Annotated in this window: 54 protein-coding genes (1 of these 54 running past the window's edge); 28 read left to right on the forward strand and 26 right to left on the reverse strand. The window is 44.0% G+C overall.

The window, feature by feature from the left end; genetic code table 11:
- Positions 1–158 precede the first annotated feature (158 nt).
- The gene (locus PN462_RS22475) at positions 159–1022 is read right to left on the reverse strand and encodes an alpha/beta hydrolase (protein WP_272131092.1); all 864 of its coding nucleotides are present in this window, start codon (positions 1020–1022) and stop codon (positions 159–161) included.
- 272 nt (positions 1023–1294) lie between these two features.
- Between PN462_RS22475 and PN462_RS22480 the strand changes: the two genes are divergently transcribed.
- Positions 1295–2209, forward strand: a complete 915-nt coding sequence (locus PN462_RS22480; RefSeq protein WP_272131093.1) for an FkbM family methyltransferase — start codon at positions 1295–1297, stop codon at positions 2207–2209.
- Between the two features lie 150 nt (positions 2210–2359).
- Here the strand turns inward: PN462_RS22480 and PN462_RS22485 are convergent, their stop codons facing one another.
- Both PN462_RS22485 and psb27 read right to left on the reverse strand, forming a co-directional pair.
- The gene (locus PN462_RS22485) at positions 2360–3802 is read right to left on the reverse strand and encodes a hypothetical protein (RefSeq protein ID WP_272131094.1); all 1443 of its coding nucleotides are present in this window, start codon (positions 3800–3802) and stop codon (positions 2360–2362) included.
- 192 nt (positions 3803–3994) lie between these two features.
- A complete protein-coding gene (gene psb27, locus PN462_RS22490; RefSeq protein WP_272131095.1) occupies positions 3995–4402 on the reverse strand; it encodes a photosystem II protein Psb27 in 408 nt (135 codons plus the stop codon).
- A gap of 237 nt (positions 4403–4639) precedes the next feature.
- Between psb27 and PN462_RS22495 the strand changes: the two genes are divergently transcribed.
- The 3 genes from PN462_RS22495 (at position 4640) to rnc (PN462_RS22505) (ending at position 8900) form a co-directional block, all read left to right on the forward strand.
- Positions 4640–6313, forward strand: a complete 1674-nt coding sequence (locus PN462_RS22495) for an adenylate/guanylate cyclase domain-containing protein (protein ID WP_272131096.1) — start codon at positions 4640–4642, stop codon at positions 6311–6313.
- A gap of 189 nt (positions 6314–6502) precedes the next feature.
- Positions 6503–7987, forward strand: a complete 1485-nt coding sequence (gene gatB, locus PN462_RS22500; RefSeq protein WP_272131097.1) for an Asp-tRNA(Asn)/Glu-tRNA(Gln) amidotransferase subunit GatB — start codon at positions 6503–6505, stop codon at positions 7985–7987.
- A 217-nt stretch (positions 7988–8204) separates the two neighbouring features.
- On the forward strand, positions 8205–8900 hold the full coding sequence (gene rnc, locus PN462_RS22505) for a ribonuclease III (RefSeq protein ID WP_272131098.1): 696 nt from the start codon (positions 8205–8207) through the stop codon (positions 8898–8900).
- Positions 8901–8941: 41 nt separating this feature from the next.
- On the opposite strand, the gene dusA is transcribed toward rnc (PN462_RS22505), so the two are convergent.
- Positions 8942–9943, reverse strand: a complete 1002-nt coding sequence (gene dusA / locus PN462_RS22510; protein WP_272131099.1) for a tRNA dihydrouridine(20/20a) synthase DusA — start codon at positions 9941–9943, stop codon at positions 8942–8944.
- A 182-nt stretch (positions 9944–10125) separates the two neighbouring features.
- Here dusA and PN462_RS22515 point away from each other — a divergent pair, with 182 nt between their 5' ends.
- Positions 10126–10650 (forward strand): glycosyltransferase, encoded by a 525-nt coding sequence (locus PN462_RS22515; RefSeq protein ID WP_272131100.1) that lies wholly within the window; start codon positions 10126–10128, stop codon positions 10648–10650.
- Between the two features lie 57 nt (positions 10651–10707).
- Here PN462_RS22515 and PN462_RS22520 read toward each other — a convergent pair whose 3' ends face one another.
- Positions 10708–11628, reverse strand: a complete 921-nt coding sequence (locus tag PN462_RS22520; protein WP_272131101.1) for a hypothetical protein — start codon at positions 11626–11628, stop codon at positions 10708–10710.
- 455 nt (positions 11629–12083) lie between these two features.
- Between PN462_RS22520 and PN462_RS22525 the strand changes: the two genes are divergently transcribed.
- From PN462_RS22525 to PN462_RS22535, 3 genes are read left to right on the forward strand one after another with little or no spacing between them, the layout of a single operon-like run.
- Positions 12084–12959, forward strand: coding sequence for an FkbM family methyltransferase (locus PN462_RS22525; protein ID WP_272131102.1), 876 nt, complete (start codon positions 12084–12086; stop codon positions 12957–12959).
- Positions 12960–12986: 27 nt separating this feature from the next.
- Positions 12987–13616 (forward strand): hypothetical protein, encoded by a 630-nt coding sequence (locus tag PN462_RS22530; RefSeq protein WP_272131103.1) that lies wholly within the window; start codon positions 12987–12989, stop codon positions 13614–13616.
- Positions 13617–13661: 45 nt separating this feature from the next.
- Positions 13662–14429, forward strand: coding sequence for a glycosyltransferase family 4 protein (locus tag PN462_RS22535; RefSeq protein ID WP_272131104.1), 768 nt, complete (start codon positions 13662–13664; stop codon positions 14427–14429).
- Here PN462_RS22535 and PN462_RS22540 read toward each other — a convergent pair.
- The 3 genes from PN462_RS22540 to PN462_RS22550 are packed head-to-tail and all read right to left on the reverse strand — an operon-like array spanning position 14397 to position 18444.
- Positions 14397–15641 (reverse strand): glycosyltransferase family 4 protein, encoded by a 1245-nt coding sequence (locus PN462_RS22540; RefSeq protein ID WP_272131105.1) that lies wholly within the window; start codon positions 15639–15641, stop codon positions 14397–14399. The two genes, PN462_RS22535 and PN462_RS22540, sit on opposite strands and share 33 nt — an antisense overlap.
- A gap of 35 nt (positions 15642–15676) precedes the next feature.
- Entirely contained in the window at positions 15677–16624 is a 948-nt protein-coding gene (locus PN462_RS22545; protein ID WP_272131106.1) for a polysaccharide pyruvyl transferase family protein, read from the reverse strand.
- A gap of 38 nt (positions 16625–16662) precedes the next feature.
- A complete protein-coding gene (locus tag PN462_RS22550; protein ID WP_272131107.1) occupies positions 16663–18444 on the reverse strand; it encodes an ABC transporter ATP-binding protein in 1782 nt (593 codons plus the stop codon).
- 208 nt (positions 18445–18652) lie between these two features.
- Here PN462_RS22550 and PN462_RS22555 point away from each other — a divergent pair, with 208 nt between their 5' ends.
- The 13 genes from PN462_RS22555 to PN462_RS22615 all read left to right on the forward strand — a co-directional run bounded on the left by PN462_RS22555 (position 18653) and on the right by PN462_RS22615 (position 32882).
- A complete protein-coding gene (locus tag PN462_RS22555) occupies positions 18653–19792 on the forward strand; it encodes a glycosyltransferase family 4 protein (RefSeq protein WP_272131108.1) in 1140 nt (379 codons plus the stop codon).
- A 31-nt stretch (positions 19793–19823) separates the two neighbouring features.
- Entirely contained in the window at positions 19824–21092 is a 1269-nt protein-coding gene (locus PN462_RS22560) for a glycosyltransferase family 4 protein (protein ID WP_272131109.1), read from the forward strand.
- Between the two features lie 202 nt (positions 21093–21294).
- Positions 21295–21891: a methyltransferase domain-containing protein gene (locus PN462_RS22565; protein ID WP_272131110.1), complete on the forward strand. Its 597-nt coding sequence runs from the start codon at positions 21295–21297 to the stop codon at positions 21889–21891.
- A gap of 111 nt (positions 21892–22002) precedes the next feature.
- Entirely contained in the window at positions 22003–22860 is an 858-nt protein-coding gene (locus PN462_RS22570) for a class I SAM-dependent methyltransferase (RefSeq protein WP_272131111.1), read from the forward strand.
- A 12-nt stretch (positions 22861–22872) separates the two neighbouring features.
- Positions 22873–24015, forward strand: a complete 1143-nt coding sequence (locus PN462_RS22575; RefSeq protein WP_272131112.1) for a glycosyltransferase — start codon at positions 22873–22875, stop codon at positions 24013–24015.
- Between the two features lie 4 nt (positions 24016–24019).
- Complete coding sequence (locus PN462_RS22580) at positions 24020–24541, forward strand: acyltransferase family protein (RefSeq protein ID WP_272131113.1); 522 nt, start codon at positions 24020–24022, stop codon at positions 24539–24541.
- A 7-nt stretch (positions 24542–24548) separates the two neighbouring features.
- Positions 24549–25979, forward strand: coding sequence for a hypothetical protein (locus PN462_RS22585; RefSeq protein ID WP_272131114.1), 1431 nt, complete (start codon positions 24549–24551; stop codon positions 25977–25979).
- Between the two features lie 108 nt (positions 25980–26087).
- The gene (locus PN462_RS22590; protein WP_272131115.1) at positions 26088–27254 is read left to right on the forward strand and encodes a glycosyltransferase family 4 protein; all 1167 of its coding nucleotides are present in this window, start codon (positions 26088–26090) and stop codon (positions 27252–27254) included.
- A 101-nt stretch (positions 27255–27355) separates the two neighbouring features.
- Positions 27356–28291 (forward strand): lysylphosphatidylglycerol synthase domain-containing protein, encoded by a 936-nt coding sequence (locus PN462_RS22595; protein WP_272131116.1) that lies wholly within the window; start codon positions 27356–27358, stop codon positions 28289–28291.
- 96 nt (positions 28292–28387) lie between these two features.
- Positions 28388–29392 carry a glycosyltransferase family 2 protein gene (locus tag PN462_RS22600; protein ID WP_272131117.1) on the forward strand — a complete coding sequence of 335 codons (1005 nt, stop codon included), beginning with the start codon at positions 28388–28390 and terminating at the stop codon, positions 29390–29392.
- 134 nt (positions 29393–29526) lie between these two features.
- Positions 29527–30975 (forward strand): aminotransferase class I/II-fold pyridoxal phosphate-dependent enzyme, encoded by a 1449-nt coding sequence (locus PN462_RS22605; RefSeq protein ID WP_272131118.1) that lies wholly within the window; start codon positions 29527–29529, stop codon positions 30973–30975.
- A gap of 77 nt (positions 30976–31052) precedes the next feature.
- Positions 31053–31643, forward strand: a complete 591-nt coding sequence (gene cbiT / locus PN462_RS22610) for a precorrin-6Y C5,15-methyltransferase subunit CbiT (protein WP_272131119.1) — start codon at positions 31053–31055, stop codon at positions 31641–31643.
- Positions 31644–31946: 303 nt separating this feature from the next.
- Positions 31947–32882 (forward strand): phosphatidate cytidylyltransferase, encoded by a 936-nt coding sequence (locus PN462_RS22615; protein ID WP_272131120.1) that lies wholly within the window; start codon positions 31947–31949, stop codon positions 32880–32882.
- A 99-nt stretch (positions 32883–32981) separates the two neighbouring features.
- On the opposite strand, the gene hpsJ-A is transcribed toward PN462_RS22615, so the two are convergent.
- The gene (hpsJ-A, locus tag PN462_RS22620) at positions 32982–33773 is read right to left on the reverse strand and encodes an HpsJ-like protein, cyanoexosortase A-associated (protein ID WP_272131121.1); all 792 of its coding nucleotides are present in this window, start codon (positions 33771–33773) and stop codon (positions 32982–32984) included.
- Positions 33774–33808: 35 nt separating this feature from the next.
- Positions 33809–34321 (reverse strand): hypothetical protein, encoded by a 513-nt coding sequence (locus tag PN462_RS22625; RefSeq protein ID WP_272131122.1) that lies wholly within the window; start codon positions 34319–34321, stop codon positions 33809–33811.
- Positions 34322–34363: 42 nt separating this feature from the next.
- On the opposite strand from PN462_RS22625, the gene crtA reads away from it, so the two are divergent.
- Positions 34364–35251 carry a cyanoexosortase A gene (crtA, locus tag PN462_RS22630; protein WP_272131123.1) on the forward strand — a complete coding sequence of 296 codons (888 nt, stop codon included), beginning with the start codon at positions 34364–34366 and terminating at the stop codon, positions 35249–35251.
- A gap of 44 nt (positions 35252–35295) precedes the next feature.
- Here crtA and PN462_RS22635 read toward each other — a convergent pair whose 3' ends face one another.
- The 6 genes from PN462_RS22635 to PN462_RS22660 form a co-directional block, all read right to left on the reverse strand.
- Complete coding sequence (locus tag PN462_RS22635; protein WP_272131124.1) at positions 35296–35817, reverse strand: DUF29 family protein; 522 nt, start codon at positions 35815–35817, stop codon at positions 35296–35298.
- 180 nt (positions 35818–35997) lie between these two features.
- Positions 35998–36381, reverse strand: a complete 384-nt coding sequence (gene queD, locus PN462_RS22640; protein ID WP_272131125.1) for a 6-carboxytetrahydropterin synthase QueD — start codon at positions 36379–36381, stop codon at positions 35998–36000.
- Entirely contained in the window at positions 36344–37075 is a 732-nt protein-coding gene (queC, locus tag PN462_RS22645) for a 7-cyano-7-deazaguanine synthase QueC (protein WP_272131126.1), read from the reverse strand. Before queC ends, queD begins: the two co-directional genes overlap by 38 nt.
- Positions 37076–37708: a 7-carboxy-7-deazaguanine synthase QueE gene (locus PN462_RS22650; RefSeq protein WP_272131127.1), complete on the reverse strand. Its 633-nt coding sequence runs from the start codon at positions 37706–37708 to the stop codon at positions 37076–37078.
- Between the two features lie 65 nt (positions 37709–37773).
- Positions 37774–38535, reverse strand: a complete 762-nt coding sequence (locus PN462_RS22655; RefSeq protein ID WP_443029263.1) for a tetratricopeptide repeat protein — start codon at positions 38533–38535, stop codon at positions 37774–37776.
- A gap of 104 nt (positions 38536–38639) precedes the next feature.
- A complete protein-coding gene (locus tag PN462_RS22660) occupies positions 38640–38966 on the reverse strand; it encodes an STAS domain-containing protein (protein WP_272131129.1) in 327 nt (108 codons plus the stop codon).
- Positions 38967–38984: 18 nt separating this feature from the next.
- Between PN462_RS22660 and PN462_RS22665 the strand changes: the two genes are divergently transcribed.
- Entirely contained in the window at positions 38985–40238 is a 1254-nt protein-coding gene (locus tag PN462_RS22665; RefSeq protein WP_272131130.1) for a family 10 glycosylhydrolase, read from the forward strand.
- 416 nt (positions 40239–40654) lie between these two features.
- Here PN462_RS22665 and PN462_RS22670 read toward each other — a convergent pair whose 3' ends face one another.
- The 8 genes from PN462_RS22670 to PN462_RS22705 all read right to left on the reverse strand — a co-directional run bounded on the left by PN462_RS22670 (position 40655) and on the right by PN462_RS22705 (position 51833).
- Positions 40655–45148, reverse strand: coding sequence for a CHAT domain-containing protein (locus PN462_RS22670; protein WP_272131131.1), 4494 nt, complete (start codon positions 45146–45148; stop codon positions 40655–40657).
- Between the two features lie 437 nt (positions 45149–45585).
- Positions 45586–46434: a methyltransferase domain-containing protein gene (locus PN462_RS22675; protein ID WP_272131132.1), complete on the reverse strand. Its 849-nt coding sequence runs from the start codon at positions 46432–46434 to the stop codon at positions 45586–45588.
- Between the two features lie 133 nt (positions 46435–46567).
- Entirely contained in the window at positions 46568–47083 is a 516-nt protein-coding gene (locus PN462_RS22680; protein WP_272131133.1) for a hypothetical protein, read from the reverse strand.
- A 555-nt stretch (positions 47084–47638) separates the two neighbouring features.
- Entirely contained in the window at positions 47639–48181 is a 543-nt protein-coding gene (locus PN462_RS22685; protein ID WP_272131134.1) for a hypothetical protein, read from the reverse strand.
- Between the two features lie 3 nt (positions 48182–48184).
- The gene (locus PN462_RS22690) at positions 48185–50044 is read right to left on the reverse strand and encodes a DUF1963 domain-containing protein (RefSeq protein ID WP_272131136.1); all 1860 of its coding nucleotides are present in this window, start codon (positions 50042–50044) and stop codon (positions 48185–48187) included.
- A gap of 47 nt (positions 50045–50091) precedes the next feature.
- Entirely contained in the window at positions 50092–50523 is a 432-nt protein-coding gene (locus PN462_RS22695) for a DUF4332 domain-containing protein (protein ID WP_272131138.1), read from the reverse strand.
- 76 nt (positions 50524–50599) lie between these two features.
- A complete protein-coding gene (locus PN462_RS22700) occupies positions 50600–51196 on the reverse strand; it encodes a hypothetical protein (protein ID WP_272131139.1) in 597 nt (198 codons plus the stop codon).
- Between the two features lie 85 nt (positions 51197–51281).
- The gene (locus tag PN462_RS22705; protein WP_272131140.1) at positions 51282–51833 is read right to left on the reverse strand and encodes an Npun_F5560 family protein; all 552 of its coding nucleotides are present in this window, start codon (positions 51831–51833) and stop codon (positions 51282–51284) included.
- Positions 51834–52330: 497 nt separating this feature from the next.
- Between PN462_RS22705 and PN462_RS22710 the strand changes: the two genes are divergently transcribed.
- A complete protein-coding gene (locus tag PN462_RS22710) occupies positions 52331–52621 on the forward strand; it encodes a lipopolysaccharide assembly protein LapA domain-containing protein (RefSeq protein ID WP_272131141.1) in 291 nt (96 codons plus the stop codon).
- Between the two features lie 210 nt (positions 52622–52831).
- On the opposite strand, the gene rnc (PN462_RS22715) is transcribed toward PN462_RS22710, so the two are convergent.
- Positions 52832–54028 (reverse strand): ribonuclease III, encoded by a 1197-nt coding sequence (rnc, locus tag PN462_RS22715; RefSeq protein ID WP_272131142.1) that lies wholly within the window; start codon positions 54026–54028, stop codon positions 52832–52834.
- A 116-nt stretch (positions 54029–54144) separates the two neighbouring features.
- Positions 54145–54546 (reverse strand): DUF6896 domain-containing protein, encoded by a 402-nt coding sequence (locus PN462_RS22720; RefSeq protein WP_272131143.1) that lies wholly within the window; start codon positions 54544–54546, stop codon positions 54145–54147.
- Between the two features lie 74 nt (positions 54547–54620).
- Here PN462_RS22720 and PN462_RS22725 point away from each other — a divergent pair, with 74 nt between their 5' ends.
- The 4 genes from PN462_RS22725 to PN462_RS22740 form a co-directional block, all read left to right on the forward strand.
- On the forward strand, positions 54621–54746 hold the full coding sequence (locus PN462_RS22725) for a hypothetical protein (RefSeq protein WP_272131144.1): 126 nt from the start codon (positions 54621–54623) through the stop codon (positions 54744–54746).
- Positions 54747–54921: 175 nt separating this feature from the next.
- Positions 54922–56355 (forward strand): 3'-5' exonuclease, encoded by a 1434-nt coding sequence (locus PN462_RS22730; protein ID WP_272131145.1) that lies wholly within the window; start codon positions 54922–54924, stop codon positions 56353–56355.
- Between the two features lie 2 nt (positions 56356–56357).
- Positions 56358–57059, forward strand: a complete 702-nt coding sequence (locus tag PN462_RS22735; protein ID WP_272131146.1) for a DarT ssDNA thymidine ADP-ribosyltransferase family protein — start codon at positions 56358–56360, stop codon at positions 57057–57059.
- Between the two features lie 3 nt (positions 57060–57062).
- On the forward strand, positions 57063–57671 hold the 5' portion of the coding sequence (locus PN462_RS22740; protein WP_272131147.1) for an ADP-ribosylglycohydrolase family protein. 1161 nt of this gene lie beyond the right edge of the window; 609 of the gene's 1770 nt are visible here — the first part of the coding sequence; its start codon is at positions 57063–57065; its stop codon lies beyond the right edge, outside the window.

A 57671-nucleotide genomic window follows, 5' to 3' on the forward strand; every position in this document is an offset into this window, starting at 1 on the left:
GGTAATGGGTAATAGGGGAGATGGAGGAGATAGGGGAGATAGGGGAGATGGAGGAGATAGGGGAGATGGAGGAGATAGGGGAGATGGAGAAAACTAACAATATTTTATTCCCTGTTCCCTGTTCCGGAGTTCCCTGTTCCCTTTTTCACAAAGAACTATCAACTATCAACTATCAACCGTCCTAACGACGTATGACTTATAAACGCTTTGACTCGTTGTATATAAGTCTCACCCCCACATTCAGGGACATGATCATGATCTGCCCCTGGCACAAAGTATAAATCCTTAATGGGAGTAATGGCTGCCTCATAGAGTTGCTGACTCATGTAGGAGGGAACACGCTGATCTGCTTCCCCATGAATGAAAAACATCGGCAGATTGAGGGTTTTAACGCGACTGAGAGAGTCAAACTCATAGCGCAATAACCAGTCAATGGGAAACAGTTTGTAAATTTTGTCATGGTCCGCCATATCGCGCATCCGGGTAAACGAACTTTGGATGAGTAACGCGGCCAAGTCAGGGTTGTGGGTTGCCAGGTGTAGGGCGATCGCGCCGCCCAAAGAATGACCATACACTAAAATATCCTGGGGACTGATCTGGCGATCCTGGGTTAAATACTCTAACGCCCGTTGGGCATCCATGTAAACTTGTTGTTCCGTAGGAAACTGTTTCCCCTGACTTTTCCCATATCCCCGATAGTCCACCATCAACACCGATAAACCCAAGCGATAAAACACCACCGCTTGCACTAAATTGAGAGAGGCACTCATATTCAGGCCATTACCGTGTAAAAATAGCACCGTCCCCTTCCCTAGCGTCTGGGGTATCCACCAAGCGTGTAACTTTTCTTGGTCATTGAGTGTTAACCAGACCTCCTCATAGGGCATCCCCATTGCTTGCGGGGTGGAATAAGTCTCCTGAGTGGGGAGAAACACTACCCGGTTTTGCCATTTCCACAACGCAAAGCAAATAAAACCATAAAGAGGGATAACAACTGCTAAACCAAGCCAAAGAAGCTGCATGAGTATTTGTGAAACAGTAAGACACTCTGAATCATCTTAGTGGATTTTGCCACAGAGGGGAGGGGACTAGGGGGAATCTTAACCTCAAACTACCAATTCAGACTCAGTGAGCGCAACGCCTCAGTTTTCTAAGGGTGCGTTATCTCTCTCGCTCTCTCTTAATCCAACTGTGCTGTGAACCTCTATAGCAATATGCTCTTATTGGTGAAAAACAATATGTTCAGACTCAATCTTTACAGAATGGGGATTCAGCAGACTCATGTTTACAAATTATGTCCTATGCCATATACTTAATAAAAAATACTCAAATCCATTACGATACTATGCTTCTCTCCACTCTCAATTATTTTTTGCGTCTGGCTCGTGAAGTGGGTTATTTTAATTTTGTGTACCGTTATTCTTTAAGAAGATTGTATAAACTCCTCAAAATTGATCAAAAAATTCGCTTAATGAATAATATTGAAATGATTCTTCCTTGGTCTAGCCAGTTTGGAACAGAAGTTTTTTTAAAGAAAAATAAAGTGGATTGGGGGAGCGAAGCGATTTTACTTAATTTTTTAGAGCAGGATAAGTCTTTTTTAGATGTGGGAGCAAACATTGGCTATTATAGCTTGCTTGCTGCTCCATCATCTAAGGAAGTATATATTTTTGAACCCGATCCAAGAGTGGTAGAAAATTTAAAAAAAAATCTTACCCAGTTTTCCAATACTTTCATCATTCAAGAAGCCTTGTATTCCCAATCAGGAGTGATGAAACTCAATCTAAGTATTACACCGGAAGTGAATTCTTTGGTTCGGACTAACTCTCACGATAATTCTATAGAAGTTAAGGTAAATACTCTAGATAATTTAATGTCAGAGTATCCAAACTTGACAGTATCCTGTATAAAAACGGATGCTGAAGGAGCAGACTTTGAGATTCTTAGAGGGGGAAAAAATTTAATACTCCGCGATCAACCTTTAATTCTTTCAGAAGCCTATCCAGAAAAACAACTGCTGAAATTTATTGAATCTGTGAACTTTTCTTGCTTTGCATTTGTAAAGTCTAAGGATATCAGTCGTTCTCATCTACCGCCCCAGTTTGTCAAAATTGAGTCACAACCCGTTAATCATAAAGTTAAGATGATTTTTTTAGTCCCCAATCGACTGTTAGCAGATTTTGAAAGCCTCGTTAAATCAGAAGGATAACATTATTAATATTAACATTATTAACATTAACATTAACATTATTAGATGTGTTTACCCCTAAATTCTCCCCCTTTGCGAGGGAAAAAGGAGGAGAATCAAAGGAAATTAATGCTAGGGGTGGGACAAAACACCAACAACTGGCAACCCACCCTATAACTCACAAAACCGCCTCGCGTGGTCGATTTCGGGTTCTTGCCAAGAATAGGCAAAATGACTCACCGAATTGATCTCGGAGGCTTGACGGCGGATGGCTTGCATTTGGGTTTCTAAGGGGGGGCGGTCTTCATCCCACCGTCCCCAATATCCGGCTAATGCGGGGACAATGCGCGTGTTGCCATTGGCCCGGTTAATGACCCGTTCTACCTCCTCTACAATGCAATTGGGACTGCCACAGAGGGCATAGGACATGGGATGCCATTCTAAATTGGGGGAGAAACTATCCCAGGGTTGAAGGCGAGAGTCAAACCCTTGGCGGCCTACAGGTTTATTGCCACCTGGGAAAAAGACAGCCCCTGCTGGAATGCCAGCCCGCATCACCACCGAGGAGGCTTGGTCAAGAAAATTAATCACCCCTTGGGCTGCATGGGCTAAGGTGAGAGACCAGAGTTCCTGTTGTAAACTGCCGCCTCCTTTTCCCTGCCATTGGGGACTCCCATCGTTGGGGTATTGACGACGGACGGCTTGGACATCTGCCCCACTAATAGACCCTTGGTTGAGGAAACGGTTAATTAATTCTCGGCCTTGGTTATTGCGGGCCCGGTCCAGGAGGGCGGCGCGAGAGGCTGATCCATAAATCCACAGGTCTTGGACATTGGCGGCCACCGAGTCGGTCCCTTCGCCTCTGGGGTAGCGAATATAGTCAAAGAGGACTCCATCGGGACGGCGTTCAATCACTTCTCGTAGGATGCTGTAATAGTCTAGTTGGGCTTGGCGGTTGTAGGGGTCGATAAAGGCTTGGGACCCGTCGGGGACGTATTCGATGCTGGTTTGGCCTTTGCCGTTGCGGGCGAGGACATTTTGGCGGTCAGGCCGGGCAGAGTAGGCGTAACCAAAGTTCATGCTGAATAGCCAGGCATAGGGGCGGAGACCTCGGGCCCGGGCTTTTTGGAGGGCATCGGCAAAGAGATCGACATTTTCGGCCCCAGGAGACCGGACAACGGAGGGCCAGGGGGTGGGGTTATCGGCTTCGGGGAGTAGGACTTGGGAGTCGTAGAAGACTTCAATATAGACTTCGTTATAGCCTTTGTTGACAATATCATCGAGAACTTTGTCTAACGCCCCTGGTTTTGCGTCACAGGGGTAGAGACGTAGCCAAATGGCTTGTTGTCGAGGCCAATTACGTGATCTGCATTGTTGTAAGGCTTGGGCGTGTTGTTGTAGGAGGGTTTGATATTGGGTTTTGGCTTGGGCATTGCCTTGGAAGGCTTGTTGGCGGAGTTGTTCTTTGCGCGCGATCGCATCCTGAGAGAGACGACAATAGGCCCCTTGGGTTTGGGCTAAGGTCGGTAATATCCCCGTGAAGGGCCAAGCAAGGATACTGCTGAGGGCTAATCCTGATGTGATCTTGGTCCAGAAATGTTGTCCCCTTGTCATGTTGGTTTTTCGGTAGGAATGAGTAGCGAACGATTTATTTTTCAGGGGTGATGAGCAAAACCCCTAAATCTCTGTTTTTTTCTAGTGTTGCTCGAAGCTAACCGCCATCCTAGCAGACACACAATAGAAAAAATTCCCTCCCAGTTGATTGCTGTGGAGGGAAATGGGAACTCATATTAAACGAGAATGGGGTTAAAATCCGCGTTTGAGGGAGATTTCCACATCCCGGAATTCTTGTTTTAAGCGTTTTTTCAATTTGTCGGACAAGGGCCGTTCACCGTAGGTGCTATAAAAGCCCGCTAAACTATTGAGGGCGGTTTGCATGGTGGTGAAGGACCGCAGGCCAGAGACTTGGTTATCTCGACGATATTGGGCGGTATATTCGTTAATTTGCTGACGGGCTGTGTCGCGGATATCTTCGAGTTTGGGGGAGTCTTCCGGGGTTTCGATTAAGGTGTTTAAATTTTCAATGACGGTAAGGGTATCTTGGCGATAGTTTCCGGTGAGTCCGGTTTCACTGTTCGTTCCGCATCCGGTTAAGGCGATCGCCGCCACTAAAGCCAAGGCAACAACACGAGAGAGTAATGATCGTATAGACATAAAATCTTCTCAAATCAATATTACTTCAGGATATGTTTTATCCTATCAGTGATTGAGCTTAGGGAGCAGGGGGAGCGTCGGGAGATGGGGAGATGGGGGAGTCGGGAGTCGGGAGATAGGGGAGATGGGGAGTAACAACTGTTCCCTGTTTACCAATTCCCCATGACCGATTACTGATTCTCCCCTAATGTGACAGAATCGTAGATAAGATAAGTAGCGTCCCGGAATAACCTAATCATGACTGATGCTCCAGCGACCGAGGAGAAAGGCATTATTTTGGTCGTTGATGATCTGCCCAATAACTTGCGTTTATTGTCCTTTGTTCTCAAAAAAGCCGGATATGAGGTGCGTTTAGCTCCCAATGGCACAATGGCCTTGGCGAGTTTAGAACGATTTACCCCCGATCTTATTCTGCTAGACATTATGATGCCTGATCTCGATGGGTATGAAGTCTGTCAACAACTGAAAGAGAATTCCAACACCCATGATATTCCTGTGATCTTTTTAAGTGCGTTGACGGAGGGAGAGGATAAGGCGAAAGCCTTTCGTGCTGGGGGGGTGGACTATGTGAGTAAACCGTTTCAAACCGAGGAGGTGTTGGCGAGGGTGGAAAATCAGTTAATGTTACGATCGCTGCAAAAACAACTCCAGCAACAAAATGAAACCCTCAAGGGCCAAAATGAACAACTCCAACAAGCTCAACGGGAAACTCGTCTCCTGTTGGATGTGACTCAGGCGTTGAGTCGGGAGGAGTCGCTGAAAATTGCGATCGCGTCTATTCTAGAGTTAGTCTGTCAGTATATTCTCTGGGACTACGGCGAAGCCTGGCTCTCTAACCCCGATTCAACGACATTAACTTGTATTACCAGCAATCACAGCCATGATTCGTCCTTTGAAACCTTCTGGCAATATAGCCAAACCCTCACCTTTAGGATAGGCTCAGGACTGCCAGGCCGGGTGTGGCAATCTCGCACCCCTGAATGGTTGGAAGATTGTTCCCGTGAACCGGAATCTGTGTTTCACCGTTGCCAAGTGGCGGCAGAAACGGGGTTAAAGGCGGCCTTTGGTGTGCCAATTTTAGCCGATGAGGAGGTAGTGGCGGTGTTGATTTTTTATCAAACCCAGGCCAGTCCCTATCAACCGCGAACGGTGGAATTAGTTGATGCGATCGCTACCCAACTGGGAGAATTAATCCAACGGAAACAAATCGAAGAAGAACTCCAAGAACAAAAAGCCCAAACCGAACAACTCCTCCTCAATATCCTACCCCAAACCATCGCCAAACGCCTCCAACAGGGCGAAAGTCCCATTGCTGACCAATTAACGGAAGTCACGGTCTTATTTGCCGATTTAGTCGGGTTTACGGAGTTTTCCAGCCAAAAAACCCCTGCCGAATTGGTGGAAATTCTCAATGTAATTTTTTCCGAGTTTGATCAACTCAGTGATCAATACGGGCTAGAAAAAATCAAAACCATCGGAGACGCTTATATGGTGGTGGGGGGAGTCCCCACCAGTGTTGCCACGGAGAAGAATACAGAGGAGAATGAAGATATCGTCGTGTGTACAGCCTGCATGGCCTTGAAAATGCAGCAGGTACTCGCCCAATATAATCAGGAAACCGGGGAAAATATTGAAGTGCGCATTGGCATTCATGCCGGGGCCGTAGTCGCTGGAGTGCTAGGGTTGAGTAAATTTAGTTACGATCTCTGGGGGGATACGGTGAATATTGCCTCCCGCATGGAGTCGAGTAGTTTACCTGGAAAAATTCAGGTGACAGAGACAGTGTATGAACGCCTCAAAGACCAGTTTAGCTTTGAACCGCGAGGACTGGTGGACGTGAAAGGGAAAGGGGAGATGCAAACCTACTGGTTACAGAGGCAGTTACAGGGGCAGGAAACCCTAAAGGGCTGAGACTCCCAAAGGGGGCGATGGCCTTTAAAATGGGAAAATAGCCAAAATCGATCCTATGCCATCGAAAACTGAGTATTGTATAACATTACCGGGATACGTTCGAGCAGAGCCAACTCTGGAAAACCTCATGATTAAGGGCTGATCTCACTGATTACTGATTACTGATTACTGATTACTGATTACTGTAATATGACTACAGCCGCACCCGTTAAAACCAAATATGAAGCCGTCATTGGGTTAGAAACCCATTGTCAATTGAACACCAAGACTAAAATTTTTAGTCCCATTTCGACGGAATTTGGCGCACCCCCCAACACCAACGTCTCTCCCATCTGTTTGGGATATCCTGGGGTTCTCCCGGTATTAAACGAAAAAGTCCTCGAATATGCCGTTAAAGCCGGACTCGCCTTAAATTGCCAAATCGCCCCTTATAGTAAATTTGACCGCAAACAGTATTTTTATCCCGATTTACCGAAAAATTATCAAATCTCTCAATACGACTTACCCATCGCAGAACACGGATGGTTAGAAATTGAGTTAGTGCAAGACGATGAACCCATCCGCAAAAAAATCGGCATCACTCGCCTGCACATGGAAGAAGATGCAGGGAAATTAGTCCATGCAGGCAGCGATCGCTTGTCCGGGTCCACCCACTCCCTTGTCGATTTTAACCGCGCAGGAGTCCCCCTCCTGGAAATCGTCTCTGAACCCGATATCCGCACCGGAGAGGAGGCCGCCGAATATGGCCAAGAATTACGTCGCATTGTCCGGTATTTAGGCATTAGTGACGGCAATATGCAAGAAGGGTCCCTCCGTTGTGATGTGAATATTTCTGTGCGGCCAGTGGGACAAACAGAATTTGGGACTAAAGTCGAGATTAAGAACATGAACTCCTTTAGTGCCATTCAAAAAGCCATTGACTACGAAATCGAACGGCAAATTAAATGTCTTGAGGACAATAAACCCATCTTCCAAGAAACCCGCCTCTGGGAAGAAGGGAGTCAAAAAACTATCTCCATGCGGAGTAAAGAGGGATCAAGTGATTATCGCTATTTCCCCGAACCTGATCTCCCTCCCATCGAAGTCTCCCCCGAACAACTAGAACAATGGAAATCAGAACTCCCTGAACTCCCCGCCGAAAAACGCCATCGGTATGAAGAACAATTCGGGTTATCGGCCTATGATGCGCGAGTCCTCACCGATGACCGAACCACGACCGAATATTTTGAAGCGGCCATTGCCCTAGATGCTGACCCCAAACAAGTGGCGAATTGGGTCATGGGAGACATTGCGGCCTACCTCAACAGTGAAAAACTCACCATCACCGAAATTGCCTTAAAACCCGCCATTCTAGCCGAATTGGTGCAACTCATTGAGAAAGGCACAATTAGCGGTAAAATTGCCAAAGAAATCCTCCCTGAACTCCTGACCACAGAAATTGAGTCCCTCGAAAAATTTGTCGAAAGTAAGGGAATGACCCAAATTTCTGACACAGGAGAACTAGAGAAAATGATCGATGAACTCCTCGCGGAAAATCCCGACAAAGTGGAGAAATTCCGCAACGGTAAAACCAAGTTACAAGGCTTTTTTGTTGGTCAAATCATGAAAAAAACCAGTGGCCGTGCCGACCCCAAATTAACCAACCAACTCCTCGGCAAAAAACTCAAAGGATAATCGGTTTTCTCCCAAGGAGATTATCGTCTAAAATCCTTGTAAATTAAGCCTTGGGTTTAAACCCAGGGCTTACTACACACCGATCAATAATAGCTGAACAGTTACATCCCAACTAGAACAATTACTTAATAATCAGTCAATATATTATAACTCAAGCAAACAATACCCCATGGTCTTGGGAATTGGGAAACTAAAGATAGCAAAAGGAATAATAAAAATGCCCAATTTACCAAAATTCAAAAACAAACAACTATTAGAAACCGCCTTAACTCATCGTTCTTACGTCAACGAACACCCCAACCTTGAAGATAATGAAAGACTAGAAATCTTAGGGGATAGTGTTCTTAACTTTATTGTCACCTCTTACTTATATAAAACCTATCCTGACTTACCCGAAGGAGAAATCACTCGACAACGATCAAAATTAGTCGATGAAGCCCAATTATTTTGCTTTGCCCAAGATTTAAACTTAGGGGATAAAATACAATTAGGGAAAGGTGCAGAACGGGATGGAAGCCGACAAAAACCGTCTGTATTAAGTGATACTTTAGAAGCTATTTTAGGCGCGTATTATTTAGACCAAGGGATAGAGGCCGTTAGACAATATTTAGAACCTCTCATCGCTTCTGCTATTAAAACCGACGCAACCCCTAAACAGTATGAAGACTCCCCCCATATCGACCCCAAAAGCCGCCTTCAGCAATGGATGTTAAAATATATCAGTAAAGATAATCCCATCTACGAAATTATCAGCGAAACCGGCCCAGACCACGACAAAGAATTTACAGCGAAAGTAATGGTTGAGGGACAGGTGTATGGGAAAGGGAAAGGAAAAAGCAAAAAAGAAGCAGAAAAACAAGCCGCCACGAATGCCTTACGTCGGTTAGGACTAGATCGGACTGTTTTAAGTTAATTGGGTTATTTGTTCTTGGTTCTTTTTTCAATTATCAACTATCAACTATCAACTAATTCCAAAGCTGCTTTTACCGTGTCCACATTCGCACCAGGTAAATGAGCATTTTCACTCAGATAGCGTTTCCAGGCTTTTGTCCCCGGTTGTCCCGCAAACAGTTGTAAATAATGACGCATCAAACTATTTAACTTCATCCCCTGACCTAACCAATATTCCAGATAGGGAAACATAGCCTCCATCACCTCATGACGAGTCCGAGGGGGAGTTGTGTCTCCGTAAATCTCCTGATCTACTGTTGCGAGGAGATAGGGGTTATCATAGGCCGCACGACCGATCATCACTGCATCCACTTGCTGAAGATGCTGTTGAATTTGCGCTTTGGTGGTGATTCCTCCGTTAATTTCAATGAATAGGTGGGGGAAGTCCTGTTTGAGTCGATAAACGTCCTCATAACGTAATGGGGGGACATTGCGGTTTTCTTTGGGACTTAATCCCTGTAACCAGGCTTTTCGGGCATGGACGGTGAAACGCTGACACCCGGCTTCTGCTACAGTATGTACGAAGTTGGCTAGGTTTTGGTAGCGATCGCAGTCGTCCACCCCAATACGATGCTTGACTGTCACTGGGATAGAAACACGCTGCTGCATCGCGGCCACTGCTTCGGCCACGACTTCCGGTTGCTGCATCAAACAGGCCCCAAAATTGCCACTCTGGACTCGACTACTGGGACACCCGACATTGAGGTTCACTTCATCATAGCCGTATTCTTCGGCAATTTCGGCACAAATTCCCAGTTGTGTGGGATCATCCCCTCCAATTTGTAGGACAAGGGGTTTTTCTGCGGGGGAGAAGTCTAAGAGTTTTTTGCGATCGCCATGAATAATCGCCTGAGATGTTACCATCTCCGTATAAAGCAGAGTGTGACGGGTAATCTGTCGCAGAAAATACCGAAAATGGCGATCGGTCCGATCCATCATGGGAGCGATACTCAAGGGGTTTCCCAGTTGGGTGACGGGAGGAGAAGCAACAGGAGCAATAATCATATTCGCTAGTTTTCGATTGCATTAACGATAAGACAAGAGGAAATGAAAATTTTTGTTTTCAGATCAGAGTAGATCGGATTATACTGAGAGGAAATTCCCAAAAGGGTGAGATAGACTCCTTAGATTCCCGTAGGGATCGGGGAAGACTATCAATTCTCTAGCGATCGTCAGCTAGGAATCCTATGACCATTCAAAAAGTTGCCATATTTACCCATGGTTTAGACGGAGGAGCATTTACCAACTTAGGAACAACCTTAGCACGGGGGTTTACTGAGTTAGGGTATCACTGTGATCTGGTGCTGCTCAAGGTTACAGAAGCGGAAAAAGCACGCTATCCAGAGTTAAATCTGGTGTCTCTTAATGTACCACGAGCGATTAGCGCGATCGGGCCACTGGTTCGTTATATCAACACGCAGCAACCCGATGTTATTTTTCCCATGCCTTGGTATTTTAACGTAGTTGCCATTTGGTCGAAGTTGTTAGCCCGCACCTCCACCAAAGTGATCATTGGCGAACATAATATTATCAGCCTAGAGGCCGGGATTGAGCTTCGTCACCAACTGCGAATGCGTTTTCTCCCCTTTTTAATGCGCTATACCTACCCCTATGGAGATGGTTTAATTGCAGTTTGTCAGGATTCCATAACCGATCTAGCCGAAAATTTAAATATTAAACCGAACATTCCTATGGAGGTGATTCCCAATTAAAATTGAAATAACGTTCGCTTTTCAAAGTTACGCAAGTTTTCATTTTTTAGAGTACATTCATATTATTCGATTAACCTTATTTTGAATTTTATCGAGTAGATTTTTTTCTTTCATAATTTTGTTATAAAATAGTCTGTCAAATTCTCGATCAACGGCTGTAAATTCATTCCATTTGTAAGGAGTTGATAAATTAGTATTCGGGATAGACAAATCTGAATTAGCAGATGCTGTATGTGTTGCATCTTCTGAAAATCCAATATTACGAATTAAATTAACAGCCGGTACAATAAATAGTCCAGATTGAACTAAATGTGCAAATCCCCACTGATAAGCCCACCAACTGATATTGGACGAGTTATTGTAAGTTGTCCAATATATTTTCTCCATTGTTTTAAATTGGGTATCACTAGCTAAAACATCTCGAATGCGTTTACGGATTTCATCATCTACCCATAGTTTGATCTGGTAATCAAAATATTGCCAAGCTCTTCTCCAAGAAGCCCAGCCCCAAATCCCTCCATAATAGGAAAAGTGATAGCTTTGGATATGTGATTTCCATTCCCCCAATAAATTACTACCGGAAATTGTCATGACTCTTCGATCTTCTCGATACTGATCAAGCATTTGCTCACAAAAGTAAAAAAAATCTAAGTTCGGTAAGCAATCATCTTCTAAGAAAATTGCTTCTTCTACTTGTTCAAAAACCCATGTAATACCGCTTGATATGCGACGACCACAGCCTAAATTTTGGTCGGCATAGTTTTTGACAACTTCGCAATTCCAATCAACACGATCAATAATAGCTTTTGCTGCTTTACATTTATCGATATCTTCTGGTTTATCCGGTCGAGGGCTGTCAGCAATAACAAAAAGTTTTGGGGGTTGAGCTTGGCGGATCGCTTCAAATACTCTCTCAGTCGTTTTGGGTCGGTTAAAGATAAAGAATGTTACTGGGGTTTTTAGAGTCCAATCAGCCATAAATAGTCTCCTATTTTCATTGCATTATAGCGTTAACACTTACACAATATTCACCCTAAATTGCTTTTGGGAAGGGAACTTTTAGAATTTAGAACATTTGATCTGACGATTTAAAAAAGTCAATACAAACAACTTATCTAATTTAGCTAAGCTGTCGCACATTTAAATTGGGATTTTTGCTCCCTAGACCCCTTGCCACAAGGGATTTGGGCTAAAAAAATAAATGAATAACAGCTTAGTTTTTTTGTACTAATCAAAGATAGAGGTTATACGCTCTGTGGTCTTAGTCAGGCAAGAATAATTTTTGAAGGATTCTGAAAATGCGATATACAAAAAAAGTTTGACATTATATTCAAAACATAATAGCATAATAGGTAAGCTGTCGCACATTTAAATTGGAATTTTTGCTCCCTAGACCCCGTTTTCAGTTCATAAAAATCAATCATAATCCAAAAATGGTGATAGACTTCAGCTATATTAACACTCGCTGGAATGATTTAAAGAAACATCCAGCTTTTAAAAAAGCTCCTGCCATTACCTTGTGGCGATTAGGGACTTGGATGGTACATTGTACGTTTGGGGTATCGGCGGTTATTAAGTTACCGAAATGGGGCTGTAAATTTTATGTACCGCCTAAATTTAGAAGGGCTGGTTCTACGGGAATTTTTTTATTGCGAGAAGACTATGATCCTGAGTTAGCCTATATTCAAAAAACGCTCTCTGAAGGACAAGTGTTTATTGATGGGGGGGCTAACTTTGGCATTTATACCGTTTTAGCGAGTCAAGTGGTGGGAAAGTCGGGCAAAGTGTTTGCTTTTGAACCCGGTAATGAGTCCTTTGCTGTTTTGTCACGGAATAAGAAAATTAACCAGATGGATAATACTAAGCTCTTTCAAGCAGCATTATCTAATCAAAAAGGGGTAACCCGTCTCTATCATATTGATAATGCTCCCAATAGTTATTCCATTGGAGGTGAAGCTCAATCCCAAGGTGAATTTGAAGAAGTGGCAACAATAACGCTTGATCATTTAGCGGCTGACGAAAACTTAGAGCGTGTTGATATGATCAAGTTAGATGTAGAAGGTGCTGAAGAATTGGTGTTACAGGGGGGGCAGATGATGCTAAAGGAAATGTCGCCTATTCTGCTGTTTGAAGTTAGTAAACGGGCAATGGGAAGACTGAATTTATCTAAGGAAGGTGTGACTCGCATTTTACAAGATTTAAACTATCATTTTTTTAAATTAAATTCTGTGGGAGAACTCGTAAAAGTAGATACTCCTCAAACAGGAAATAACATCGCCATTCCTGCGAGTAAAGATTCCTGCGAGTAAAGTAGGTGTATAGGGGGTCTGGGTTTTATGAACAGTGCAGAACGGTTCACCGCCCCTCAACAGTCCCTCAAAATTCTCCTATCTGCGTATTCTTGTGAACCGGGTCGTGGCTCAGAGCCGGGGGTTGGTTGGAACGTGGCTTGGAAAATTGCCCAATTTCATCGGGTTTGGGTGTTGACTCGACCGGATGAGAGTAAAGCTCAAATTGAGGCTGAGTTAGTCCGTCGTCCCAACCCGAATTTACAGTTTGTTTATTTTACCGTTCCGTTTTGGGCTGGAGGATGGCAATGGGGTTTAGGCCCTAGGAATGTTCACTATTATTTATGGCAATTGCAAGCGTATTGGGTGGGTCGTCGCTTGCATCGTCAAATTGGTTTTGATTTGGTACATCATGTGACTTATGTTCGGTATTCAACGCCGAGTTTTTTGTCACTGTTACCAATTCCTTTTGTTTGGGGGCCAGTGGGAGGTGGAGAAACAGTCCCTCAACCGTTTTGGCGAGATTTTAGTGGACGGGCAAAACTGTACGAGCGGTTACGGTGTTTGACTCATCGTCTTGGGGAGTTAGATCCGTTTACGCATTTAACGGTACGACAGAGCCAAGTGATTAAGGCGACGCGACGACTGAGGATACGGCCAGACGCATTCGGGGTTTAGGGGGTCAGTCGGTTCAGGTAGAATCCGCGATCGCATTAACGGATAGTGATTCATGCTTGTTATCGTCAAAGTCGAGCCGCTACATTGACGACGGCTGCCATGTTGACCACTCACCGTTTGTGGGGAACTTGGCAGAATTTGGTGGATATATATATTGCGCTAACGGAATTTGCGAGAGAAAAGTTTATTGAGGGGGGATTACCAAGTGACAAAATTGTGGTTAAGCCGCATTTTGTCTTTCCTGATCCTGGGAGGGGAAATGGTCAAGGAGGATATGCTTTGTTTGTAGGACGGTTATCTCAAGAAAAGGGTTTAGATGTGTTGTTACAAAGTTGGGAATATTTGTCCTCTGATATTCCCTTAAAGGTGGTGGGTGAGGGGCCGTTAGTGGGATATGTGAAAGAAGTCGTACAACGGTGGCCTCAGGTGGATTATTTGGGTGGTTGTACTTTAGAGGAAGTGTATCGCTTGATGCAGAAAGCTACAGTCGTGATTGTTCCGTCGGTATGGTATGAAACCTTTGGACGGGTGGTGATTGAGGCGTTTGCGGTAGGGACTCCAGTGATTGTCACGCAAATTGGCGCGATCGCAGAATTAGTGGAGGAAGGCCGCACAGGATTACATTTTGCCTTGGGGGATGCGGAGGATTTAGCGGCTAAGGTAGATTGGATATTCTCTCATCCTCAAGCAGTAGCACAGATGCGAAAAGAGGCTCGTTTCGCCTATGAAACTCACTATACAGCACAGGTGAATTATGAAAAGTTGCTGGAAATTTACGACTTAGCACGATCGCGCAAGAATCTCAGTAAATAGTTGCTGATACTGCCGAGCTTGGTGTTGCAGGGTAAATTCTTGTTCGGTTTTAGTTCTAGCGCGATCGCCAAGTTGAGCATGACGTTGTTCATCGGCCAATACCCAACCAATCCCTTGGGCTAAATCCTCAGTTTCGTAAGGTTGTGCCAAATAACCATTTTGCTTATGTTCGATCATGTCACTCATTCCCCCAATCCCAAAGGCCACACAGGGAGTTCCACAGGCAATGGCTTCCATTACGGTATTAGATAAGTTTTCTTGGGTGGACGGTACAACAAAGACATCCGCCGCGGCATAAACTAATGCAAGGGAGAGATCGTCTTGAAAGCGGCCTAAATAACGAGTCGAAAAGCCAAGTTGGGGGGGATTAGTGGGTTGAGAAGCTCCAAAAATTAGGAGTTCGATGGAGTCTGAGTGAGTCGTGTAGCTGAGTTTTTGTAACGCTTCCTGTAAATAGGAAAAGCCTTTACGGGGATCGCGGGTTGCTCCCATTGCACCAAACAGAATCAATTTTTTATTTGTTGGTAAGTTCAAAATCTGACGGACGAGAGAGCGTGTTATGGGTTTATAGACTTGCGTATCAATGCCATTGGGAATAACTTTAACTGGGGTTTCCGCTAGGAGAGGACTGGTTTGAGCGCATTTTGCTAACCAATGACTGGGAGTGACAATGGTGAGGTTGAGTTGGGGGAAAATTTTTGCTTTCCGTTGCCAAATCCATCGGGAGACATCCCAAGCAGAATTGCTCTGGAGGTGGGGACAATGGCCACAATTTTGGGTATAGCGATCGCAATCTCGGCTATAATGACATCCTCCGGTAAACCCCCACATATCGTGTAACGTCCAAACCATGGTTTTTTTGAGCTTGGGTAAGGTTTCAAGTTGGAGATAACCGTTGTTGATCCAGTGTAAGTTGAGGATATCGGGTTGGAGTTGCGCGATCGCAGGAGTTATGCGATCGGGAAACCATTGACAGGAAAACATCGCCCGATCTCGCTGTGGATAAAACCGTAAGGGAAGGTGATCAAACTGTGATCCGAGACGTGCGATAGGGGTTTTATTGGCCACCACCGTGGAATCCCCACTGAATTTAGCTCGGACTAACATTTGAGATGGAACATCAATGCTTTGTAACCCTCGATGCAGACGATAGCTGGCCTTCGCTGCTCCTCCATCAATATCCGAGGTACTAATAATTAAAGGGTGAACCATAGGATGTACTTAGGGGGGATTTAGCTGGATACTTTTCAAGATACAAACTGCTGCGTCCAAGTTTTGATATTCTCTTGGGGCAAGGTAATATGGGTTTCACTGGGGGTAGTAATCCAAGATGCGATCGCCTCTAAATCTTCGCGTCTAATGACAGGCAAATTCGTATCATTAGCAATTTCTAAAGCGCGATTATCCACTGCTAAAATGAGGGTCCGTCGTTGGTGTTGTAGAGCGCGAATCCCAGCGTGTAATCGCGTCCCAATATAATCCACATCCTTCTTTTGCAAAAGCGTATCTAAAGCGTTGAGACTAGGACTCAAATAAATAACGCTTTCTCCTCCTAATGCCTGCATATGAGGATAATCTTTGGGTTGTTGTGTCCAAAAATAGACGTTTTCGTATTTTGTCAACAGTAAATCTATTAATTTTCTATCGTATTCTTTTTTCTGATTATATTCCGTAAAAGTAACTAAAACTGATTCCGCCTTATTTTGGGGAATCTGCTGGCAATGTTCTTCATTTAACATCCACATTGTGGGACAAGCGGTATTAATAACATTTTCAAAACCTACCGCTCTTAGCTGCTTTTCAGTATAACCATCTCGCACCGAATGTAGATAATCTTTACTTAAAATTCTCTGATATAAAATTTTTGTATATAGGTTAGCTGATTTTTGATACTGCCACCAACCAACTCCCATTAAAATAATATCTCGAATAAATAATGAATCCCATAAACCCACCTTCCACTGATTATAGGAGTTCATATTTGATGATAAAAGATTTGTTCCCCCAACCAATGTAAAAGCACTTCGTTTAATTAACCCATAAGATGTTCTAAAGATCACATCATGGGTTGGCATCCGAATAAATAAGGCATCAGCAAATAATGGCTCTAGAATTTTATTGACTGAATCCATAATAATTTGGTCGCCCAAATTAGAGCTACAAATCGAAGTATCTAAAACAGAAATTTGTTTCATGTTAATCTTTGAATTAGGCTTGAAGATTTGACTCACCATTACTCGTGAGATTCCAACACCACTTCTTGATAAGTCCCTGATTTAATAATCTGGCCATGCTTCATTAAGTAAATGCGATCGCACTGTTCCACAGTAGATAACCGATGCGCAATAAAGATCATTGTTTTTGTCTTACTCACTTCATTAATCGCTTCCATAATTAAATTTTCAGTTTCATTATCTAAAGCTGATGTCGCTTCATCCAAGACCAAAACCTCTCGTTCATGATATAACGCACGAGCAATCCCAATCCGTTGCCGTTGCCCACCAGAAAAACGGACTCCTCTTTCCCCAAGAATTGTTTGGATTCCATTAGGTAAATCATTGATCAGTTCATCGAGTTGGGCAGATTTAATGGCTTTATCGAGTCGCTCCGGATCAATCAGATGTTCTGGAACACCAAACGCAATATTATTGGCCACTGTATCATCAATCAAGAAAATAGACTGAGGAATATAACCAATCATATTTTGCCAAGAACGCAGCTCATTATAGATAGACCAGCCATCGACTGTTATATCACCACTTTCTGGTGTTAATAGACCCAAAATAACATCCACCAAAGTTGTTTTACCAGCCCCGGATTTACCGATTAAGGCAATAGATTCTCCTTTTTTAATTTCTAAAGAAATGTTCTTTAACGCATACTGCTCTGCATTGGGATAGCAATAACTGATCTGATCGAGAATAACATTATCCTGTAATTTATGGGTTTCAGTTTTTTCAATTTTAGTAGATGGTGCTGATGGATTCAGATTATCTGTTGAATGATTATCGATTTCTTTTAAGTCTAGATAAAGTTTATTAACTGTATAACTAGCACGTCTTAAACTACTAACAGAACCAATTAAATTATTAACTGCTGGAATGAGTCTTATAGAGGCTAACGCAAAAACTCCTAAAAGAGGCGTTAATTGTTGTATGTTATCATTATAAAGCAAATAAATTGAAGTAAAACCTACTAAAAATATCACCAAAAAACCCTCTATAAGAACACGAGGTAGTAACTTAAAAGCATAAAAATTTCCCATTGCTTTTTCATGTTTTCGGGTTTCTACCAATAACTGCGCTTCAAAAAAAGGAGTACAACCAATCACCAATGTTTCTTTAATTCCCCCTAATGAATGATTCACAATACGAACAATAGATTCAAGAGACTGAGAGGCTTGTTTCCCCCAAGCCTGAATTTTATGCCTAAACACATTCACCAATAATAACAATGGAAGAATAATCCCTAGGACTACTAGGACTGTAGCTTTATTAGTTATGGCTAGTAAAATTGTCAAACATATAATAATTATAACATTAGATATAGCCACCAATAAAGGGATTAAAGTGCCATCAGTATAGTTTCCGGTTTCATAAATAATATTTTGAATAATTAATGCACTATTTTTACTTAAATGAAACGTATAAGGGACTGTCATATAAGTGTGCATCAATCGATTAATTAATTTTGCCTTCTGAACAAAACTGAATTTAAAAATAGAGATTTGTGCCAGCCAACCTAAAAATGCCTTGATTAAAAATAAAAATACGATACATAAACCCATTACAGCAATAAAGGTATTTTTTTCTTGAAATTGCGTTTTTTGGTATAACCACTTTAAACGCTCATTATTTTCTACTACATCGGGATTACTTGCTAAAGAAATGAATGGAGCAATTATCCCAATCCCAAATGCCTCTAAAATAGAAACGAACAAAAAAGCTAATAGCAATAAAACTAAGTTTCTTTTTCGACTCGGTAATATGTATAGAACTTTTCTAAGGTAGTTCATAGATAAAGGTGTCCTCCTATATTTAGACTATATTTAGAATATAATCCAAAAATTTATATGATATTAAGAACTTGAGTTTATAATATATCATGTGCTTGTATCGGAAATGGGTGAGTATATAATACCTAACACGTTATTCTTCGACCCATTATTCTTGCTTTTTCATTGTTTCTTCCTAAATCGATAATCATTGTATCTTGAGGATTGTATGCAAAACATCCGTATTGCTTGGTTACTTAATACTGCCTTTTTTTACTGGCAACCTCCTCTCAGTGAATTTACAAAGCTTTTCCCAAAAACCAAAGTTTTTACAGCTTGGTGGCGGGGTTATGCTCCGGGGTACGAAAAGTTATTTCCAGTAGAAGTGGTAGGAGATAGAAAAATTATATCCCTGAAACCTAATTCTACAAGCTATGGACTTAACTTTACTGCCCTCCCTCTTCATATTGTTCGTTATTTATTCCACTTTAAACCCAACTTAATCTTTTCTAACTCCTTTGGAGTCTGGACAGTGTTGGCTATCTTACTCCAAGATATCGGTAATTGGCGAGTGGTCATTGCTTACGAAGGCAGTTCCCCCGTAGTTGATTACCGCAACTCTCCCTTACGTTTAGCAGTAAGGCGTTGGATGGTGAAACAGGCCAAAGCCTGTATTACCAATAGTCAAGCGGGACAGCGATATTTAACGGACATTCTGGATGCGGACACCGAGGAGGTGTTTGTTCAACCCTACGAAGTCCCTCACCCCAACTCTCTCTTACAAAATACCCCATCTCTAGTTGATTTTACTGAACTGTCTCGACCAATTTTTCTATTCGTTGGCAGTATTGAGCCGCGCAAGGGGTTAAATTTTTTACTAGAAGCCTGTGCGAAGCTCAATGAGCAGGGCGATCGCAACTACACACTCCTTGTAGTTGGGGATGGAGAAGAACGGCCAAAACTGGAAACCTATTGTCAGGATAACCAACTCACCGAACAAGTCAAATGGTTGGGTAAGGTCCCCTATGGGGAGTTAGGCCACTTTTTCAGAAACGCTGATATTTTTATCCTGCCTACCCTAGAAGACACTTGGGGAGTCGTAGTTTCCGAAGCCATGATTTTTGGCACGGGAGTCCTCTGTTCTCAGTATGCTGGAGCAGTCGAACTCATTGACGAAGGAGAAAACGGATATTCCTTTGATCCCCGTAATCCCGACACCCTCAGCGAACTTATGAGGCGTTGTATTCATGATCCCTCGTTAGGTTCCCAACTGGGCACTAAATCTCAAGAAACCATGACAAAGTACACCCCGGAAACGGCTGCTCAATTTTTAGCCAAAGTGACTCACTTTGCCCTCGACCTCTCTTAAAATTGGAATAACTTTCACAGATGGCTCAAAAATGGAAGCTCTGAACATTTTAATTTCTGCCTATGCCTGCCGCCCAAACATGGGGTCTGAACCCGGTGTGGGTTGGAACATTGTCTGTGAATTAGCCAAATTTCACCACCTGTGGGTACTCACTCGTCAAGATAATCGCCCTTTTATCGAAGCCGCACTCCCCCAAGACTCCCCCAATCTCCATTTTGTCTATTGTGATCTGCCGGGCAGTTCACTTTGGAAAAAAGGATTAGGTGGGGTTCATCTCCATTATTATCTCTGGCAAATTCGTGCTTATTTTGTAGCGCGTCAACTTTATCAAGAGAAACCGTTTGCCCTTGCCCATCATGTCACTTATGTACGCTATTCCACGCCGAGTTTTCTCTCTCTGTTGCCAATTCCCTTGATTTGGGGGCCGGTGGGTGGGGGAGAAACGGCCCCTCGTGCCTTTTGGCAAGATTTTAGTTTTCGAGCTAAAGTGTACGAAATTTCGAGAACGCTATTGCGTCAATTGGGCGAAATCGATCCCTTTGTGCGTTTGACAGCGCGGCGGAGTCGTTTGGCCTATGCCACTACCCCAGAAACTGCCCAACGACTGTCGGCGTTAGGGGCTAAACAGGTGGAACTGTTGTCTCAACTGGGGTTATCTCAAGCTGAACTTGCTCACTTTCAAAAGTTGTCGTCCACCTCTATATCCGATAAGTTTCGCTTGGTGAGTATTGGCCGTTTATTACATTGGAAGGGGTTTTATTTGGGGTTGAGGGCTTTTGCTCAAGCCCAGTTACCAGAAGCAGAATATTGGATTGTGGGAGATGGGCCGGAGCGATCGCATTTGCAACAACTCGCCCAAGACTTAGGGATTGGGGAGCAAGTGAAATTTTGGGGGGAATTACCTAGAGGGGAGGCGATCGCCAAACTCACTCAAGCCCACGCCCTTGTTCATCCCAGTTTACATGACTCCGGAGGAGGTGTTTGTTTAGAAGCGATGGCAGTCGGTCGCCCTGTCATTTGTTTGGCCTTAGGTGGCCCTGATAGTCAAGTAACAGAAGAAACAGGCTTTAAAATTCCAGCTTGTACTCCCGAACAAGCAACCCAAGACATGGCAAAAGCGATGTTGCGTTTAGCGCAAGACCCCAAACTCGGTCAGCATCTTGGTCAGGCTGGAAGACAACGGGTACACAATTTGTATAGTTGGAGTCAACGGGGTAAGACCCTAGCCAATATCTATCAGATGTTGAGCGCGGAAACTGACAATCAAAACCCTAAAGAAGTTGAACGTTTATCCAGATAAATCAAACGGTCACAAAACACTAACTTAGCTACAGTAGATCAACTCCGGTCACAATGACTTGAGAACAGCTTAGTAACTCTGTCTTGTTTTCTAAATTTATATACCATTGTCTAAATTTATAGGATATAGTAGTCGTTAATTTAAACCTCAAAGACTGCAAAATTCTCATTTTTGTTACAGTACGTACATTTAAGCAGCAATCATGTTAAGTCCCTTATTCTCTAAAGCCGCCCATAAAATTGCTATAGTTCAGAGGAGTCTTGCAACATCGATTCGGAAATTAACGGGTAAAAGTGACTACAAAAAGTGGAGTCAACCCAATGAGTTATCTCCCGATTGGGATCGCAGAACCCAGAAAATAGCGACGCTAATTAAACCTCAATCTTCAGTTTTGGAGTTTGGTGCTGGAAGGATGATTTTAAAGCAATTTTTACCAGAAGGTTGCACCTATATTCCCTCTGATCTGGTAGATCGAGGACAAGACACACTGGTTTGTGATCTAAACAGCAATGCACTCCCACAATTTCCCACTTGTGATGTCGCCGTGTTTAGTGGTGTTTTTGAATATGTCCATGATGTTCCACGACTCATTTACCATATATCAAGTTACGTTGATGTAGTCATCGCATCCTACGTAGTGAGCGACATTGAACCCACCAATCGCCGAATGCAAGGATGGGTGAATGATTATACATCTGAAGAAATCCTTCAAATCTTTGAGAGGTCTGGTTTCCTCTGTGACTATCAAGAGGAAGCATTTTCTCAAATAATTTATAGATTTATTAAAAAGAATCAATAAATCCTGTATAAAAGAATTTAAAAATCCGATATTGTTTTGATTTTTCAAGTCCTAAAGATTCGTTTTAATTCACATAAGGCAAAAAAATAATTTATTTACGAGAGGCTCAAAATGACTACACTCCAAGATAAATACAATCGTACTGAAGCACAAATTCGTCATCATTACGAAGTCGAGAAAGAACTCGCTAATCGTTTACGGAATTCGACGAAAGAAGAACGTAAACATCTTTATAATGATGTTTATGATGAACTGTACCAGAAAATCCCCCATGAACCACTGGTAGAGCGCACTAATAACCCCGAAGCTCAAGCCTGGGTTGCCAACCAACGCCTAGAATTGTTAGGAGAGTTTTTAGCACCTGATAAAACCTATGGGGAAATTGGACCAGGAGATTGTTGTGTTTCGTTAGCTGTAACTCAATACGTTAAACAAGTTTACGCTATTGATGTTTCCCAAGAAATTTCTAAAAAAGTTAAAACGCCTGATAACTTTAAATTAGTTTTATTTGATGGTTGTAATATTCCTTTACCTGAAAATAGTCTAGATATTGTCTATAGCAACCAAGTGATTGAGCATTTACATCCTGAAGATGCTCTAGATCAAATTACCAGTATTTTCCAAGTTTTAGCACTAGGAGGATTTTTAATCTGCATTACCCCTCACCGTTTATCTGGACCTCATGATATTTCACAATTTTTTGATCAAGTTGCTACCTGTTTTCATTTGAAAGAATATAGTATTAAAGAACTTTATCAAGTTTTGTATAAAGCAGGATTCGGAAAAATTTGGCTGTATAAAAGCTATAAAAAGACACATTTCAAGTTACCGTTAAATCCATTAACGTTAACCTTGGTAGGAGCAGTAGAAGGAATTGTTGGGAGTTTACCGTTTAAATTAAAACGGAAAGTAGCTCGCTTACCCCTTCTCTTCCGAGGAATTACCATGGTTGCTCAGAAAGGTACATAATTTAATTAAAATATGCCTAACTCTAACTCAAATATTCTTTTTTTCTCAGGACGACTGCTTCCTGCATCAGAAACGTTTGTCAAAGCGCAGGGGGAACAGTTAAGAAAATATACTCCTTACTATGTCGGTTCTCGTCTAGTGTCGGGGTTAACGCTACCTTCTGAACAAACCCGAGTTGTTAATTCAGGGGGAATATGGGGAAAAGCTCAGGAAGCAGCTTTTAAATTATGGGGAGTTGCTCCTAGTTTTTATAACAACCTGAAAGCATTAAAGCCATGTTTAATTCATGCTCATTTTGGAGTCTGTGGGGGGTTAGCTTTACCTGTGCAGAAACAATTAAGAGTCCCTCTCATTACAACGTTTTATGGTTTGGATGCCACCATGACGGATGAGTATGCTAAAAAACATTCTCTTAGTACCAACGTTTATTTACAGCGTCGAGAACATTTAAAACAAAACGCCAATTTGTTTATTGCGGTTTCTGAGTTTATCAAGGATAAACTGCTAGCGCAAGGGTTTCCCGAAGATAAAGTGATTGCTCACTATTACGGTGTTGATACTCAGCAATTTCAAGCTGATCCCACTATCCCCCGTGAACCCATTGTTTTATTTGTTGGACGTTTTACTGAGAAGAAAGGATGTGAATATCTCATTAAAGCAATGGCACAAGTCCAAGAACAAGAGAATGAGGCAGAATTAGTATTAGTGGGAGATGGGAAGTTAAAAGCGGAATTAGAATCTTTAGCTGCTCAGTGTTTACGTCGCTATCAATTTTTAGGCTTTCAACCCTCTTCAGTCGTTAAACATTGGATGAACCGTGCCAAAATTTTGGCCGTTCCTAGTGTAACCGCAGCCAATGGTGATTCAGAGGGACTCCCAACAGTTATTGTTGAAGCACAGGCCATGGGATTACCTGTTGTGGGGTCAATTCATGCTGGTATTCCCCAAGCGGTTTCCCATGAAGAAACAGGGTTTTTAGCAGAGGAGCGAGATTGGCAATCTTTAGCTCAATATATTGTTACATTGCTCAAGAATGACGAAATTTGGGGGAATTTTAGTCAGAACGGAAAACAACGGATGCGAGAGCATTTTGATTTACAAAAACAAACTCAAAAACTCGAACAGATTTATGATTCTGTTTTATTAAAAGAATGAAAATATGGAAGACAAAACAGAAAATTTAGCGTTTAATCAGCGTATTTTTGCCCTTGACTTTCTCAAGGCAATTAGTATTGCTGCTGTGGTCTATTATCATTCTATGTTTTTTCCGATTTCAACGTATAGTCAAGTTGCGATCGCAGAATTAATTCTCTCAGCACCCCTCAGATTTTGTGTCCCGCTTCTACTCACACTTTCTTTTATTTTATTTGAGCATAAACTACAGAAAACAGAAACAGTTTTAAGATTAACTCGAAAACGCTTAAACCGAATTCTAATTCCTACAATTTTTTGGTTTTCTCTAGCCGCTATATTGCAACTAATTAAAGGAAATAGTTTTTTAAAAATTAGTCAAGCCGTTTCCTTACTACTTCGTAATTTTATAAAAAATATTGATACGCTCAATTTTAATTTTTTTGAGCTACTGCTTATAAAAGGAATTAGTTGGATTTTTTTATTGGCAATATCTTTAAAATTGTCTATATTACTAGAACGATGCCAATTAGCTAGTTGTGTTCGTTAAAAACGATATGACTTTTAAAACACCACAAAAACCAAAAAGTAAAACTTACATTCAAATTTCAATTTTAGTTCTGTTTGCCTTTAGTTCAGCTTTTTTTTCTAGGGTTTTAGAATTAATCAAATTTCCTTCTATTATTAATTTAGTTCATTACGGAATTATCCCTGCAATATGTCTATTTACGCTGATCAAAACCCGCGTTAAAAATCGCCAACAAATTTTTATTACTTATCAACTGCTAATTGCAATTATTTTATTTTTTTTGATCAATGTTGTTAGTGCTTTTTATAATAATGCCGGATTAATTAATGCTTGTCTGAATTTCCTATTTTTTGCAGAACATTTTTTGTTAGTGTTGGCAATTGTTTGCTTACCTTTAACTGTTAAAAAGCTAAAACTTTTCAGAGCTTATATTATTTTTTCTTCTTTGATCAATATTATTTTTGCTTATATTCAATTTTATGTTTTACAACTTCAATATCATCATGGCTTAAATGATAATATAAAAGGAGTTTTTGTCGGAGGAGGGGCGGGTCATGTTGTGGGGGCTTCTGTGGCTCTAACCTTCAGTCTTTATTACTTTGCCGCCGCTAAAACACTACCAATTTGGTTTAGAGTTTTTATGGTTTTAGCTGCCTTTTGGCACATGAATATGGCGGATGCTAAACAAGTTATTTTAGCTTTAGGAGTGGCTGGAATTATTCTGTTATTTACAAAATTAAATAACCCAATAGAAGCGATTAAGTTGATTGGGGGTGGGGTAATTTTAGGCTATATTTTTTGGTGGGCAGTGCAGAATGTGGAAGCCTTAGATGCCTTTAATACTTGGATGCGACCTGAAATTTATGGGCCAGAAGGAGAAGCGACCTTGCTGAAATCGGCAACGTTTCGCATTGTCCCAGAGTATTATAACTCCCCCCTACATCCTTGGATTGGCTTGGGTCCAGGCCATACTGTAGGCCGCTTAGGAGGATGGATGTTAGCCCAATATTCTAGTCTCTTAGCTCCATTAGGATCAACTCAACATCCTGCTAGTGGTGCAGTATGGCAGGCGGTTGGGGCAAGTTGGCTAGGGGATCAATCGAGTATGTTTTCCCCTTTGTTTGGTTGGGCAGGAATTTGGGGGGACTTGGGGTGGTTAGGACTCGCTTCGTTTCTCTATATCTGGTGGGTGGTGTGGAATCGGTTGTGTGTGGATGATGTGTCGCGCTATATTGCTTTGACTCCTATGGTATTTGGGTTGATTTTCACGCAGATGGAGGAGCCAGGGTATATGCTTTATATTGGCTGTATTATTGCCCTGCGATGGCAAGAACACCACGTTCGGAAGCAGAGAGCCAAGTTAGGAAATACTGTACCACCTCCTTCTTTAGAAGAAATTAAACATCCTAAAACTCCTAAAGACTGGCTGAAAAAAATCTTACTACTGGATGCTCCCTAGAATGTGCCGGATCACTAGACTAAAGTAAGTAATAAGAGAGCGAGTTGTTAGGAGGCTTGTATACTCGATGACATTTCAAAATACTGTTGGTTGAACAAGGAGAGCTTCATGCACATTTTGAGCGTGCATAATTACTATCAAATTCGGGGAGGAGAAGATGAGTCCTGTGATTCAGAAATTCGCCTTTTGCGGGACAATAATCACCAAGTTTCAGTCTATCACGAACATAACGATCGCATCAAAAAATTATCCAGTCTAGAAGCCGCCCAACGCACCATCTGGTCACAGGAAGCCTATCGCCATATCCAACAAACTTTAGCTGAAAAATCCCTCGATCTCATCCACGTCCAGAACTTTTTTCCCCTTATTTCCCCCTCTATTTATTACGCAGTCCAAGAGAGTCAAACCCCTATTATTCAAACTCTACGAAATTATCGTTTACTGTGTCCCAATGGTCTCTTTTTTCGGGATGGCCGGGTGTGTGAAGACTGTTTAGGGAAACCCATTCCTTACCCTGGGGTGCAGCATTCCTGTTATCGGGATAACCGCGCAGCGAGTGCGACAACGGCGTTAATGTTAACTGTACACCGTTTGCTCAATACTTGGTCAGACCGGGTTAACCTCTACATTGCACTCACCCAGTTTGCGCGACAGAAATTTATTGAAGGGGGACTTCCGGCTGATAAAATTGTTGTGAAGCCCAATTTTGTTGCACCAGACCCCGGTATGGGGACGGGAAAAGGGGGATATGCCATTTATGTGGGCCGGTTGTCGGTTGAAAAAGGGTTAGATACCCTGTTGGCCGCATGGGAAAGGTTAAAGACTCCTTATCCCTTGAAAATTGTGGGGGATGGGCCATTGAGTGAGGTGGTGAAGGATGCAGAAACGCGAGTTGCGGGGGTGGAATGGGTGGGCCGTCGGCCTTTGGAGGAGGTGCATCAGTTGATGGGAGAGGCCACCATGCTGATTTTTCCCTCGAAATGGTATGAAACCTTTGGCCGGGTGGCCGTGGAAGCATTTGCGAAGGGGACCCCGGTTATTGCGGCCAATATTGGCGCGATCGCGGAATTAGTGCAAGATGGTGATACGGGGTTACATTTCCGGCCCGGAGATGCAGAAGACTTGGCCAGTAAAGTAGATACGTTACTCTCTAACCCCCAACAACTCGGAAAAATGCGCGAAACCGTGAGAGCAGAATATGAACAGAAATACACGGCACAACAAAATTATCATCGGTTAATGGAAATTTATCAACAAGCTAGGGATAATGGATAATGGATAATTGATAATGGAGAATGAAGAATTAAATGCTTAGGAGTTAAACCAACAACCAACAACAAATAACCACCAACAAATAACCAATAACCAAGTCATAAATGAAATCTCATCTCCCCCGTGTTGCTCAGTTGAAACCGTATTTGCGTTGGTTGGTTTGGGGTGGAGTTAGCTTTTTTTTGGTGAAAACCCTACACACCCACTGGCAAACCGTAGTCAATACTGAGATTTCCGGGTTTAATTGGGGATATGCGATTCTAGCATTTCTTGTCACCCTTCTAGCCCATTGTTGGACAGGGTGGGTATGGGGGTTAATTCTCCGTTATTTAAATTATCCCGTCTCCGGGGTTTGGAGTATTCGGGTTTATCTGCAAACCAATATAGCCAAATATGTCCCCGGTAATGTGTGGCATTTTTATGGGAGAGTGAGAGCAGCACAACAACTAGACATTCCCTTACCTGTCGCTACATTAAGTGTATTACTCGAACCCCTGTTAATGTTGGCCGCAGCGTTACTGCTGGCCTTATTTACTTATCCCCAGGCTAACTTATCCTTACAGTTGCTTATTTTAGGCGTTGTGTTGCTTGGTGTACATCCCGTCTGTTTGAATCCTTTGCTCCACTGGGCTGGTAAACTCAAGGGGAGGAAAAATTTGGCGCAACACCCCCCAGAAAACTCCCCACCGCAACCGGAGTCTATCTCAGTGAAATATTATCCCCTCATGCCGTTTCTGGGGGAATGTTGCTTTTTATGGTTGCGGGGGAGTGGGTTTTTGTTGACAGTGTTAGCATTGCAACCCCTTACTTGGGAGCAAATTCCCCCCTTGGTGAGTACCTTTAGTTTAGCGTGGTTATTGGGGTTAGTCGTCCCTGGGTCCCCTGGAGGGATTGGGGTTTTTGAGACAACTGCGATCGCGCTCTTACAAGGGAACTTTTTCCTCAGCATCGCCCTCTATCGTCTCATAAGCACCCTCGCTGAAGCAATCGGGGCTTTTTTAGCCACAGTGAATGCGAAATCACGCACGCAACATGATTGAATAGAAAACTGTCTGATTATCGTATGTCATACATACTATAAACTGGACCATTGTATGGTTAACCTTGGCTTGCTGACAAATTGCCGATCATTGCCAATGAATTCTCCTCTCCTAACCCAAAACCAAGTCAACCCAGAGGCCGTTTCCCCCCTTCTTGATGTTTCTGTGGTCGTTCCCATTTATAATGAAGTAGAAAGCCTTCCTCGTCTCGTTGCAGCAATTAATGACAGCTTGCAGGATACAGACTTAAACTACGAAATCCTCTGTATTGACGACGGTTCAACCGATGGCTCAACAGCACTCTTGCGAGACTTAACGCAACAATATTCTACCCTACGTGCCGTAATCTTGCGCCGTAACTACGGGCAAACCCCCGCCATGGCCGCAGGGTTTAATCATGCGAGAGGCCAATCTATTATTACCCTAGATGGGGACTTACAAAATGATCCCGCAGACATCCCCATGTTGCTGGCCAAATTAGACGAAGGGTATGATCTAGTAACAGGATGGCGAAAAAATCGCCAAGATGCGGCCTTAACCCGGTTACTCCCCTCAAAAATTGCCAACTGGTTAATTGGCCGTATTACAGGGGTAAAAGTCCACGACTACGGATGTTCCCTCAAAGCATACCGGGCCGAATTGGTGGCCGATATGAACTTATACGGAGAATTACACCGTTTTCTCCCGGCCCTCGCCTTTATTGAAGGTGCTAGAATTACAGAACTCCCCGTCCGTCATCATGCAAGACAATTTGGCAATAGTAAATATGGGTTAGGCCGGACTTTCCGAGTCTTATTAGACTTACTCACTATTTTCTTCATGAAAAAATTTCTAACCCGTCCCATGCACGTTTTTGGCCTATTAGGAATTATCGCCACTGCATTAGGAATCCTGTTCGGATTATACCTAACATTTCTCAAGTTTGGCATGGGTCAAGAAATCGGCGATCGCCCCTTACTCATCCTCGTCGCTGTCTTAATTTCCACCGGAGTCCAATTCTTCAGTTTAGGGTTACTCGGAGAACTCCTAATGCGCACCTACCACGAATCTCAAGGCCGGCCAATTTATCGCGTCAGGGAAATTATTAATAATAAACAATAAACAATAAACAATAAACAATTGGCTTTTGTTATTGATGCTTTGTTCTTTGTTTCTCCCCCAACTCCCAACTCCCAACTCCCAACTCCCCTTTGTGTCCTTTGTGTCTTTGTGGTTTATTCCTCCCAACTTATTCTATGACCCATTACCAATTACCCATAATAAATACCCTCAAAAAAGCAGGAGACAGGCCACACGCACCATTTTACGCCCCCGGCCATAAACGAGGACAAGGCATAGCACCGCAACTGCAAGACTGGTGGGGGAAAGCTGTCTTTCAGGCCGACTTGCCAGAATTACCAGAGTTTGATAACTTATTTGCACCGGAAGGAGCAATTCTTGAAGCGCAAACCCTCGCAGCGCAAACCTTTGGGGCAGATTCTACTTATTTTCTCATTAATGGGTCAACGGGAGGCATTCTGGCGGCCATTTTAGCCACTTGTCACCCCGGAGATAAGTTAATTTTACCCCGCAACATTCACCAAGCAGCCATTTCAGGTTTAATCCTTGCTGGGGCAATTCCTATCTTTCTACAACCGGACTATGACCCCATCACCCATCTTGCCTATAGTATCACCCCAGAGGCAGTTTCTAGGGCATTAGAGGCGCATCCCGACGCTAAAGGGGTCTTACTCCTTTATCCCACTTATCAAGGCGTAGGCGGCGATATAGAAGCCATTGCCAAGCTGACCCATGATTATCATATCCCCCTCCTCGTTGATGAAGCCCACGGGGCCCATTTTGCCTTTCACCCGGACTTACCTCCCTCTGCGCTGAGTGTCGGGGCGGATTTAACGGTACAATCAACCCATAAAACCTTGGGGAGTCTCTCTCAAGCCTCCATGTTGCACACCCAAGGCAGTCGCATCAACCCCCAACGGCTACAAACTGCCCTACAACTCGTCCAGTCCACCAGTCCTAATGCTCTCCTGTTGGCCTCCCTTGATGCAACACGGGAACAAATGGCCAGAGACGGCCAAACCCTCCTCTCCCAAACCCTGCAACTCGCCCAACTCGCCTATCAAAAACTGGCTACAGTCCCCGGAATTTCTTGTCTCTCTGCCCCCTCTGCGCCCTATAGAGGCTGGAAACACTTGGATTTGACCCGTTTAACCCTTTTGCTCTCTCAACTGCCCTTAAATGGCTTTCAAGCCGACGAGTTTTTATCGGAACAAGGCGTGATTGCGGAGTTACCCCTTGATCGTCAGCTTACCTTTATTCTCAGTTTGGGCAATTCTCCCGACGATATTAACCGACTGGTGACAGGGGTGACTCGTTTAGTGGAACAATATCCCCCTCACGAGAATACAACATCCGTAGCAATGACACCCCCTCCCCCACCGACTCTGGCTATCTCCCCCAGAGATGCCTATTTTGCCCCTCAGTCTCCCCTTCCCCTCCGTCAAGCGCAAGGCCGCATTAGTGCTGCGCTTGTATGTCCCTATCCTCCTGGTATTCCGGTGTTAATGCCGGGGGAAGTGGTGACGGAAAGCGCGATCGCATTTTTGCACCAAGTCCAAGCGAACCGAGGCCGGATTACTGGGTTAAGCAATCCCACTCAACTGACTTTGAACGTTGTAGGATAAAGATAGATTCTCGGTCATATACGTTACATTTCATTCATTTTTCTTCTTTTTTCTTTAACGCCTGAATGCCTAAAAATATGCTCTGGCCTTACTCAACTCCCGGTATTCCGGATCATTTATTTGAGCGATTACCTGGTATCCCCCTCAGTAAACGGGAAGTCCGGTTGCTTCTGCTGTCTGCCTTACAGATGGAACACGACTCCGTGCTTTGGGATATTGGGGCAGGGACGGGTACAATTCCTGTTGAGGTCGGTTTGCTTTGCCCCGGTAGTCAAATTGTGGCCGTTGAACGAGATGAGGAAGTCGCTGCACTCATTCGACGGAATTGTGAACGGTTTGGAGTCTTTAATGCGGAAGTCATAGAAGGCAGTGCGCCGGACTGTCTCACCCATGTCTATCCCCGTCCCAACCGCATTTGTTTAGAAGGGGGACGAGAGATGAAACCTATTTTTAAAGCGGTTTGGGAATACCTCCAACCCCAAGGTCATCTCGTCGCCACTGCGAGTAATTTAGAGAGTCTGTACATCCTCTCGGAAACCTTCGCAGAATTGCAAGCTCGCAATATTGAGGTAGTCCAGTCGGCAGTCAACCGACTAGAAACCCGTGGCCGCCACCAAATTTTTGCAGCAGTGAATCCTATTTTTATTCTTAGTGGCGAGAAGTTTTAGGACAGTAAACAGCATCCGAAGGCAGATGGCAGATGGCAGATGTTGGAATAAGGAGGAAGTTAACCTAAGAAGAAGGACAGAAACTAATCAGAGTAAGGCTTTCAGCCTATTTTAAGTAATTTTAGTTTCACCGAGAGTAACCAGTTGTTACTCCCCATCTCCCCCATCTCCCCCATCTCCCCCATCTCCTCCATCTCCCAAAGCTCAACCCCCGATGTTCCCAAAAAACAGATAACGGATTCTCGTTAACCTTTGATAAGATTTCTTTAACCTTCTCTTACCCTACAGGGACATTTCTCGTCTATGCCGTGGACTCGAATTTTTAGTGGAATTATTGCGATCGCGCTCGCCTTTGCTATGATCTGGGCGGGGAGTTGGTATTTTACCGCCGGCTTTATGGCGATCGTACTCTTGGGACAACTGGAGTATTTCCGCATGGTACGCGCTAAAGGCATTGAACCCGCAGGCAAAACTACCCTCGTCCTCTCCCAAGTCCTCCTGATCATTGCCACTGTGATCCCCAACCTCACCGACGCGGTTTTCCCCATCAGTGGCACAATGATTTGTTTTTATCTCCTCTTTCAACCCAAATTAGCCACCATTGCCGATATTTCTACATCAATTTTAGGGCTATTTTATGGGGGATGGTTGCCCAGTTATTGGATTCGCTTGCGAGTAGGGTTAGAGACTCAAAATTCTGTCTTGGTGGCCGCTAATTCGGTGACGACTAACTCAGCCACTGAACCCTTGATTCATTTCCCCTTAGAAGCCAATGTATCACTCCCTATTATTAACTTTAATTTTACCACAATTTCCCCGGCTTTAGCTATTACTTTACTCGCCTTTGGTTGTATTTGGGCTGCCGATATTGGGGCCTATTTAGTCGGCAAATATTTCGGACGCACCCGACTCTCCCAAATTAGTCCTAAGAAGACTGTAGAAGGTGCAGTTTTCGGGATTCTAGGGAGTATTCTAGTGGCCACCATAGGGGCGTTTTTTTTACATTGGAATGCTTGGCCACTTAGTGGGATTTTATTAGGTAGTTTAATCGGTGTGGCCAGCTTATTAGGGGACTTAACCGAGTCAATGATGAAACGAGATGCAGGGGTTAAAGATTCTGGTCAAATTATACCCGGCCATGGCGGCATTTTAGACCGCACCGATAGTTATGTTTTCACTGCCCCCTTAGTTTATTATTTCGTCACCTTAATTTTACCTATCTTACCCCCAAGTTTATAGACTGGACTAGGAATAATTTATAATGGAAAATAAAAGGTTTTAGTCGTTCAAAAACTAACCGGAAAACCCAAAAATTGCTAATTGTTTATTGTTAATTGTTCATTGTTTATTCTTCCTTGTCCACCGAGTCCATCGCCAAATAATAATTAACCAAGCACCCGATAATACTGCCCCTAAATTTAATTTAATAAAATTCTTAAATAAATTCGTTTTCTGATTTTCCCATTGGGTTTGCAACTGAACGATTGCATTTTGTTCCGTCCCGTCAATTTGTTCCGCTAACTGCTGTTTCAGTTGGGGAATACTCTCATCAAACGCAAGGGGACGATTGAGAAACGCTGCAATCACATTTAAATCATCTATAGTATCAGCATCTTCTAATCGGTCGCGTAGAGTTTGAAATTGTTGCGCTTGTTGGGCAATTTGGCTATTATATTGACCCTCATTCAGTTGGTAAATGCGCCAAGTGTTGCCAATTCCAAGGGGAAGTAAGCCAAAATAGAAAAGGGCAAATAGTAACGCTAACCAGGAGAGAAACCGCAATTGTCGCATTTGCGATCGCTCAATGCGTTCCTGACGATTATAAAAAATAAAAACAAATCCCAACAAAGGGGCCCACACCCGTTCCACCAAATTGGTCATCACTTCAAACTGCCAAACCGGATCAGTCAGACGAGGGGGAAACAACAAATACACAAAATCGAGAACCGTAAAACTCAGCAACGCATAACCCGCCAGGGGAAGCATTGCCAAAGACTTAGAAAACGCCGAATCCGATAAAAAATAGCCCCCCTTCTTCCCCCGTGATGAGGATGAGGGACGTTGAGGGGTTTGAGTTTCCGAGGAGGAGGTCTGTACAGGGTCAGAAGATGATGTAGGATGATCAGCCACAGGTCTTGTTTACTAAAAGCTCTAATCGCATTGGGCTATACCTCAACCGAGTCGTTTAAGGTAGTTTCTCGTTTCCGTGTCTTCCCTTGTTTCTTGAGATAGCCATACCCCAGAGGCAGCAACCCTAATAATACACCAAGAGTAGGGTTAAAATCCCAAGGAGCAGCCGCCGCACCCCCACCGACAGGAGTAAAGTTAGCCGTACCACTAACAGTCTGGCCGCCAAAATTAAATGTCCCCTGAGTCCCAGAAAACTGTAAAGTTCCGCCATTACTTCCGCTATAGTTGGCAGAAGTAATATTTCCCCCAGAAACGTTGAACGTGCCACCACCCGGAAACGGCCCACCCCCACCAATAGAGGAATTAACAACATTGACTGACGATGCAACCCCTCCAGTAGTTGGCACCCCAAAAATCGTTCCGCTTACATTTCCTGTCCCATTACTAAAAGAAAAGCTGAAATCTAAAGCCTGAGCGACAGTTGACCATCCCGCCACCGTCGCCGTCATGGCCAAAACGCCTAAGCTATGAACTAACGCTGTTTTCATCACGTCCCCCTCGGACACAAATTCTGTTACTTTACATTAAAGATGAGACAAAACAATTCTGCAAGAGGAAAGTTGAAGGCGTTAGATAAATTTTGGGGTCGTGCAGCCTCTCCCCTCAAAAAACGTTTGTCCTCTCTTTCCCCCCGTTTCTGGGGGTTGGGAGGACTTGCTGGACTATTACTGATCCTTACCCTCGACTTACAAGGAAAAGCAGGACTCACCAGTTTTCAGATTACCACAGTCATTTTTACTCTAGCGTTAGGAATCCGCCTCCAGCGTAAACAATTTTTCCACCAACCGAGTCCTCCTATTTTACAAGCCCTAGGGGGATTACTCATTCTCGGTACATTAACCCTCAGTTACGGGAATTTTGCGAGCTTGAGTCCTTATGCTTTACCGCTTCTGTTAGGCTGTGGGTGGGCATTAATCGCCGTAGGGATTAAAAAATTAGCCCAGTATTGGCAAGAGTTTTTATTATTAGCCATTCTCACTATTCCAGTCGAATATTTAGTTCATCCGCTTAATAATACTTTGGGTATTAGTCAGGGAATGGCGAAGTTTTCTACTTTTCTCCTCTGGTATGTAGGGTTTAATGTTTCTAATCAAAATGATTATATTATTTTACCCAGTCGTGCCACTTGGATTGATCCCCATTGTACCGGGGTGGCAACGATGTTATGGATGCTACAATTGGCTATTCTCTTTTTAGCTTTGTTCCCGACTTCTGTATTCCAAAAAATCCTTGTGCCGACTGTGGCATTAGGGTTAGTGGTGATTGTTAATGGAATTCGACTGGCGTTTTTAGCTTTCTTTGCGGCACATTATCAAAATTTATTTGACTATTGGCATTCTGATAATGCTCAAGTCTTTTCAACTATTCCGGTGGTTTTATTTGGATGGTTTTGTTATAAAATGATTGATGATGGGTAATGGGTAATTTGTTTTATGCTCAACCCAATTATAATTACAAAAAATTAGGTTTGGTTGCCATTTTGCCAATTTTTGCCGCCCACTAATTGAATTAGATGTTGATTCATTTCTTGGCGTAATTCTTTTGGGGAATAAATATAGGTCATTTCTAAGTAAAGTTGTGTTTTTTTGATTAAATTAACCGGGTCAATTTCTTTTTCTAATTGAAACGGACTATATTGACCTTGTAAAACCTCCTCACTGGCTTTGAATAAGGCTGAATCTAAGGCATTTTCTAAATATTCATCCCAATCTTCGGGTTTAATATAATAGGATTTCTTGTTGTCTTTTAAATTTAAATCTTGAATTTGTAAAACCGAGTCACGGATAGAAGAAGCCCAAGAATTGGTTAGTCTTTGTTCGACTTGATTTTTAATCAAATGGATTAATAAACGCACTAAAAAGGATTGAATTGTACGGATTACTGCTTTTTTGCTCATCCATTCTAACTCATCAACTAACTCTAAGGCTTCTTCATAGCGTCCTTCTATAATGTTTTGTCGCAGATCAATTAGTTCTTGAACCATTTTTTTGGTAATGGGTAATGGGTAATGGATAATATATAATGGGAAGAAACCGGGTTTCTATCCAAATTTATAATCTTTTTTTACAACTTTGAGGAGAAACCCGGTTTCTGGCCTACTTACTTAGATTATCAACACACAACAAACCACAAAGAACCAACAATAAATAACCAGCAACAAAAATTAATTAATTATTTTCCGATAGGTTGCCCCAGAGGTACAGGTTTCTTGAACCTCTACCGCTTGGAGGCCGGGGAGACCAGCTTTTTCTAGTTTCTCAAAAATCCATTTGGCTAAGGCTTCGCTGGTGGGGTTGGCTAACCCGGTGCTTTCGTTAAGGTAATAATGGTCTAAAAATTGCTCAAGGAGGGGTTTGAGGTAACGTTTCACTTCCCCAAAATCGACCAACATTCCTTGTTTTGCCCCAGTTTCGGTTAACTGGTGGCCTTGTACATACACCCGTCCCACCCAACTATGGCCGTGGAGTCGTTGACATTTGCCATCGTGGTGGGGGAGACGGTGGGCCGCCTCAAAGCGAAACTCCTTGTAAATGACCCATTCTTCCATGTTCTGCTGATAATTTTTGTCCTGTTGGGGTGGCTAGTTCGGGTTTTCCGGCTTCAATTAAGGCAATATCTCGTAAACGACAGGCATCACACAACCCACAGGGTTGTTCTCCTCCTTGATAACAAGACCAGGTTAACTCAATGGGAACACCTAAGCGTAGGGCCCGTTGCACGATCTCTGTTTTGGTTTCTCGGACTAGGGGGGCTTTGAGTTTTGGGGCTTTCCCTTCTAGGCCGACTTTAGAGGAGACATTGGCGAGGGTTTGATAGGCGGCTAAATATTCGGGGCGACAATCAGGGTATCCTGAATAGTCGATCGCATTAATACCGAGATAGATAGCGGTGGCCTGTTTAGCTTCTGCGAGAGAGAGCGCGATCGCAATAAACACTGTATTCCGGCCCGGCACATAAGTCGAGGGAATTTCCCCCTTTTGTACCCCGTCTTGCGGCACATCCAACCCTTCCTCCGTCAACGCCGACCCCCCCCACTGGGCCAAATTCACATCCACGGTATGATGCTCTGTAATCCCCAACTGTTGGGCAATAGCTTCAGCCGCCTGTAACTCCCGGTCGTGGCGTTGTCCATAGCGAAACGAAAGGGCAACCACCTCATAGCCATCTCTCATCGCTTGGGCCGCGACAGTCGCCGAGTCTAACCCACCAGAGAGTAGCACCACTGCTTTTCCCTTAGCCATTTAACGAACTCCCATTAACTTATGCGTCTGCAAACTAACTCGCCAGTCTGGATGACGGAGGACATATTCAAACACCAACTGCTGACTGTGGGGCGTATTCCATTCCGGTTGTAGGTATTTGATCGCCGTCAATGGCACTTGGTCAGCCTCCGTCTTGGCCCATTCTAGATCGTCCGCTTCCGCCACGACCACCTTTAACTCATCGACGCGCTCGTAAATACTTTTATGGGGAGACTTATATCGCTTCGGTGAAAATGTCACCCAATCCCAATTTCCCGTCACCGGATGGGCCCCGGAGGTTTCTAAATGTACCCTTAACCCGGCTTGTTTTAACTCCGCAGTGAGGGGGAACAAATTGTGCATCAAAGGTTCTCCCCCGGTAATCACCACCATAGCGGGATTCGCTTCTTGGGCGATTTGGGTTAACTCAGTAATGGACTGCTGGGGGTGGCCTTGAGTGGGCCAAGATTCCTTGGTATCACACCAAGGACAATGGACATCACACCCCGCCAAGCGGATAAAAAAGGCACTCACTCCCATCCACGCGCCTTCCCCTTGCAAAGAGTGAAAGGTTTCTACGATGGGATAGGTTTGGGTTGAACGGGTGGGAGACACCACAAGGGAATCAGTCACGGTTTTTTCTCAGAATGGCCAATCTAGCCTTAATTTTAACGCTCAGAGGAGGGGACAGAGATGTTTCAATTCTCCAAAGTTAAAAACCGTTCTAACGCTTCAACCATACGCGGTGGCCAACGGCGGATATGTTCCAGCCAATCTAAGTTTTGATAGCGGGAGTCAATGCCAATAGCAGACACCCAGTTACTTTCGGCTTCTCCCTGCATTCCCTGTTCCCATAATACGGCGGTTAAGGCAGCCCGGGCATCGGGGAACATGGGGTATTTGCGGACAATATTACGGAGGTTACGGAGGGCGGTTTGGGTTTGCCCGGTTTGGTATTGGATGAGGGCAGCGTTGGCCCGGGCAAAGGCAAAGTCGGGGGCGAGTTCAACGGCTTTTTGATAGTCTCTCAGGGCCGCTTCCCAGTTTCCTTGGCCGGCTTTGGCATTGCCTCGGTTATTGTAGGCGAGGGGGTCTTCTGGGGTGAGGTCTAGGACTTTTTCGTAGTCTGCGATGGCTTTATCCCATTCTCCCAGTCCTTCGTAGGCAATACCCCGGTTGAGGTAAGGATCAGGGGCATTGGGGGCCAGTTCGATGGCTTGGTTAAAATCTGCGATCGCCGCCTCTAATTTATTCTGACTCACTCGCGTATTCCCCCGATTACTCCACACCGCCGGATTGGTAGGAAACGCCTCGATCAATTCCCCCCAAATCGCCTCCGCTTTCTCGAAATCCCCCTGTTCAACCGCTTCTATAGCTTCTCCCGCCCGTTTTTCCCCCGCTTGTAACTGTTCCACCGTAAACGCTGCGGGGGCCGGAGGTTTCGCCCAAGCGGGAGACATCCCCCCCAAGAATATCCCCACACACAACACCAACACCAACCCAAATTTCATCAAATACTCTCCTAATAGCCGTTGCATACTTAACATTCTCTCTACTTTGCCTTTTAACACAACATCAGACGAATTTTGCTCGAAAACGCTTCATCAAGTCGCTCTAGAATCGTAAATTGGCGATCCAATTCAGTAATTTCTAGCATATAGCGAACCGTAGGTTTCACATTCAGTAAATACAACAAACAGCTATGCTTTTTAGCCGCCCGACGAATCCCCATCAGTGCAGTTAAGCCAAAATGATTCACCGAATTAACTTGCACTAAATCAATCACCCAAGCAGAGGGTTCTGAAGGGGGCAGCAAATTCAACACTTTTTGTTGCAACAGAGAAGCCCCGCGAATATCCAAATCTCGCTGAGGACGTAATACAATATTCATAAATACAATTTTATTCTGATGTCGCCTCAATCCCAACCAACCCCCCAAAAAACAAAAACTCAAGGATGTGGATGCGGGAGTATTCCCTTCTCTCTCATTTTATTATTATTGGGACTAGGGTATGGGGGCTATTGGTGGTTAACGGAAAAACAACAAGTTAAACTGAGTCGTTTGCTACCGGAGAAGCTACAACAGGCCATGCCCGCTTTAATGTCTGTTCTCGATTATTCTACAGTAGAACCTTCACCTGTTGCCAATTCTCCTAATGTAACTACTCCTCCCCCTCCTTCTCCCAGTCCATCCCCCACCCCCTCCGTTTCCCCCCAACTCCCCACTCCTTCCCCCACTCCTTCCCCAACTCCCCAAGCAACTCCCCAAACCCCTTGGCATAAAAAAGAAATTCGGGGCATTTATTTAAGTCGCTATCAAGTCACCAATAATGCCGATGAAGCCACCATTCGGGAAAGAGTTCGTTATTACAAATCTAAAGGATTTAATACTATTATTCACGGAGTTTGGGGCAATGGCTGTACCATGTATCAAAGTCAAGTCATGCAGCAAAAATTGGGCTTTTCCAGTTGTCCTAACCAGTTTCAAAACCAATGGTTAACTTGGCTCATTGATGAAGCCCATAAACAGGACATGGAAGTTCACGCCTATTTTGAGAAAGGCATTAAAATTGATAAAAATAGCCCTATTTTTGATTTAGCGGTTTCTCGTAAATGGCTAGTCCCTGGCATTGATAAAACCTATAGTGACATTAATCATTACGTTCTCGATGTAGAAATTCCAGAAATTGCAGAATTTTTTAAAAATATCCTCGTTGAATTTGTCCAAAAATACCCTGAAATTGATGCCGTTCAATGGGATGATTATTTAGGCTATCACGCCGAATTACCGGGAAATGTTGACCGAACCAAGCACTTAACCAACTTTGTGCAAACCTTAATTACAGAAATGAAAAAAGCCAATAATACCGTCAGTTTTGATCTCTGTCATCATAACCCCTATTGGGCTAAACGCTATTTTGCAGCAGATTGGAAAAACTGGAATGTAGATCGGGTTTTCATTCAATCTTATCATGAAAATGACCGTAATTTCCGAGCGGAATTAAAATACGCCGAAAATTATCAAGGAATCGCCATTAGTGAAAGACAATTCAATCGTTTAGATGAATTAATTAACAACCAAAACCTAAAAAGTATTTTAGTGTTCCCCATCTCCGGAAAACCTAAAAAAGCCGCTTCAAAAGTGAATCAACTCATACAATAATCTAATTCTATAAGTTCGTAGTAAGCTCTAAAGAGCTTACATAACTTATAATAAACAGATATCAACTAAGCTAAAACACTTTTAAACTGGTTTTCTTCAAGCGAGCAAAAAATACTCTAATCCCTTTCCCTATTCCCTCCTATCACATACCAATTTAAATGTACAACAGCTTATCAACATTCCGAAGTTTATCTTAACTCCTTCACTTAACTCGCATTTTCCGCCAAGGCCATCTCAGAAGTCGATCAACCCGTTTTAACGGGTTTCAGCTATTAGCCTTGGGTTTTAACCCAAGGCATATACTATTACCCATTGAAATTGGGATACCGTAGCGACCAAGATGGTCGCACTACAGGATTTCTGGACTTCTTAATGTTTGAGTTTAGATGATGAACAGCTTACTGATCACTGATCATCTACCAAGGAGTGCCCACCAAAGTAAACGCACTCCAAAAATAGGGATGCGTAAACGCTAAATCCCCTAACTCCGCCAACTCCGGCGTTAACGGGAAACGGCCTTGGGGAGTAACTAACATCTCATCCTCAAACACAACCTCCCCCCGCATCATTGCTAACTGAGACTCTCGTAAGGCTTGAGCTTTAATAGGAGACTCATCGAGAAACTCATAAAACGTCGTCATTAACCCCATAGTCCCCGCATCATTAGAATACCAAAGACTGCCTAACGCTGATTTGACCCCTGCCATCACCGCTAACCCGGCAAACCCTAACTCCGCTTCCGCACTACCGATCGCAGTTCGACAGGCACTTAACACTAATAACTCCACCTTCGGATTATGTAAACTTAACTCCCGTAATTCATCTAGACTTAACGTGCGATCGCCCAATTGAATATAAGAATCCTGGGGACTCCCAGAGCGAAATGTCCCATGAGTCGCCAAATGGACAATCCCATAAGGCTTATCCTGACGGGCCTCAATTAACCGTTGTTGCGTAAACCCCTCATTCAAATAAGACTCACCCGGCCACAACTCATTCGTTAAAACATCCAACTCCATCGACACCGCCGGAAGGGGAGGCAAATCACTATTTTCCGTCTTCTCAAACTCATCCATCCCCATGGCCAACACATTCATCTCTCGAACATCAGCATAACTCAAATCCGCCAGAGCTAAACTCGGCATCAGCGAAACACTATAACGTTCAATTAAAAACTGCTCCCCATCATATAACGCCGCCAGAGGAATTAACCGCAGTCCCTCATCCAACAAATAAGTCAGATGAGTAATCTCATACTCCTCTAAAGTCTCCTCAATGGGCGCAACCAACCAATCATAAAGTTTTTGGCCAGGGCCCAAATAATCCTCTCGATGGGCATTCGTCACCGTGCGGCGAAACTGTCGGGCCACCTTCACCGCCATTTCTTGACTCACCGGGACTTGATGGAGTTTCGGTTTCCCCTCCGCCGTAATCAACAGTAAATATAACTGATGCACCGCATTAGGAGGAGGGTTGGCGGCATCATCCACCTCAAACAACGGCACAAACAGCGCGTAAATCATCGCTGGTTTTTGCCCCGTGGCCTCAGTCACCTCTCGGAGACGCTCTTGCAAGTTAACAAGCGTTAAATTCACTCGCTCATCGTCTTCCTCAGACGCACCAAAGAAATTACGAAACCCTCCCGACTCCGAAAGAGCTTTATTGGCCGCGCTAGACGTGAAATAGTCCGCAAACTGACCGTTTAATTTCGCTTCAAAGGCTTGTAATGCAGCTTCTCCGGACTGTTGGCTAGTGATTAAGTCCCAAGGGGTATTGAAGACAAAATTGGCTGCAAAGTGAAAATCAATGGGGTTAAAATTGGGCAAGTCCGGGGTAAATGGACTCCCAGGAGGAGGAGAAGAAACAGGAGTTTTTCCAGGAGAGGGAGAAGGGGAAGGACTCGGAGGAAGAGGAGGAATAGGTGCAGCCACACTAATAATGCCGAGATTACCCGTTTGATAGGTGTAAAGGAAATCTTGCAACGGGTTAAGCGTCACTTCTCCCGTAGTCACTGCCGCCATTGTGCCGTTTACAGAGGCATCTCCCACCCGAAATGGCGTAATACCTGCCCCACCATGGCGGAGGGTTAAATTCCCCCCCTGAGTCCCCCCTGCACTGGATAAACTGGCCAGGACTCCCTTTTGATCAGTGAATGTTCCCACCCCTTGGAAAAATTGCTCTGTGGTGACGGCTATTGTGCCACCTTGTTGTCCCCCTTGACTGTTGAGAGTTTGTACTTGGATATTCCCAGGGGCAGTGAGACTAATATTGCCCCCTGTAGTAGCATTCTCAGTGTTAATATTTCCTGTAGTAATCGTTCCGCTTTGACTGGTTAAACTCACCCCACGCCCCGAATTAAGAATATCTTGGGTAATAATATTTTGTTGAGCATTAAGGGTAATCGTTGCGTCATCCGCCCCCGTAAGCGTATAACCTGCCGTGTTGATGGACGCTCCCCGCAACCTTACAGGGTCCACAAACGTCATATCTTCAGCAAACGTAAGGGGACTACTATTTTGTCCCAATATTCTCTCACCAAAGCCATTTTGCACCCTAGCTAAATCATTAGCATCTAAGTTAAGGGTATTATCCGCCACCGTCCCCCCCAAGGTCATAGTTTGAGTCGGAGAGAGAGGCTTAACGGTCAGCGTACCACTGCCCGTGAGTTGGCTTGTTCCCGTGAGGTCAATTTCATCGGCTGTGAGGCTGAGAGCCTGTTCCCCTTGTAGGATGCTATCCTCTACTGTAATGCCCAAATTACTAGGGCTACTGCCTTCTAGGGCAACATTACCATGGGTGGCATTAATTTGGGCCCCATTGTTGAGACGAATGCCTTGGTTGTTGGCTGTTCCCGTCCCCCCCGTCCCCGTAAGACGCACCGTTCCAGTTTGGGTGGTGAGAGATGTTCCGGCACTGCGTAGCCACACCCCGTAGTTAAACCCGGCATTATCCCCCCCTTGACCATTGAGAATAATATCCCCTTGTTCCGTGCTGATAGTCGTCCCATCGCGTAAATGCACTCCACTATCATTGTTTGTACTTCCCCCTTGACCCTCAATAAAAACTTGTCCTGTTCCCGTGGTGGTCAGTTGGGAGTTGACAATATTAACCCCGTGGGCATTAACAAAGGCATTTCCCCCTTGGCCGCGTAGGGAAATATTACCGCTTCCCGCATTTAAGGTCGTGTCATTTAAGTTAATACCATTGGCATTGGTAACAAGCCCACCTGGGTTGGTTGCAGGGTTGGCGGTGGGGTCGTTTCCTCCCCCCATAATAATATCACCGCCGTTGGTGGAGATCACTGAACCCGCAGTGAAGCCAATAGTGCCGCCAGTATTATCGGTATTGGCATTAAAAATAACACTCAGACCATCCCCACCCGCCACAGAATCGAAAATTTGTCCATTGAACGTAATATCATTTTTGGCTTCTAAGGTGAGGCTTCTCCCCGTCCCAATGCCGTCATAGTCGAGGTGAGCGTCTGCATCCCAAGTGATACTATCATTGGCTTGTAGGGTGACAGAACTACTGGCTAATAAGGTTTCTAGGGTATCAACCCCAATAGTTTGATCTCCGGGGTTTTCGGTATAGTCCCAAAGGCCATCTCCCACTGTACCGGGGTCGGTGGCATTGTTTTCAATGGTAATGTTGTTGGGGTCGAGTAACAGTTGTCCGGCCTCTCCCAAGGGGGCAGAGGTGTCCACATGGCCGCGAAATATAAGGGTTTCCTTGCCACTCACTTCTACAAACCCCCCGTCGGAGTTGGTTTGGGTGGCACTGCCTCTGGCGGTTATGTCTCCGTAAAAGCGGGTGGTGTCATCAGCCCAAACCAGGACTCGGCCTGCATCTCCCCCGTCTAGGGCATCGGCGGTTATGCTGGAGTTGGGACTAATATAGGTTTGGGTGGCGTTGGGGATATTACCTTGGCCTTGGTAGTCCCCTCCTATGCGAACTACTCCCCCTCCGTTGAGTCCAGAGGCGTTAATATTTGCCCCCACCAGTCCCACTTGTTCCCCTAACAGGTTAATTTCTCCTCCGGTTGTCCCTTGGCTGTCTAATGTCCCGGAAACGAGGGTTGTTCCCGCGTCTTCGGGGAGGGGAATATCTGGGGGGTTGATGTCGCTTCCGGTGAGGAGGGTGGGTAAGTCGAGGGGGGTGACGGGGATAACTTCTCCGTTGAGGTTTCTGGGGGGTTCTATTTCGAGGCTGAGGAGGTGGCCGTCTTGGGAGAGACGGACGCGGGAGGTGTTGGGGACGGCGGTGAGGGTAATATTGCCCCCAGGTGCGCTTATTTTGCCTGTATTGAGGACTGTTCCCCCTAGGAGGGTGATATTTTGGTCTGGGGTAACGCTTAATTCTCCGGCGTTGATGATGGGGGATGGTTGGTTGAGATCAAAGGCAAATTGGCTCGGTGTGCCGATTAAGGTTTGATAGTCATTGTCCCCCCAGGCGTTGAACCAATGACCGTTGGCAAAGCCTATTCCGGTGGCGGTGGTGGCGAGAAAGTCTCCGGGGACGTTGAGACGGGCATTGTTGCCAAAGACAATGCCTGCGGGGTTCATGAGGTATAAGTTGCTCTGGCCTCCGATGACTTGAATTAAGCCGTTAATTGAGGATGGGTCGCCCCCAATGACGCGGGCTAAAATGTTATTAATTTCTGGTGAAGAAAGAAAATTGGCGACTTGTTCGGGGGAGAGGCCGAACTGTTGGAAACTATGAAAAAGGTTGGCCCCATCTTGGGAGAGTGTTCCCCCTTGAATTTCTAGGGTTTGTCCTTGTACATTGATAGTTGTACCTGTCCCGTCTGGGGCTGGGGTAACGGTTTGGGGGTGGGCGACTAATGGGACAGTATTAGCTCCGAGCCAACCCAGAAACGCGAGACTTAATGAGTGACTAGCGGAGAGTTTCATGGTTTATGATACCAAGGCTATTGAGTTGTTGGTCTGTGCGCACCCCTATTTTTATTTTAATGCTATATTAGAAGGATACCTGAAAATAAAGTCCTACATTTTGCGTAATTTAAGGTCTTTTTTTGAGGGGAATTCATTCAGTGAATGTGTTTAGGTGGTTCTCGAAAAGTTGAGTCACAATTGGTTATTTTTGGACTGGTTATTTTTGGACTGGTTATTTTTGGACTGGTTATTTTTGCACAGAACCAACAGGGTAAATTCGTAGATTCCGGTATTTTTTTCTTTACGTCACAAGAAATCCGTAGAATTACGGAGTTTTTTGGGGTGTAAAGTTACGTGATTCTACGGTTGCGTTTTGTTCATTGGTTCACGTGCAGGCCTTACAAGGGGGTAAGGTTTGCCCTCTTATATGGGTTTCCAAAAAAGGGTTAGTTGCTTCAATGGGGTTTGGTTGCGGTGAGGACTCCAAACTGGACTAACCCTTTCTGATATCCTTGACTCATTAACCCTAGGGATAATGCTCCTTGGATGGTATCCCATCCGCTTTGGAAGAGTTGGACCCAGGCTTGGGGGTTAAGGGCCGATTCTATGACGATATCCCAAAAGGGGGCGACTGCGCTAGACCAGTCATCAACGCGCAGGTTTTGGAAGCCGCAGTTTTGCGCGATCGCGCGATATCCAGAAAGTGAGATAACATAGGGGAGATGATACACGCGATAAATCTCCTCTAAATGACGTTTTTCGGCCTCACTCAAGGGTAACATCTCTGTAGGCCGATGACACCAAGTAGCCAAAATAAAGCGGCCTCCTGGTTGTAACACCCGATAACAGTTTTGCAGAAACTTGCCTTTATCGGGCATATGCTCCCCACTCTCCAGGGACCAGACTAAATCAAAACTTGCATCAGGGAAGGGCATCTCCAGAGCATTGGCCACCTGAAACGTTACCTGCTCGCTTAAATTCGCTGCTTTTGCCCGTTCCTTCGCTCTCTCACATTGTACCGGACTGAGGGTAATTCCTGTGGCCTCCGCCTGAAATTGTTTCGCCAAATAGAGGGTACTTCCCCCAATACCACAACCCACATCTACAATATTTTGGGCCGATGTCACCCCAGACCAAGCCAATAATTCCTGCATCAGCAAAATTTGCGCTTGTCTGCGTTCAATTTTATATCTCCCCGACTTCCCGTAATAGCCGTGGTGCATATGTTCTCCCCAAATTTGCTCCCATAACCCACTAGACGCATCATAGAATTGTTTAATTTCTTCGTAAATGGGGAGTGTCATAGGGGTTGGGGATAAATGGATAGCGGACTACTTTTTCGGTTTAACCCCACTCAAGACGGGAGAGAGGGACATTCTACTTGACTACAATACACTACACCGATGAGCCGTCATCATTCTACCTTGTCAGCCCGTCTTATTGCTCATGCTCATCGGCTAAATCATTTTGACAGGTTTCTAAAATTTGGTTATCCATTTCGCTGAGTTCGTCGAGACGGTGTAATCCCTCTAAGCTGAAGTTATTGGCGTTAACAGTTTCAGTAGAGGCAATTAACGCTGCGTTTTCAATAGCAATGGCGTGGGTATATTGTTCTTGAGTATAACTATCTGTCACGGTTAAAGCAAGTTGTCCCTCTTGGGGAGTCCCTACAAAGCAGTCAAAGGAGGAACGAGGCTGATAAAATGCGCCAATGACGTTATTATCTTCTACAGTGAAGACGAGGTAAAATGCGCCAATTTGGCCAGCTTCGGGGGACTCTCCGTAGAGATAGGTCCCATCGGGAAGGTTGGTGCTGAGGGTTTTGGGTTGCTGTTCTACGCGGGCCACGTCGTCGGATGCTAAACTGGGACTGGCACTAACACTCATCCCCAAGGCAACGATGGTGGCTGCTAATGTAGAAAGAACCGGACGAATTTTAATTGCTCTGAACATAACCTGTATAACTCCTCTCCTGATGTTTCTATCTTCTCTCGTTTCCCAGTTGCCTACCGTGATGCTTACCCCGACAAGGTGTGAAGTTGTACAGAGGTCTCCGTGATTGCAACCAAAGTTCGGGGTGATGAAAATAAAATATCTTTGTGATCTTCATCATAGCGAGTAGTTTTACGGAGGAGGCGGTTTTGAAGTAATATGTAATACTTTTTCTACGTTGGGAGGGAAAGGATGGTTCAGGACTCGCTACATATCTTTGCTGTTTTGTCAAGTCTCCTGTTTGGGGGAGGTTATAAAGTTTGTGTTTGGCTTTGCCTGTGGAATAGTCTTTGTCTGGGTATGGGGGACGGAGTGATGGGGGGTTGAGGAAGGGTTGAGGGGTGGGGGTACTAATACCCGCAGGAATTATATTAATTTTAGAATGGAATTCTATTCTACAGGAATGCCTCAAAGAACGCAAGCTCGTTGCTCGATTTGGTTATTTGTTGGGGTTACGTTTTGTAACTTTTGCAATTTCAATAGAATATATCAATTTTTGGGGATTTTTAAATAAGTTTATATTATTCTATCTCCAGGGGCGACTAGAAAATAGGCTAATGTATAGGCTAGGGTACTGGCAACCCCAGCACTGGCAACTCCAACCCCTATGGCCAACATGGGTATAATGACAAGGTTGTTGTTATACCTGGGTTCTGGGTGGGTTGTTGTAGAATTGGGCCAGGTGGTCATGGTCGCCGGAATTAAGCCACTTAACCCGATCGTAACCCCCATGGCAACCATTTGAAACAGGAAGGGTATTCTATGACCGTAACAGGAGAGAATGGCCATTAAACTTGCACCTGCGATCGCGCCTGTATAAGCATAAAAGGGCAAAATCACAGGCAGAAAAACAAAACCGACAGCCTGAGATTCCATCCACTCTCGTTGCAGGGTGTAGAGCCAAGAAACCCCTGAGATGAGAATGAAAATTGCCCCAAAAGCTGCCCCTAGCACCACCCCCACCAGCGAAAAAAGGGATTGACTGTACAAATAGGCAATAGCCCCCGAAACAAGCAACGGGGCAACTAAAAGTAGGAGAAGCAGGTAACTAAACATCATTACTCAATAGCGGAGAAAATAGGCTTCAATATTATTAAAATAGGCGTTTTCTAAGTCTTGGTCTTCAATAAAAAAATAAAAGTTGTCAGAACAATTAAATTCAGGTTGAAGTTCCAGCAACAACCGTCCCCTTGCCCCTTCTAGGATTTCTGCTACAATAGAATGAGTTTCTGGATAGCCCCCCAATTTATTGATACGCCCCCTCTCACAAGCACAGTGCGTCTCATAGTCATAAATCCAGTCATCAAAGTCATCCCAAAGGTTTCGCAAGTCTTGGGGCATCTCTAAGGACGCATCCAACTCTTGACGAGCATACCAGAACACATCTTGCTGTGGGGAAAAAGTTAAAGTGTAAACGTCGTCATACCATTCTAAAGCCCTCGCTGTTTCTGCTAGAAAGCTAAAGTCGGTAATTAAGTCATTTTGCTCTTGAGAAATTTCGGGAAAGTAGAGGACGCGGTGTTGTTCGGGACTGAGTTTGCCCATAGGAACATTTAAGCCGATATAAAATTCTAGGAGTCCTTGACGGGGTAAGTTGAGTCCCTCGATAATGGGCAACTCTCCACAGTTAATCTGCATCAAAAACATCATCATCTGGCCAGTTTTAGAGTCGGCAGGATAACTCCTCCCTTTAGGTAAATAGGGATGACCGCCAATTTTACTTTGCCACAGGTGGAGGGGGTCATCACACCAATCAATGGTGCGGTTAATTTGGGTGGGTTGCCCTACTCGGGTCATGGAAAATTTAATATAAGGGATTAAGTGGGCTTCTAGATGCGCTCTCAACGGCTCAAAGCGGGGCGGTAACTCCTGTAGGAAGTCTGGTATCTCTAAGGGGTTGGGCGGTGTCCTAGGGGCTTCTAGGGGTGGCTCAGTTGATGTTTGTGGTGAGGCTACTGTCTGTTTAGAATAACTTGTCTGTTGATCAGCCCCCCGTTTTTCTAATACTCTCAACAATTGTAGATGGATGGCTGCGGTGTCATAATTGAGTATCCCTTTGTTAATGGGCTGGGTGGGGCGATATTGGGGGGTGTACGGGAAGGGTTGATTATTCAGATACAAGATAAAATCCCCTTGAGCCGTTATCACCAGTACCAGTTGAAAGAGTTGCTGGGAGGTGAGGGTTTTGGGGAGAGGGACGGGTTTCTCGCTAGGTTTCTGGCCGAATGCCCCACTCGACTGTACCATTTGCCCTTCACTGGGGCGAAAACGCAAGCGATAGGCGGTATCGTCTTGGGCTGATAAGGTGAGGGTAAAACTGCTTTGGGAGAGGTTTTTGAATGTGCCGACCATTTCTAAACAAAGCGGCGATCGCGGCAAAGAAAAAGTTGTGCTACGATACTTTAACTCGCGCAGGTGAAACCCAAGGGGATAGGTGGTTTGGCGGAGATGTGCTTTGGCCACGCGGGGAGGGGCAATAGGTGAAACATTCAGCAAGGAAGGGGAAGGGGGAGGAAGTGCGGGTTGAGAAGGGGGTGGAGTCACCGTCGGATGGTCGGTTTCTGTCTTTTCTGTTGTTGTCTCTGTTGTTGTCTCTGTTGTTGTCTCTGTTGCTGTCTCTGTTGTTGTCTCTGTTGTTGTCTCTGTTGCTGTCTCTGTTGCTGTCTCTGTTGTTGTTATTGTGGGCCGGGTGTACCCTTTTTGCAGCTTTTCGTTGATTTTTTGAGTCGCTTGGGCCTGTGCTTCCTCAACGGTTGCATAAGTTTTGCGAGATGAGCGGCCAGTTGTCCCAATGCGGCCATAGCGAAGGGTGACTCCGGTCCCTTGCACTGTCACCTCATAGAATTTATGGGATTTCTCGTGGGAAAATTCTAAGTAAATAGTTTCTGAAGGGGTGTAATTTTCCTGCTCATCGGTACTCATACAACACCATTTAGTCACTATATGACCAAGCTAACTTATGGATAGGATTAAGACTGCTGAACCAGCGATCGCGCTTCCTTAACCCATTGTTGCACAGTTTGCAGCGAGGGGGCTAAATCCCGCCGTCGGGTAGTGGCCACCTGAAAGCGAATAATTTGCTGATGGAGACGGGGAAAGGAGGTTTGGGCCAGTTGGGAGGGGGAAATAATTCCCGCATGGAGAAGCAGGCCACAATACTCACATCCGACACTCTCAAGCTGGGCTAAATTGGCCATAACGACCCATTTCTTTAACTGAGGGGTAGGAATTTGTAATTGATTAGCAAGGGTTTCGATCGCTTTGGGGGTGGTACAGTGTTGTAGCAGTGTGTGGGTGTGGGTGAGGTTTGACGCTGCACATTTATCGGTTATTTCTTGGGGTATCCCTGGGAGTTGGGAGAGGGGGAAGCTATTTTTGGGGATGTTTTGGGTGTTTGTCATGTTGGGAGGTTTGAAGGCTACAGCCTTCACTATGAATGTGATTTTTGGCAGGTTAAAGCCTTCACTACCAACTGTACTACGAATGGGGATTAATGATTAAATCTAGGATGGGTTGTTGGGTTAAACAGAGCCAATGACAGGTTAGCAGATCGGGGGACTGAATGCCGAGGGAGGCAATGCTGCTGGGGTGGGGGAAGGGAAATACGCGATCGAAAATAATTTCGTCTCCCGCTAGGTTAAATTGTAGGCTATATACTGCCGGGGAAGCGTTGAGATGGTTGAGTAACTCGTAACCTAGATGATAGAGGGGTTGTCGTTGTTGGTCCGGGAGATGGAAGGGTTGTTGATAGGTGTCCCCAGTTTGTTGGATGACTTCCCCATAGAGGGGCCCTTTAGCGGTTAAGACCATGGGCAACCAATATTGTCCCTTTCCGGTATTATAGTTGAGGTGCGTCTGTACCCAGTCTCGCAGGGATTCTACGTTTCGACAGGCCATAAAGAGGGGGGTTATGTGGGGGAGGTTGAAGGTGAGGGGGGAGTAAACGGCATCGGGGTTAACGGAGGTGGTGGGAGTCACCACTTGGACTTGGGTTTGGGGGGTTAGGGTTTTTTGAAAGGCCGTGACGAGGGGGTTATTGTTTGGGGTGTCGGTGATGAGGAGGAGTTTTTGCATTTTTGAACCACAGAGACACAGAGGACACAGAGAGAGGGAGGTTTGAGATAACCTCCCTGGAGTTGTTTGAGGGGTGAGTTTGGGGTTACATTGACCCGAAACTGGGGATGGGCCCAGAGAGGCCACGGGAGAATTCGGGGAGGTCCACTTTGTTGGTGGTGCGACGGGTTTTGACGGCCAGACGGTAACTGACGCTTTGCAATTCCACGTGGAGTTGTCGGTTTTCCCGTTGCAGTTGTTCGATTTTTTCTTGGACGGGGACCATGCGTTCCTCGAATTTGCGACGATAGATTTGGGGGAGTTCTTGTAAGGCTTGTTCTAACATACGATTGCGATCGCTGTATTCTTGGACCGACTGACGCAGTTGATAGATTTCTTGGTCCCGTCCAGCAATTTGCTGTTGATAGAAGGTGACTTGTTCCTCGACTTCCTGTAATTGTTCCCGCATCATCCGCATCTCTGCTTTGTGACGTTCGGAGACTTCGGGTTGGGGAGTTAACTGGTTGTTTCCTTTGACTAAGCGGAAAAGTTCTTGCGACAACTGTTGCACCAGTTGGTCCCGCATTTGCAAGTCGTCTTTGAGTCGAGCAATTTCGCTGTGTAAGCTGTTGACGTTAGTGTTTTCGGTGATATTCACGGTTACAACTCCGGCTTTTTCTTATATTTAGGCAAATAACGGGGGATTTTACAGCTAATGGTATAAGCTCTGCTCCTTAATTTAACATTTTGCTAGGGTTTGTCTAGCTGATGCTTATGGGTTCAAGGGCAATGGGGGTTCATAGCAGTGTTCAAAAACTTGCTTAAACTTCATCATTATGATAGATTGATACCAATAGTCAACGGTCTTTTCACCGTCGCCGAAAGAAGATACCCCCTCCAGCAATAAGCTATCTGGCGTTTGATAGACGTGCCACAGGCGAGGGATAAGCTCTGTAGCCAGTGAGAAGTTAGAAGCCTCACCATAATTGGAAAGCTATTTTTTTGCTTTTCGATACATACGAGCATAGCTCAGGCTTGTAAGCCTACTGATGGAAAGGTCTCCGAAGATCCAAGGTAGGAAGTGAACATCAAATGGTTAAGTTTGAGTAAGTTTTACAGAGCGGACAATGGGAGGGTGGTCTTTGCTTGGGAATTATGAATGCGATCGTCAATTTAGTCACATCTGGGATCATTGCTGCATGGTTGGTGGTTGTCGCAACCCTCTCCATTCAGAATATCCAACTGGTGTCCCTCCGCTTTTTCGTCTTTGAGTCAGTGGAACTCCCTTTGGGGGTGTTGTTGTCCTTTTCGGTGGGGGTGGGGTTACTCTTAGGGGGAGTCCTCCCCCTTCTCTTACGGAGGAGAGGGAGTCAACCGGACAAACCCCGTCGGCCTCGTTACCGAGAGGAGGATGATCTCCTAGAAAACTGGGAGGAGTCACCTTAATAATCCTTGGGTTAAACCTGTTAAAAACGGGTTCAAAGACCAACGAGGAACTTAAATAGCCGTTACATTGTCAGGGGTTAACTTACTAGATCAACAATATCTGAATGCTGACAGTGAAGTATCCTCTATTATCCCCCATTTTAAGGGAGATAAGAGGGGGATAATTAGAAATATTTAGGGGACTCATCTAGTCACCCTAAATACTGACAATTAAATTAATTGTAACCGCTTACAAGCATCATAGGCTGCTTGTTTTTGAGCTTCTTTTTTGCTTGTTCCACTTCCTCGACCATAATTTTTATTTTTAACTTTTACTTGAAACTTAAATTCTTTAGCATGATCTTGCCCTGACTCCTGTAAAATGATATACTCAGGTTTAGCTTGGTATTTTTTAGCTGCCCAAGTTTGTAATATATTTTTGTAATCTTTCCCTCCGTTACCTTGTGAAATAGAATTGGATGAAGTTGATAAATTCTCTGCTGTTTGCTGCACTGACTCAAAAAACGGCTCTAAAAAGTCCTTCACCGCTTCAACTCCTGAATCTAGATAATATGCACCAATCAGGGCTTCAAATACATTGCTAAGTAAAGATTCGTCATTGTTATCTTGTTTTTCTCCTTTACCTCGTTTGACCCATTGAATTAAATTGAGTTGATGAGCGAATTTAGCTAACTGGGAATTTCGCACCATTAAAGAACGATATTCTGTTAATTCCTGCTCTGAATAGTCCAAGGATTGATTATAGAGATAATCTCCGGCTAAAAAATTTAAGACCGAATCCCCTAAAAACTCCAATTGTTCATTATCTCCTTGTGCCGCTTTTGGATTTTCGTAGAGATAGGACGTGCGAGTAAGAGCTAAATCTAAAAGCTCTACATTGTTAAAGGGAGCTTTTTGTAATAGTTCTTGTAATGCTTGTCTGAGTTGCTTTTCTTTGGGGGTTTGAGAGCGTTGAGACGGTTTAGACTGTTCTTTTAAGAGAGACTTGAGCGCAACTTGCTTATATTTTTCAGCTTTCTGCGCTTCTGTTGCATCAATTGCTTGTAATAAACGAGTTATGCTATCTAAAGCACGATAGGTATCTTCATTAGAAAAGCTCTTTTGATGCGCCCATTTATTACGGACATCAATCAATTCATCGACTAATCCTCGCTCTGCACGTGAAAAGTCTGCTTTTTTCTTAATTGAATCCCATTCACAGTTAACAACAGTCAATAATACAGATACATCTTCTTGTAGCGTTTTTTGGATGTCTTGTTTCGGTAATTGTTTGTGAGATACGCAGTCTTGCGCTTGTGAAAGCCAATTATTTCGGTAAACTGCTTTCATTTGTTGTTCCACATAGGGATATAACCCTTGAGAGAGAAGTCGTAAGGCTTGTCCAACTTGGTCTTCGTTACTGCTCATGGCAGGATCGTCTAAACTCGATGTTACGTTGGGATTAACTACACCTATGGTATAAGTTATTCCAGACGTTAACCCTTGATTTTGCCAAACCCCGTTAAGAGAGGGGGAGACGGTGTTTATTCTGGACTGAGAGTAGAGAGATAACACGCTAATACCTCCTCATCCTCAAGAATATCTATCCAGTCTCCATTTATTTTAATTTTTTGCAGTCCCAGAGACTCAAGATATTGTGAAAACCGCCAACTGTCGATCTTTTGGGGATGGGTGAAGACTTCATCATGAGCATCAATGATACGTCCTGATGTTTTACCTGTGAAGCAAATCCCTGTACCATGTCGCTGAAATGTCCAGACTTCCCCACACGCTATAATTTCGCCGTTTTTGGGACAATCTAAAAGCGGCCATTGAGGATTCACGTCTGAAACCTGTTCTCCAAACCTCTCCAGTAATTGTACTTGCAAGTTGACAAACTCCTTACAGAGTAGCTTGATCTCTTGCTCATCTTGAAGCAGTTCCATTGAAGACTATCAACTATTATCTATCCTTGATTATACTCTGCTGCTTCTGCGGCCTCTTGTAGTAAGACATTGTATTGTTAGCACTTGTCGCAACCCTCTCCATTCAGAATATCCAACTGGTGTCCCTCCGCTTTTTCGCATTTGAGTCCGTAGAACTCCCCTTTGGGGTGTTTTTGTCCTTTTCAGTCGGGGTGGGGTGACTCTTAGAGGGAGTCCTCCCCCTTCTCTTACGGAGGAGAGGGAGTCAACCGGACAAACCCCATCGGCCTCGTTATCGAGAGGAGGATGATCCTCTAGAAAACTGGGAGGAGTAGGGGTGATACGGTAAGGGTTAAGGGTACAATAGAGCTAATATTCTGATGTCTATGAGTAACTATGCCTCTCCCTACACCTCAAGGTCGTCAAAAAGAAGTTTTATATCTACCATCCCAAGGACACTTTGTTGTACTGGGAACTGCGGGAAGTGGTAAAACAACATTAGCGATTCTCAGAGCAGCCTATTTATCTAATCCTAGAACTGAGCATAGAGGTAAAACGTTATTAGTGACTTTCAATCGTACTTTAGTAACTTATTTACAATCTCTACAAAAGAGAGAAAAAAAATTAAATAATGTAGTTATCGAAAATTATCATAGATTTGCGAGAGGCTATCTTGCTTCTCGAAGAAAAATATCTCGAAATTCTATCCTTGATAATACACAAAAACTTAAATTAATTGAACAAGCACTTCAAAAAATAAAAAATCACTTTGCAGACCATCCATTGGTTGATAAACCCGTTAGTTTTTTTGAAGATGAATTTCGCTGGATGTCACAGCAGGGAATTTTGACATTAGAAAACTATCAAAGGATTGAGAGCGATCAATTTTTAGGGACTCGTATATTACCACAATATAGAGATTTCTTGTTTCTTGCTTATCAACAATATCAGGAACTTTTATCTGATAGTAATTATCAATATGATTGGGACAATATTGCAACAACTGTCTGTCAAGAATTAGAAGAAGATACCAGTACAAGACGTTACAAACATATTATTATTGATGAAGGACAGGACTTTTCCCCAGAGATGATTCGTTCTTTATCACTCGCAATTCCTGCTGATGGTTCTTTAACCTTCTTTGGAGATATAGCACAACAGATTTATGGACATCGTATTTCTTGGCGAAGTGCAGGACTCAATGTTTCCGATTCAGAGATTTGGGAATTTGAAGAAAATTATAGAAACTCTAAACAAATTGCTCAATTAAGTTTAGCAATAGCTCAAATGTCTTATTTTAGAGGTGTTCCTGACTTAGTTGAACCTCAGTCCCCAAGTGCCGATGGCCCATTACCTACAATTGTTAAATGTAATTCTCGTATAGATGAAATTTCGCTAGTAGTTCAGCAAGCTATTCAAATTATTAAACAGTCTGAAACTGTGGCAATTTTATGTCGCGATCGCAAAGATGAAAAACAGATAAAACAAGCTATTACAAGTCGAAGATATTTACCAGAAAGTGTGCAATTGCATAAAAAAATGCAAAGATTGGAACTGAATTCCCCAAAAATTTATTATGGCACATATCATTCTGCCAAGGGGTTAGAATTTGATTTAGTGATTTTACCGTTTTGTAATAAACAGCGATTGCCAGACCCTCAAATTGTAGAAACTTTTGGAGAAACCGAAGCAATGAGTAGAGATGGACGTTTACTTTATGTCGGAGTGACTCGTGCAAAAAGTCGTTTATTAATTACTTATCATCAAGAATTGACTGAGTTATTACCATTAAATCCTAATCTTTATCGTATTTTGCAACATTCTCAATAGGTATGAATATTATTCACAATGAAGTCAAAAAACGGGGAATTACTCGTTTATGCCATTTCACACCATCCCGTAATTTAGTTCATATTCTGACAGGTGAAACTGGCATTTTAGCCACTCAGAAACTCCAAGAAGATGAACGGAATGTTTTTACTCAAACCGATTTAGAACGACTCGATCAACATGAAGGATATATTTGTTGTTCAATCGAGTATCCTAATGCTTGGTATTTTGATTGCGCACGAGCCAAGGATACCATCTTTCGAGACTGGGTTGTTCTTTTCATCAATTCAAGTTATCTTTGGGAACAAGGGACTCGTTTTTGTCCACGCAATGCGGCCTCTAGATATGGGAGGAATATAATTGCAGGAGAGCAAGGTTTTTTGTCTCTGTTTGCCAATTCCGTTCTTGGAAAATCTGGAAAAACCAGAACTCGTAATTTTCGGCATTTAGCGTGTTGTCCCACCGATGATCAAGCAGAGGTACTGATCCCTGACCAAATTGCTAGTCGTGATATTGTAGCGATCGCAGTTCCTACAGAAACCCAAGCTAAAAACGAAGCAGCACGACTTGAGCTATTAGGAGTTAACCCAGATCAGTTAAATTTCGTAATAGCACCCACTCTATTTAAAAAACGTGAATTAAGTCAATTCATCAGAAAAGGCCAGCGACCCCAAGAAACACCTTGGAAAGCAAACGAGGTATAAAAGATGAAACAGTGTCAGTATCATAATCAATTATCACCACTCACTAAAGCGAAAGGAGCATTAGTGGGTGCAGCAGTTGGGGATGCACTGGGATGGCCGCAAGAATTCCCTAAAAAACGACTGGATCCACCCCCAAAGAATCAAGAAATCCAAAAAGCTGTATTCCAAGAATGGAAACGTCGTTCAGGCAACCGCTATTTTCCCTATGAAGAGTTAATTCGTGCAGGAGAATATAGCGATGATACACAACTCCTTTTATGCACTGCCAGAAGTCTCCTGTATGGAGAAAAATGGTATGGTCATTTTACCCAACGAGAGCTACCACTTTGGACAAAATATGAGCGAGGTGGTGGTGGTGCAACTAAGCGAGCAGTTAAATCTTGGTTAGAAGGGACACCCCCTTGGTTGTCTGACAAGAAAGATCGCTACTTTGAAGCGGGTGGCAATGGAGTAGCAATGCGAATTTTACCTCATTGTATATGGGGTATGAATGAAGATAATTTTCAGTCGATTGCCCAAAATATTATTTTAAATGGTATTGCAACCCATGGTCATCCTAGAGCTTTGTTAGGTGGTTTAGTTTATGGATATGCTGTTTGGTTAGCCTTAAAG

This window comes from Spirulina sp. CS-785/01, from assembly GCF_028330525.1.
In the GTDB taxonomy this organism is placed as follows: Bacteria; Cyanobacteriota; Cyanobacteriia; order Cyanobacteriales; family Spirulinaceae; genus JAQMSD01.

Bases quoted from the DNA above. Each gene is read 5' to 3' on its own strand.
- rnc (WP_272131142.1), bottom strand. From the start codon at position 54,028: ATGAGCAGTAACGAAGACCAAGTTGGACAAGCCTTACGACTTCTCTCT.
- PN462_RS22525 (WP_272131102.1), top strand. From the start codon at position 12,084: ATGGTGATAGACTTCAGCTATATTAACACTCGCTGGAATGATTTAAAG.
- PN462_RS22605 (WP_272131118.1), top strand. From the start codon at position 29,527: ATGACCCATTACCAATTACCCATAATAAATACCCTCAAAAAAGCAGGA.
- rnc (WP_272131098.1), top strand. From the start codon at position 8,205: ATGCCCAATTTACCAAAATTCAAAAACAAACAACTATTAGAAACCGCC.
- PN462_RS22585 (WP_272131114.1), top strand. From the start codon at position 24,549: ATGACTTTTAAAACACCACAAAAACCAAAAAGTAAAACTTACATTCAA.
- PN462_RS22575 (WP_272131112.1), top strand. From the start codon at position 22,873: ATGCCTAACTCTAACTCAAATATTCTTTTTTTCTCAGGACGACTGCTT.
- queC (WP_272131126.1), bottom strand. From the start codon at position 37,075: ATGGCTAAGGGAAAAGCAGTGGTGCTACTCTCTGGTGGGTTAGACTCG.
- PN462_RS22720 (WP_272131143.1), bottom strand. From the start codon at position 54,546: ATGGAACTGCTTCAAGATGAGCAAGAGATCAAGCTACTCTGTAAGGAG.
- PN462_RS22515 (WP_272131100.1), top strand. From the start codon at position 10,126: ATGACCATTCAAAAAGTTGCCATATTTACCCATGGTTTAGACGGAGGA.
- PN462_RS22730 (WP_272131145.1), top strand. From the start codon at position 54,922: ATGCCTCTCCCTACACCTCAAGGTCGTCAAAAAGAAGTTTTATATCTA.
- cbiT (WP_272131119.1), top strand. From the start codon at position 31,053: ATGCTCTGGCCTTACTCAACTCCCGGTATTCCGGATCATTTATTTGAG.
- PN462_RS22670 (WP_272131131.1), bottom strand. From the start codon at position 45,148: ATGAAACTCTCCGCTAGTCACTCATTAAGTCTCGCGTTTCTGGGTTGG.
- PN462_RS22655 (WP_443029263.1), bottom strand. From the start codon at position 38,535: ATGTCTCCCGCTTGGGCGAAACCTCCGGCCCCCGCAGCGTTTACGGTG.
- PN462_RS22540 (WP_272131105.1), bottom strand. From the start codon at position 15,641: ATGGTTCACCCTTTAATTATTAGTACCTCGGATATTGATGGAGGAGCA.
- PN462_RS22485 (WP_272131094.1), bottom strand. From the start codon at position 3,802: ATGACAAGGGGACAACATTTCTGGACCAAGATCACATCAGGATTAGCC.
- PN462_RS22660 (WP_272131129.1), bottom strand. From the start codon at position 38,966: ATGAATATTGTATTACGTCCTCAGCGAGATTTGGATATTCGCGGGGCT.
- PN462_RS22475 (WP_272131092.1), bottom strand. From the start codon at position 1,022: ATGCAGCTTCTTTGGCTTGGTTTAGCAGTTGTTATCCCTCTTTATGGT.
- PN462_RS22480 (WP_272131093.1), top strand. From the start codon at position 1,295: ATGTCCTATGCCATATACTTAATAAAAAATACTCAAATCCATTACGAT.
- PN462_RS22590 (WP_272131115.1), top strand. From the start codon at position 26,088: ATGCACATTTTGAGCGTGCATAATTACTATCAAATTCGGGGAGGAGAA.
- PN462_RS22580 (WP_272131113.1), top strand. From the start codon at position 24,020: ATGGAAGACAAAACAGAAAATTTAGCGTTTAATCAGCGTATTTTTGCC.
- dusA (WP_272131099.1), bottom strand. From the start codon at position 9,943: ATGATTATTGCTCCTGTTGCTTCTCCTCCCGTCACCCAACTGGGAAAC.
- PN462_RS22600 (WP_272131117.1), top strand. From the start codon at position 28,388: ATGAATTCTCCTCTCCTAACCCAAAACCAAGTCAACCCAGAGGCCGTT.
- PN462_RS22695 (WP_272131138.1), bottom strand. From the start codon at position 50,523: ATGACAAACACCCAAAACATCCCCAAAAATAGCTTCCCCCTCTCCCAA.
- PN462_RS22675 (WP_272131132.1), bottom strand. From the start codon at position 46,434: ATGACACTCCCCATTTACGAAGAAATTAAACAATTCTATGATGCGTCT.
- PN462_RS22570 (WP_272131111.1), top strand. From the start codon at position 22,003: ATGACTACACTCCAAGATAAATACAATCGTACTGAAGCACAAATTCGT.
- PN462_RS22560 (WP_272131109.1), top strand. From the start codon at position 19,824: ATGGAAGCTCTGAACATTTTAATTTCTGCCTATGCCTGCCGCCCAAAC.
- PN462_RS22635 (WP_272131124.1), bottom strand. From the start codon at position 35,817: ATGGTTCAAGAACTAATTGATCTGCGACAAAACATTATAGAAGGACGC.
- psb27 (WP_272131095.1), bottom strand. From the start codon at position 4,402: ATGTCTATACGATCATTACTCTCTCGTGTTGTTGCCTTGGCTTTAGTG.
- PN462_RS22665 (WP_272131130.1), top strand. From the start codon at position 38,985: ATGTCGCCTCAATCCCAACCAACCCCCCAAAAAACAAAAACTCAAGGA.
- PN462_RS22735 (WP_272131146.1), top strand. From the start codon at position 56,358: ATGAATATTATTCACAATGAAGTCAAAAAACGGGGAATTACTCGTTTA.
- PN462_RS22545 (WP_272131106.1), bottom strand. From the start codon at position 16,624: ATGAAACAAATTTCTGTTTTAGATACTTCGATTTGTAGCTCTAATTTG.
- PN462_RS22685 (WP_272131134.1), bottom strand. From the start codon at position 48,181: ATGATGTTTAGTTACCTGCTTCTCCTACTTTTAGTTGCCCCGTTGCTT.
- PN462_RS22595 (WP_272131116.1), top strand. From the start codon at position 27,356: ATGAAATCTCATCTCCCCCGTGTTGCTCAGTTGAAACCGTATTTGCGT.
- PN462_RS22710 (WP_272131141.1), top strand. From the start codon at position 52,331: ATGAATGCGATCGTCAATTTAGTCACATCTGGGATCATTGCTGCATGG.
- PN462_RS22555 (WP_272131108.1), top strand. From the start codon at position 18,653: ATGCAAAACATCCGTATTGCTTGGTTACTTAATACTGCCTTTTTTTAC.
- PN462_RS22615 (WP_272131120.1), top strand. From the start codon at position 31,947: ATGCCGTGGACTCGAATTTTTAGTGGAATTATTGCGATCGCGCTCGCC.
- PN462_RS22690 (WP_272131136.1), bottom strand. From the start codon at position 50,044: ATGAGTACCGATGAGCAGGAAAATTACACCCCTTCAGAAACTATTTAC.
- PN462_RS22530 (WP_272131103.1), top strand. From the start codon at position 12,987: ATGAACAGTGCAGAACGGTTCACCGCCCCTCAACAGTCCCTCAAAATT.
- crtA (WP_272131123.1), top strand. From the start codon at position 34,364: ATGAGACAAAACAATTCTGCAAGAGGAAAGTTGAAGGCGTTAGATAAA.
- PN462_RS22625 (WP_272131122.1), bottom strand. From the start codon at position 34,321: ATGAAAACAGCGTTAGTTCATAGCTTAGGCGTTTTGGCCATGACGGCG.
- PN462_RS22495 (WP_272131096.1), top strand. From the start codon at position 4,640: ATGACTGATGCTCCAGCGACCGAGGAGAAAGGCATTATTTTGGTCGTT.
- PN462_RS22550 (WP_272131107.1), bottom strand. From the start codon at position 18,444: ATGAACTACCTTAGAAAAGTTCTATACATATTACCGAGTCGAAAAAGA.
- PN462_RS22520 (WP_272131101.1), bottom strand. From the start codon at position 11,628: ATGGCTGATTGGACTCTAAAAACCCCAGTAACATTCTTTATCTTTAAC.
- PN462_RS22680 (WP_272131133.1), bottom strand. From the start codon at position 47,083: ATGTTCAGAGCAATTAAAATTCGTCCGGTTCTTTCTACATTAGCAGCC.
- PN462_RS22565 (WP_272131110.1), top strand. From the start codon at position 21,295: ATGTTAAGTCCCTTATTCTCTAAAGCCGCCCATAAAATTGCTATAGTT.
- gatB (WP_272131097.1), top strand. From the start codon at position 6,503: ATGACTACAGCCGCACCCGTTAAAACCAAATATGAAGCCGTCATTGGG.
- PN462_RS22700 (WP_272131139.1), bottom strand. From the start codon at position 51,196: ATGCAAAAACTCCTCCTCATCACCGACACCCCAAACAATAACCCCCTC.
- queD (WP_272131125.1), bottom strand. From the start codon at position 36,381: ATGGAAGAATGGGTCATTTACAAGGAGTTTCGCTTTGAGGCGGCCCAC.